The organism is Flavobacterium sp. UBA7663, from assembly GCF_002483315.1.
Lineage (GTDB): Bacteria > Bacteroidota > Bacteroidia > Flavobacteriales > Flavobacteriaceae > Flavobacterium.
In genome coordinates this window covers 1-57,671 of the sequence record NZ_DLHR01000014.1, presented here as the reverse complement: position 1 = coordinate 57,671, position 57,671 = coordinate 1, and the positions used below count along the sequence as shown (strand labels likewise).

Here is a 57,671-nt window from a genome sequence, read left to right as displayed (position 1 = left end):
TAAATTAGCTTTTGTTAATTTTTCTAAAGCGCGTTGATCTCCGGCTTTAATTCTTTGTGCTAATTCTACTTCTTCGTCAGCAGTAATAAGGTCAACTTTTCCAATTTCTTGTAGGTATTTGTCTAAGGAAGCAGTTTCACGATTGGTAACCTGCTTGGTAATTTTAAGTTGTCTCATTTATTTTTTCTCCTTACTTTTTAAAAGTTCTGGTAGTTATACGTAGCAGGTTACAAAAAAGTTACAAAAAAAATAAAATAAAATTTAAAAACCCCAATTCAGTTAAATGAATTGGGGTTTTATATGAACTAATATTTAAAAATATTAACCTTGTGGAGTATCCTTTTTTTCAATAGGTCTTTCTTCTCTTGGAGGTCTTGGTAAAAGTGCTTTTCTAGACACTTTTTCTTTACGTGTTTTAGGATCAACTCCTAAGTATTTTACCATAAATACATCACCCATGTTTACAACATCAGTAACATTTTCTGTTCTTTCCCAAGCTAATTCAGATACGTGTAATAAAACTTCGTTTCCTGGTGCTTGTGTGTATTCTACAACAGCTCCAAAATCTAACATTTTAATTACTTTTACTTCGTAAGCTTCTCCCATTACAGGTTTGAAGATAATAGAATCAATTTTAGCTAATACTGCAGCAATACCATCAGGATTAGTTCCTAAAATTTCAACTACACCTTGCTCATCTACTTCATTGATAACTATTGTAGTTCCAGTAGCTTTTTGTAATTCTTGAATTACTTTTCCACCAGGTCCAATTAACGCTCCAATGAAAGCTCCAGGAATGGTTCTTGTAATAATTTTTGGTGCTTTTGGTTTTACTTCAGCTCTTGGTGCTGCAATAGTTTCAGTTAATTTACCTAAAATATGTAAACGTCCGTCACGAGCTTGCCCTAAAGCTTGTTCCATGATATCATAGCGTAAACCATCAATTTTGATGTCCATTTGACATGCTGTAATACCGTCAGCAGTTCCAGTTACTTTAAAGTCCATATCTCCTAAGTGATCTTCATCTCCTAAAATATCAGACAATACAGCGAATTTCTCACCATCAGTAATTAATCCCATAGCAATACCAGAAACTGGTTTTACCATTTGAACTCCAGCATCCATTAACGCCATTGTACCAGCACAAACCGTTGCCATTGAAGAAGAACCGTTAGATTCTAATACTTCAGAAACGATACGAATTGTGTAAGGACAATCTGCAGGAATCATATTTTTTAAAGCTCTTTGAGCTAAGTTTCCATGACCTACTTCTCTTCTTGAAGTTCCTCTTAAAGGTTTAGCTTCACCAGTTGAGAAAGGAGGGAAGTTATAATGTAAATAGAATTTTTCTTCACCTTGTTCAGATGGAGAGTCTATTTGGTTAGCTTCTCTTGAAGTTCCTAAAGTTACAGTGGCTAAAGCTTGTGTTTCTCCACGGGTAAATAAAGACGAACCGTGAACAGAAGGTAAATAATCTGTTTCACACCAAATTGGTCTGATTTCAGTTGTTTTTCTTCCGTCTAAACGAACACCTAATTCTAACACTACATTACGCACAGCTTCTTTGTTTGTTTTGTAGAAATATTTTGATACTAAATCGCCATCAGCAGCTAATTCTTCTTCTGTAAATAAAGCTTTTACTTCTTCTTTTACTTCAGCAAATGCAGCACTTCTTTCGTGTTTAGCCGAACCAACTTTTGCAATTGCATAAATTTTATCGTAAGCCGCAGCTTTTACTTTTTTGTAAATTTCTTCGTTTTCTTTCTCACCTTCATACGTACGAATTTCTTTTTTACCAAAAGCAGCTTGTAAACGTAATTGTGCTTGAATTTGAACTTTGATAGCTTCGTGAGCAAATTTGATAGCCTCTACCATTTCTGCTTCTGAAATTTCTTTCATTTCTCCTTCAACCATCGCAACAGAATCCATAGAAGCTCCAATCATCATATCAATGTCTGATTGTGCTAATTCTTCTCTACTTGGGTTGATAACGAATTTTCCATCGATACGTGCTACACGAACTTCAGAAATTAAGTTATAAAAAGGAATGTCTGAAACAGCTAATGCAGCTGAAGCCGCTAATCCAGCTAATGCATCTGGCATAACGTTTTCGTCATGCGACATTAATTGAATCATTACTTGTGTTTCAGCATGATAGTCATCTGGGAAAAGTGGACGCAATACGCGGTCTACTAATCTCATTGTTAATACTTCGCTGTCACTTGGACGTGCTTCTCTTTTGAAGAAACCACCAGGAAAACGACCTGCTGCTGCAAATTTTTCGCGATAATCTACTGTTAAAGGTAGAAAATCTACTGCAGGATTTGAGGTTCTTGCAGAAACTGCTGTTGCTAATAACATGGCATCGCCCATACGAACAACAACAGATCCATCTGCTTGTTTGGCTAATTTTCCAGTTTCGATTGTGATGCTTCTTCCGTCACCTAAATCGATAACTTCTTGGAATACTTTTGGAATCATAAATTTTTTAATTCTAAATTAAACAAAGGGTCAGTTGTGTTGTTGTTGTGTGTGTAGTTGTTTGTAACCCAATGAAAAACCAAACTTTTTCTGTCAATATAAATAAAACAAAAAGGGGCACGAAGCCCCTTTAGTTGATTATTTTCTAATACCTAATTCTTTAATAATCTCACGATATCTGTTGATATCTTTCTTTTTTAAGTAATCAAGAAGACTTCTTCTTTTACCTACTAAAAGTACTAATGAGCGCTCAGTGTTATAATCGTGACGATTTTTTTTCAAGTGCTCAGTTAAGTGAGTAATTCTGAATGTAAATAATGCGATTTGCCCTTCAGCAGATCCAGTGTTTTCAGCTTTTCCTCCGTGTTTAGCGAAGATTTCAGCTTTAGTTTCTTTAGACAAGTACATGCTAATATTATTTTAAATGATTATTATGTATGAATTGTATGGTTGCAATTCGGATGCAAAGATAAAAATAATTTAGAATTATGGATTATGAATTCAGAATTATTTTCAAATAAAAAAATTAAGCTATTTTGTCTATCGCTTTGAAGGCTCTTTTTAATAAAAATGGTGTTGCTAACGTAGTTATAAGTCCCATAATAACAAGCATCGAAAAGATTTCGGTATTGATAATTCCTGCTTTGTAAGCGATATTAGCAATAACTAATTCCATAATACCTCGGGCGTTTAAGCCAAATCCAAGTGCCATGGATACATTGTGATCTAATCTTGCAAATCGACCACCAACATATCCACCAATAATTTTTGATAAAAAAGAAACAGCAATTATGGCAAATAATAATGGATAGTTTTCAATGGACGAAAATTGAAATTCTAGCCCAATTCCTGCAAAGAAAATAGGAGCTAAAAATCCCATTGCCATACTATTTGTGGTATTGTGAAACGTATTCAAATGTTTTTCACCTACCAATTCTTTTGAAATTAGCATGGAAGCAAAAAAGGCTCCAATAATGAAATGCAAACCAATACTTTCTGTTATCGTAGCAAAAATTAAGATGAATACGAAAAACACAGCAAAAAGCGATTCTTTTCCTTTTAATACGGATATAATCTTATTTAATTTGTTTTCGATTAAATTTTCTTCTCTTGATACATTGCGGATTACTCTATAGGTTGCAATTACTAAAATAAGAAAGCAGCTCAATTTTAAAAGGGTTATTAGCGTAGCATTAGTAATGTTAGTAAACGTTTGTTCAACATCTTTTATATCTAATAATATTCCTAAAATAGTAAGCGCAATAACGTCATCAAAAATTGCAACCGAAATTATTTTTTGTCCGACTGACGAATTCAGTTTGCCTAAATCCATCAAAATACGAATACTTACAGGTAATGCTGTAATGGCAACACACAATCCAATGAAAATGGTTGACATAACGTCTAATTCGAAATAACGACCCACAAAAAAACCTGAAGTAATCGGTATAAAAAAGGCTAAAAGAGAAATTACAATGTTTCTACCTTTCATCGATTTCACTATTTCGTCCAAGTTAATTTCTAAACCAGCAATGATTACCAATAAGAAAACACCTAATTCAGAAATTACTTTTAACTCTTCGGTACGATGAATGAAATTTAAAATCGTTGGCCCTAAAAGTACACCAGCTAAAATTTCACCAATCATAGCAGGTTGTTTAAAACGTTCCATGATTTCGCCAAAAAATCTTGCCAATACTAATAATAGCAATAAATTAGCAAAGAAAGGAAGCTCTAAACTTGGGACATTAAATTCCATAAATAGCGAGAGTCGAATTAGTTATAATCACGACAAATGTATAAAAAAGAGTCAAACTTTATTTATAACTTAAAATAATTTTGCGACTTCTTCATTAACAAATTCTAAAAAGCGTTCATCTGCTGCTGTAAAAGGGTCTAAAACATGTGAATCAATGTCAATTTGTCCAATATTAACTCCGTTAACGAATAAAGGAACCACAATTTCTGATTTTACAGTAAAACTACAAGCAATATAATTATCTTGTGCTTGAACATCAGGAACCACAAAATTTGCATTTGATTCCGCAACTTGTCCGCAAATTCCTTTTCCAAATGGTATAACAGTGTGATCGGTTTCGGCACCTACGTAAGGACCTAAGTGTAGTGTTTTAGCTTCGTGATTTGCAAAATAAAATCCCACCCAATCATAATAACTAACGTTATCACTTAATAGTTGACAAATTTCTTTCAGTTTCTCATCGCGAGTAGCATTTTCTTTTTCAATAATGCTCGAAACAATTGGTTTTAATTCTTCAAATGTCATAGTTGTATTTTTTTACAAAAGTATTTATTCTATACTATAAAAAAATCTATATTTTTGTTAAAAATGTACGTTTTGAAAAACACCATTAACCAATATAAACCTTTTTTTGCTTTTTTAATTAAGTTTTTACTTTTTTATGTTGTCTTTACATTTATTTATAAAATGTATTTGAGTCAATATGATGTGGTAAAAAATGAGGTGGATTATTTTACAGAAATAGTTTCAAATCAGACCAAACAATTTATGTTGTTTTTTACTGATGATGCAGAATCTATAAAGCATGATAAAGAACCTTCGTTAAAAATTTTTTACAAAGAAAAATATGTGGCAAGAGTTATTGAAGGGTGCAATGCGGTAAGTGTAATGATCTTGTTTGCAGCATTCGTTTTTGCATTTTCAACTCAGTGGAAAAAAACTTTGCTATTTATTGTTTTTGGAGTTGTTTTGATACATGTTTTGAACGTTATTAGAATTGCATTATTGTCTTTTGCATTGTATTACTATCCGCAATATGAAGAACTTTTACACGGTACTATTTTCCCTCTTTTTATTTATGGAGTTGTATTTGTTTTGTGGATTTTATGGGTAACCAAATTTTCAGGCTATGTTAAGAGAACTAATTAAAAATAAAAGAAGACTTTTTTTTATAGGATTAGCGCTCTTGGGACTAATTTTAGTCAGAGCCTTTGAGGACCAATTGTTTTATGATCCTTTCTTGTCATTTTTTAAAACGGATTATCAAAACAAACCATTACCTAATTTAGATCAGTTTTTGTTGTTTTTGAATTTGCTTTTGCGATACACTTTAAACACCTTTTTTTCATTGATAATAATTCGATTATTGTTCAATGAAAAACAGTTGATGGTTTTTTCAGGATATTTATTTCTTTTTCTTTTTTTAGTTTTAGTCGCAATTTTTTTCGGATTACTTCATTTTTCTAATCAACCTGATTATTTGATTTTGTTCTACATCAGACGTTTTTTAATTCAGCCTTTATTTTTAGTGCTTTTTATTCCAGCTTTTTATTATCAGCAGTTAACTCGCTAATTTTTTGTATCTTTATGTAATAATCTTTTGATTATGAAAGTTACAAAATACTCAGGTGAATTAGTTCATTACGATGAACAGAAACTAATTAATTCACTCCGAAAATCAGGAGCCGACCAAGCTATGGCAGAAACCATTGTTAAGGAAATTGAAAGCGAAATGTATGAGGGCATTTCCTCGAAAAAAATCTATAAGCGTGCTTATCAGCTATTAAAAAACATTTCTAACGTTCATGCCGCTCGATACAATCTAAGAACTGCCTTGTTAGGACTTGGCCCTGCAGGATTTTTCTTTGAGAAATTTATTGCTAAAGTCATGAAAGAGCAAGGTTTTCAAACTAAAGTTGGTATTACACTTAATGGAAAATGTATTTCTCATGAAATAGACATATTGCTTCTCAAAAACGATGTGGTTTCTATGATTGAATGCAAATTTCATTCAGGGCAAGATGCAAAAAGTGATGTAAAAGTTCCCATGTATATTTTGTCTCGATTCAATGATGTAAAAGATAAAAAGTACGATTTGTTTTCTGCAAAACGAAGTATTTCAAAGTGTATCATTGTAACCAACAACAAGTTTACCACAGATGCAATTCAGTTTGGAGAATGTTCCGGTTTGAGTATGTTGAGTTGGGATTATCCTCAAAAAAATGGTATCAAAGATTTGGTTGATCGTTTTCGAGTTTATCCTGTAACTTGTTTAACCACTTTAACCAAAGCAGAAAAAGACCAATTGTTGATTTTAGATTGTATTACCATAAATGATTTAATTCAACATCCCGATTATTTAAAAACCATCGAGTTAAGTCATAATCGAACTATAAATGTTTTAAAAGAAGCGAATCAATTAACAAATTAAAGCAAAAATCATGAAAATTCATTTTTTAGGCGGAGCAGGAACTGTAACGGGTTCAAAAACGTTAATCGAACACAATAATCTCCGAATTCTGATTGATTGTGGGATGTTTCAAGGCATAAAATCATTGCGCGAATTAAATCGTGAGCCGCTATCCATTTTACCTGAAACGATTGATTTTGTATTGCTTACTCATGGGCATTTAGATCATTGTGGTTGGTTGCCCAAATTCGTTAATGAAGGTTTTAAAGGAAAAATTTTCTGCACACGACCAACAAAAGAAATTTCGCGATTGATTTTGTATGATAGTGCGAAAATTCAGGAAGAGGAAGCTAAAAAAGCCAATGAAGAACATTTTTCAAAACATGACCCAGCCGAACCGTTATATACAGAGTCCGAAGTAGATGCTGTAATTCCGAAATTCAGAGTTGTGGAAAAAGATTTGGATGTGAAATTAGATGATGATGTTTCTTTCAAATTCTTTTATGCAAGTCATATTTTAGGCGCTTGTTCAATTGAATTAACCATCGACGGAAAAGTTTTGGTTTTCTCCGGTGATATTGGTCAAGATGATGATGTGTTGATGTTTCCGTCTAAAAAACCAAAAAAAGCAGATTATGTTTTTTTAGAAAGTACCTACGGAAATCGCCTTCATCCACAAACTAATGCGTTATTTGAATTGGAAACCATCATAAATAATACGTTCAACAAAGGCGGAACAGTTATAATTCCAAGTTTTGCGGTAGAACGTGTGCAAACTATGATGTATTTAATTTGGCAATTAAAAAAAGAAGAACGTATTCCAAATATGCCTTACATCATCGATACGCCAATGGGAATTAGCGTTTTAGATGTTTTTAAAGATAATCGCACATGGCATAAATTATCTTTTGAAGATTGCGACGAAATGTGCAAAGTTTTTACCCTAATTTCTGATTACAAAGACAGCATGAATGCAGTTTATGATAAACAACCAAAAGTAGTTATCGCAGCAAGTGGTATGATTACTGGAGGAAGAGTTTTATCGTATTTGGAAAGATTAATCGATAAACCAGAAACTACGGTAACGCTGGTAGGTTATCAAGCCGAAGGAACACGTGGCAGAAAATTATTAGAAGGCGCTCAAGAAATTAAAATTTACGGAAAATATTATCCTGTTCAAGCGAATATTCTATTGATTGAAAGTTTATCCGCTCATGGAGATCAAAAAGATTTACTGAATTGGTTATCCGAATTGGAAACCAAACCTAAAAAAGTATTCTTAGTTCATGGCGAAAATGAAGCGGCTGATGAATTGCGATTAAAAGTCCAAGAACAATATGGTTTTGATGCTCAAGTTCCGTTTTTAGGGCAAGTCATTGAAATTTAGATTAAAATTAACGCAAATTAAAATTCAATTTCCTACTTTTGCTCCGATGAATTTCAGAAAACACATAAGTATTGTATTAGCTTCCTTAGTATTGCTTGCCAATTTAGGGTTGAGTTTTGCCGTGCATTATTGTAAAGATGAAATTGCATCAGTTTCTTTTCAATATCAAGAAGACGAACCTTGTGTTGAGGATATAAAATTATGTTGTGCAAAAGAAGATTCTCACGATTCTTGTTGTTCCAACAAACTAATCAAAGTTGAAAAAAAGACCGATGATATATTGGTTAAAACCTTTCAATTAGATTTAGAACAAGCGGTTTTTAATGCTGATTGGAAACCAAATTTCGTTGCATTTGAATCAGAAAATTTCGTTTCAAATGAAGTGGCTTTTTATTGCGATTCTCACGCGCCGCCACTCTACAAACTCTACTGTCAATTGGTTTTTTACGCATAATTTATTGTTTTTTATTCTATAAATCAAAGAATTAATAACAATAAATAACCTTATTATGTTTAAAAATATAGCGTTTTTGCTATTCTTTGTTTCTCAATTTATTTATTCGCAAGAAACCGTAAAAGGAATAGTAACAGACGAAAATAATCAGCCTTTATTAGGAGCTAATGTGTTTTGGTTCAATACTGCAATTGGAACTACAACAGATGAAAATGGAAATTTTTCTATAAAGAAATCTCCCGAAACTACTTTTTTAGTGGTGAGTTACATTGGTTTTGAAACTAAGAAAATTGAAATTACTTCAAGCACGATTTCTGTTATTCTAAAAGAAGTCAATACATTGAAAGAAGTAACGATTACCAAAACCAAAAAAGGAACCGAACATTCCTTGTACAAAGTTCAAAATGTGCAAGTAATGGGGCAAAAAGAGTTGTTGAAAGCGGCTTGTTGTAATTTGTCTGAAAGTTTTAGTACGAATCCATCTATCGATGTTAATTTTTCTGATGCCGTAACAGGAAATCGTCAAATTAAAATGTTAGGTTTAACAAGTCCTTATATTTTGATTGCGGAAGAAAATATTCCTTCGGTTCGTGGTGCTTCACAAGCTTACGGATTGTCTTTTGTGCCAGGAACTTGGGTAGAAAGTATTCAAATTACTAAAGGAGCAGGAAGTGTGATTAACGGTTACGAAAGTATTTCAGGCCAAATCAATTACGAAGTTTTAAAACCTTCTAATGATATTCCGTTTTTCTTAAATGCATATGCTTCGCAAGATGAACGTTATGAAATCAATACGCATTTCAATAATAAATTTACTGATAAATTAAGCTCGACTTTGTTTTTACACGGAAATACACGTGTAGGAAAAAATGATATGAATGATGATGGGTTTTTAGATGGTCCAATCGGAAAACAAGTCAATATTTTAAACCGTTGGCAATATAACAATGCCGAAAATGGAATCGTAAGTTTTTTAAATGTTCGCTATATGAACGATGAAAAACAAGCTGGTGAAATGAGTTTCAATCCAGATACGGACAGATTAACTACAAACGCTTGGGGAAGTGAAATCAATACTGAAAAAATTGAAATTTCAAACAAAACTGGTTATGTTTTTCCTGATATGCCATATCAAAGTTTTGGATTTCAGAACTCGTTTCAATCACACAAACAAGAATCGTATTTTGGTTTAAGTCAGTATGACATTCATCAAAAAAGTTTTTATTCGAATTTATTGTTCAATTCGATTATCAATAATACCAAAAATAAATTCACAACAGGTTTAAATTTCACTTACGATGATTATAATGAATTTGTAAATGTGAATTTTAATCGCGATTTTTCAAGAATTGATAATTCGGTTGGTGCTTTTTTTGAATATACGTATGACAATACCGATAATTTCAGTTTAGTTGCTGGAGCACGTGTTGATAATCATAATCGTTTAGGAACTTTTATCACGCCAAGATTACATATTCGTTACAATCCTTGGAAAGAAGCGGTAATTAGAGCTTCAGCCGGAAGAGGAAAACGTGCGGCTAATATTTTTGCTGAAAACCAACAATTGTTTGCTTCAAACAGAAATTTCTCAATCTTGAATACTGATGGAAGTTTGTACGGGTTAAATCCTGAAATTGCATGGAATTATGGTTTAAGTTTCATTCAAAAATTCAAATTAGCTGGAAAGGATGCTGAGGTGATTTTAGACTATTATCGTACCGATTTCCAAAATCAAGCGGTTGTAGATGTGGATCATTCCCCACAAGAAGTATTGTTTTATAACTTAGATGGAAATAGTTTTGCGAATTCATTTCAAGCAGAATTTTCAATTGATTTGATAACGCATTTAACGTTTAAAACAGCTTATAAATATTACGATGTGCAAACGCAATTCATAAGAGGACAATTGGAAAAGGCTTTGCAAGCAAAACATAGAGTTTTTGGAAATTTAGCATACGAAACACACATCAAAGACAAAGGACAACAATGGAAGTTTGATGTTACATACAATTGGTTAGGCGAACAACGCTTACCTTATACACAATCAAACCCAGTACAATATCGTTTTGATGAATATGCACCAGCTTTCGGAACATTAAATGCTCAAATTACGAGAACATTTTCAAGTACTTTTGAAGTGTATGTTGGAGGAGAAAATATGACGAATTACAAACAAATGAACGGAATTGTTCAAAATGAAAACCCTTTTGGTACTTATTTTGATAGTAGTATGATATATGCTCCAACTTTTGGCGCCATGTACTATGCTGGATTGCGATTTAAAATTAAAGATAAAAAAGAGAATCATAAAATAGAAGAGTTAGCCCCAGTTGAAGAGGAAACTCATAATCACTAAATAATAGAAAAATGAAAAAAATAGTTTTATTAGTATTAGCTTGCCTTTTTTCTCTAACAATGGTAGCACAAGAGAAAAAAAGCAAAAACAAAAAAGTAGAATTTAAAGTAGCAGGAAATTGTGAAATGTGCGAAAAGCGCATTGAAAAAGCTGCATTTTCAGTGAAAGGAGTAAAAAGTGCAGAATGGCACTCAGACCATGGTGATATTCATTTGATTATTGATGAAACAAAGTGTACTGCTAAAGATGTAGCAAAAGCAATTGCTGCTGTGGGGCACGACACTGAATTTGCTAAAGCAAAAGATGAAGATTATGACAAACTTCATGGATGTTGTAACTACAATAGGATAGAATAACAAAAAATCCGATTAGAATTTCTAATCGGATTTTTTGTTATTTTTTTTCTAAATTAAATTGCTGAATCAAAATATACCATACATTTGTATTGCTTTTAGGTAGAAGTAAAATCAATTTGAAAAAATTTATAAAATTATTTCCAATTTTCATGCTCGCATTTTTTATGTGGGCTATTGGTGTTTATTTCAATACTCCAAATGAGGCAGCATTAGAATCTCAAGTTGAATTTCAACAAAAGTTTAAGGTTTCTGATTTTTCTCATTTTCATACTGTTGAGGTTGAAGAAGGAGAATTTATTATTATTGAATCGGAACCTGAATTTGAAGTTGAGTTAGATTGGTTTTCAATCTCAACTAAATCTGTAAACTTCAAAAACACAAAGTTTGCACAAAGTTCAGAGTCATATTCTGCCCAATTATTTTTCTCAAAAGAAATTATTCCACTTTACGATTTATATTGTAATTGGAAATTCCATTTGTCTTAATACGATAATTATTTTTTAAGATTTCAAACCCTTTGAAATCAATGATTTATTTGTATTAATTCAATTTCATTATAAAATGAAAACACAAAATGTTGGTTTTGATGAACACAAAGTGCTTCATCACTTAACCCATTATTTACCAGCACAAAATCCGTTGAAAGACTTTGTGCATCACAATACATTACACGCATTTCAACATAAAGAATTTCACGAAGCTTTAGCAAAGGCAAATACAATTTTTGGATACAAAACCTATCTTTCTTTGGTAGAGTTTAGAAACAGATTTGCTAAAAATGAGATTAAAGAGAATGTTTTAGACTATATTATTTCGAAAAATAAAGGAATTGAAAATATAGAATCTTGGAAGCATAAATTATTACATCAACCGTATGATGAATCCGTTCAATCAAGAATAGGAAATTTACGCGCCAATTGGAAAAAAGAATATGCCATAAATCTAGAAAAATCAACACATAGTTTGTTGTTTAGAGTTTTGTGTAGCTATTTAGACCAAGGAATTGCCATGTGGACTTTTCCGGAAAACGAAAACGGTTTTCTAAACTCCATAATTGCTTTAGAAAAAAATGCATCAACTGGAATTTTTACTTCAAAACGAGTAAAAGAATTGCTATTCAATAAGACTTCAATAACACAATTGTTAGAAATTGTTGTAGGAAAAGTAGAATTGTACGAACATTATTTGTTTGATCAACAATTTTCGCATCCAGGATGGAGTGGCATGATTGCTACTATTGAATCCAATCCAAGTTCGCTTTTAGATAGCAAACCCATTACTTTTGAAGAACTAGTACAATTTGAATTACTATTAGAGATTGATGTTTTAGATAAAAAATTCAATAGTAACTGGTCTCCACTAGGTCTTAAGGTCAGAGCAGAAGAATATAATTTGTTTGATGCTATAAAATATAACGAGCTATTTGATGTATTATCACTTTGGCAACAAGCTTTTGAATTTAGCTTTTACGATGAAGTACTTTCTGGTGTAAAAGAAGTAAAAGAAATCAACGTCAAAGAAATTCCAAGTTTTCAAGGATTGTTTTGCATGGACGATAGAGAATGTTCGTTTAGAAGACACATAGAACATATCGACAAACAAGCAGTAACTTTTGGAACAGCAGCTTTTTTTAATTTTGAATTTTATTTTCAGCCTGTTGGTGGAAAATTTCATACTAAGTTATGTCCAGCGCCAGTAACGCCTAAATATTTAATTAAAGAAGAACATAGAAAGAAAAAACAAGCTAAAGATTTACATTATCACAAGCAATCTCATTCATTGTTATTTGGTTGGATTATTAGTCAAACTTTAGGGTTTTCTTCGGCATTCAAGTTGTTTTTGAATATTTTCAAACCTTCGATGTCACCTGCAACTACAGCTTCTTTTAAGCATTTACATAAAAAATCAAAATTGGTTATTGAAAACAATAACAATGAAAAAGTTGACGATTTGCAAGTTGGGTTTACCATTGAAGAAATGGCAAATAGGGTGGAAGGTTTGCTAAAAAGTATTGGATTGGTAACTGATTTTGCTCCAATTGTTTATGTGGTAGGTCATGGAGCAACAAGTGTAAATAATACACATTATGCAGGTTATGATTGTGGCGCTTGTTGTGGAAGACCAAGTTCGGTAAACGCAAAAGTGGCATCTTATGCGGCTAATCATCCTAGTGTGAGAGCTATTTTGAAACAAAGAGGAATTAATATTCCAGCAGCAACTCAATTTTTACCAGCATTGCATGATACCACACGCGATGAAATTGCTTTTTATGATGAAGAGATTTTGAACGATGTCAATAAAAAGTTACATCAAGAAAATAAAATTACATTCGAAAAAGCATTAGCAAATAACGCAAAAGAACGTTCTAGAAGATTTGATACGATTGATTCAACCGAAACAATAGAAAAGATTCATGAAAACGTAAAAAAACGAGCTTTTTCTTTATTTGAACCTCGACCAGAATTAAATCATGCTACAAACGCCATGTGTGTTGTAGGAAGAAGAAGTTTGTCGAAACAATTATTTTTAGACAGACGTTCTTTTTTAAACTCTTATGATTATAAAATTGATGCTTCAGGTGACTATTTAGCAGTAATTCTGGGTCAAGTAGCACCAGTTGCAGGAGGAATTAATTTGGAATATTATTTTTCGAGAGTAGATAATCAAAAATTAGGTGCAGGTTCAAAGTTACCTCATAATGTCATGGGATTAATTGGTGTTGCCAACGGAATTGATGGCGATTTGCGCCCAGGATTACCTAGTCAAATGATAGAAGTTCATGATCCAATTCGATTATTAGCGGTTGTTGAGCATTATCCAGAAGTAGTTAAAAAAGCGATTTCTAAAAATCCAGCTACTTATGAATGGTATAAAAACGAGTGGTTACGATTAGCGGTTGTTCATCCAGAAACGAAACAGATTTTTGTTTTTGAACAAGAAGAATTTATCGAATATCATCCAATTCAAAAAGCTAGTCATATTGAAAATGAGTTAGCATTAGCTGAAAAAACAAAGGAAAATCTTCCTGTAGGAATTCTAACTAACGCATAATATCATGGAACAAATACTTCAATATTTTTTAGTAGTACCTTTTTTAGGGTTTATCGGTAGTATCTTTTTACCAGAGAAAAATGAAAAATTAATTTCGGGAATTGCTTTCGGAACGGTTTTTATTCAATTTTTAGGATTGGTATTGTTTATCGGTTTTTGGATTTTCAACGGTTCAGAAGATCTGAATTTAAAAGAAATAACACTTTTAAAAACAGAACATTATGAGTTTTTTATAGATTTTTATTTTGATAAAATTGGTGCAGTTTACTTGTTTGTGGGTGCTCTGTTAACCTCAATGATAACAACTTATAGTCGCTATTATTTGCACAGAGAAAAAGGATATAAACGTTTTTTTAATACGGTTTTATTTTTCTTTTTTGGTTATAATTTGGCCATTTTAGCTGGCAATTTCGAAACCCTATTTATTGGTTGGGAAATCATCGGAATTTCTTCATTTTTATTAATTGCATTTTATAGAGAACGTTATTTGCCAGTAAAAAACGCATTTAAAGTGTTTTCAATTTACAGAATTGGCGATGTTGGATTACTATTAACCATGTGGGCAAGTCATCATTTATTTCATGAAAATATTACATTCATGAAGTTGAATAATTATGAATTGGTTAACGAACATTTGCAAAGTCATTCATTTATTGGGGTTTTTATAGCACTTTGTTTGGCTTGTGCTGCTGCGGCAAAATCGGCTCAAATTCCGTTTTCATCGTGGTTGCCAAGAGCAATGGAAGGACCAACTCCATCAAGTGCAATTTTTTATGGTTCACTATCTGTGCATTTAGGGGTTTTTCTGATGTTACGAACCTATCCATTTTGGGAACATCAAACAACTATGCGAATTGCAATTGGTTTAATGGGATTTACAACCAGTATTGCTGCATCATTAATGGCGAGAGTGCAATCTTCTGTAAAAAGTCAGGTCGCTTATAGTTCCATATCTCAAATTGGAATTATTTTCATCGAAATAGCATTAGGATTTGAAACTTTAGCTTTAATTCATTTTGCAGGAAATGCATTTTTAAGAACGTACCAACTGTTAGTTTCGCCATCTGTGGTGAGTTATTTGATTCGAGACCAATTTTACAATTTCCAGCCAAAAAGTAAAAAAGCTAATTTCTTTTTTCCAAAACGAATTGAAAACACTTTGTATATTCTTGCTTTAAAGGAATTTAATTTGGAAGGCTTCTTGAATTTAGTACTTTGGAAACCCTTAAAAACAATCGGAAAGTTATTAGATTTTTTAAATATCAAAAGAGTGTATTACTTTTTTATTCCGCTTTTTGTATTGGGATTCTTAGCTTATAAATTCAAAGTAGATTTGCCACAACAACTTATTTCGGTTTTACCTGAAGTCTTTGCGTTTATTGGATTGGTATTTGTTTTTAAATCCTTTTCAGAACGAAAAAGTCCGTTTTTAGCATGGATATTAATTGTGTTGAATCATTTTTGGATTGCTTTAGCAATTGTGTTTAACGACAAAGTTAGCGTAAGTGAAATTGCTTTTTATTTGGCAGGAATTATTCTTGCAGGAGGCATAGGTTATATTGCTTTGCTTCAACTGAAAAAAATAGAAATGCGGATTTTAATTAGTCAATATTTAGGACATGTTTATGAACATCCAAAATTTGCTTTCTTTTTCCTGTTGGCAACACTTGGAATTACTGGATTTCCAATCACTTCGACATTTATTGGCGAAGATTTGATTTTTAGTCACATCGGCAGTAATCAAGTTATTCTTGCCTTTTTCGTAGCATCAAGTTTTGTGGTTTCAGGTATTGCTGGAATCCGAATTTATGCACGTTTATTTCTTGGCCCTCATGTAAAAACATATCATGAGTCGCCTTACAAATCATCATAAAATTACTTAAAAATGACTTCAAAAATTAAAAAATATATACCTGCTGATGGATTGGCGGGCTTAAAAGAGAATTTTAAATCGGATGCAATTTCTGGTTTTATCGTGTTTTTATTAGCCTTACCTTTAAGTTTAGGAATTGCAAAAGCTTCAGATTTTCCTCCAATTATGGGATTAATTACTGCTATAATTGGTGGTTTAGTCGTTTCGTTTTTTATGGGTTCTCGCTTGACGATTAAAGGGCCAGCGGCTGGTTTAATTGTTATTGTTGCTGGTGCTGTTGCCGAGTTTGGGCAAGGAAATAACGATTTAGGTTGGAAATTAGCCCTTGGAGCAATGGTTGTTGCCGGAATAATTCAAATCCTTTTCGGTGTTTTGAAATTAGGTAAGTTAGCCGATTTCTTTCCGCTTTCTACTATTCACGGAATGTTAGCCGCTATTGGAATCATAATTATTGCCAAGCAAATTCCTGTTTTATTGAATGATAATCCTGCTTTAGCAAAAGGAATGGGACCAATCGAATTGTTATTAAACATTCCGAAATTCATCATCAATTTAGATACAAAAGCTTCAATTATTGGAGTGGTGAGTTTGGCAATTATGTTGGGTTGGCCATACATCAAAAACAAATCTATTAAAATGATTCCAGCACCCTTGGTTGTGTTGTTATTTGCTATTCCATGCGAATTATTTATGGATTTTGCGCACACAGAACCACCTTACGCTTTGGTGAAAATCGGAAATTTAGTAGATAATATCAACTGGAATGTCGATTTTTCAGGAATTAATCAAACCGGATTATTCATTAAATATGTCATTATGTTTGCTTTGGTTGGTACTTTAGAATCGTTGTTAACCGTAAAAGCTATTGATTTGTTAGACCCGTTTAAAAGAAAATCTGACACTAACAAAGATTTAATTGCGGTTGGCATAGGAAATACTTTAGCAGCTGTTTTAGGTGGTTTACCGATGATTTCTGAAGTAGCTCGTTCATCATCTAATGTAAATAATGGTGCAAAAACGCGTTGGGCTAACTTCTTTCACGGATTTTTCATTTTACTTTTTGTTTTATTAGCAGCTCCCTTACTAGAAATGATTCCTAACGCAGCTTTAGCCGCGATGTTAATTAGTGTGGGAATTAAACTAGCGCATCCAAAAGAATTCATACACATGTTACATATTGGAAAAGAACAATTATTCATTTTCACGGTGACAGTTTTGGTAACTTTATTTGAAGATTTATTACTTGGAATTGCTGCAGGAATGTTGGTTAAAATGATTATTCATGTTGTAAATGGCACACCAATTTCTTCTTTTTTTAAAGCGCCTACAGTAGTTTCCTTCGTGGATAATGAGTACAAAGTTGAAATTAATAAAGCTGCTATTTTTTCTAATTATTTAGGAATCAAAAGAAAATTAGAGGAAATTCCGCCAGGTTATCAAGTAAGTATTTGCTTGAAAAAAACAAAATTAGTAGACCATTCGGTGATGGAAAATTTAGAACACTTTAAACACGATTATGAAGCACATGATGATGGAGGAACAGTTACTATCATTGGTTTAGAAAATCATAAACCTTTATCTTCGCACCCAAAAGCTTCAAGAAAAAATCTAATTGCAGAATAATGATAAAAAATATAAAAATACGCTTGCTGTTCTTTATCGGAATAGCGAACTTATTTACTGTGAATATTAGTTATGCACAAGTAAAAGAAAGTAATAACGATATTTGGTTGCATTATTTTGGAAAGAATATGATTACGGAAAAGTTTTCTTTTTCATTTGAAGCCACAATGCGATATGCCAATGGATTTTCTGAAAAACAGCAATATTTTATTCGCCCATCGGTAGATTATCAGTTTACTAAAAAGTTTATGGGAAGTGTTGGATTTAGTCATTACAATACCTATTCCTACGGAAATCCGGCGATGAATAAAATTAGCATTCCTGAAAATCATTTTTGGATTCAAGGAACGTTTGTTCACAACAGTGGACAATTAAAAATCTCACACCGATTACGAGATGAATTTCGTTATGTTGGAATTCCAGCAATGCAATCGAATGGTGATTTAGAAATAGATCATTACGATTATAGAAACCGAATGCGTTATATGTTATTATTCAATTATCCTTTAATGAAAAAAGAAGAGGTAACGAAGTTATTTGCTTTGCTTGGCGATGAGGTTTTTATGAATATTGGTTCGAATGCAGGAAAAACGTTTTTAAATCAAAATAGAATAATTGGTGGAGTAGGTTATAATTTCGATAAAAATCATCAGATTCAATTGAGTTATATTCATCAAAATATTTGGAATTATACTAATACATTTCAAGAAAGTAATCCCACAGTAAGACTAAGTTATGTAACCAATTTCGATTGGAGTAAATAAAAACAAAACCCCGATTTGAAATTTCAAATCGGGGTTTTTATATTTCGTACTTTTTACTTCGAATTACATCATACCTGGCATTCCTCCGCCCATTGGCATACTTGATGATTCTTCTTTGATATCTATTAAAGCACATTCGGTAGTTAAAATCATACCAGCCACAGAAGCGGCGTTTTCTAAAGCTACACGAGTTACTTTTTTAGGATCGATAATTCCAGCTGCTAACATTTGAACGTATTCTCCTGTTTTTGCATTGAATCCGAAATCGTCTTTCCCCTCGGTAACTTTTGCAATTACTACTGAACCTTCGCCACCAGCATTTTCAACAATAGTTCTCAATGGAGATTCAACTGCTTTATTGATGATTTGAATTCCTGTTGCTTCGTCTGCGTTTTCTGCTTTGATGTTTGCTAAAGCCGCTTTTGCTCTTACTAAAGCAACACCACCACCAGCAACAATTCCTTCTTCCACAGCTGCACGAGTTGCATGTAAAGCATCGTCAACACGGTCTTTTTTCTCTTTCATTTCTACTTCAGAAGCAGCTCCAACATATAGTACTGCAACACCACCTGCTAATTTGGCTAAACGTTCTTGCAATTTTTCTTTATCATAATCCGAAGTTGTAGTTTCAATTTGCGATTTGATTTGGTTCACTCTTGCTTTAATGTTTTCAGCATCACCAGCACCATTTACAATTGTTGTATTATCTTTGTCAATAGTAATGTTTTCTGCTGTTCCAAGCATGTCTAAAGTAGTGTTCTCTAATGAATATCCGCTTTCTTCAGCAATTACAGTTCCGCCAGTTAAGATAGCGATGTCTTCTAACATAGCTTTTCTTCTGTCTCCAAAACCTGGTGCTTTTACAGCTGCGATTTTTAAACCACCGCGTAATTTATTTACTACTAAGGTTGCTAATGCTTGTCCGTCAACATCTTCAGCAATAATTAATAAAGGTCTGCCAGATTGTGCTACTGGTTCTAAAACCGGTAATAATTCTTGTAAGTTTGATATTTTCTTATCGTATAATAAAACGTATGGATTGCTTAATTCAGCTACCATTTTATCTGCGTCAGTTACGAAATATGGCGATAAATAACCTCTATCGAATTGCATTCCTTCTACAACATCAACGTAAGTGTCCATTCCTTTTGCTTCTTCAACCGTGATTACACCTTCTTTTCCAACTTTCGAAAAAGCGGTTGCAATTAAATCACCAATTGTATCATCGTTATTAGCAGAAATAGAAGCAACTTGTTTGATTTTTTCTGAAGAATCACCCACAGCTACTGATTGTTTTCCTAATTCAGCAACAATAGTTTCCACTGCTTTATCAATTCCTCTTTTTAAATCCATTGGGTTTGCTCCAGCAGCAACGTTTTTCAAACCTTCTTTAACGATAGCTTGTGCTAAAACTGTTGCAGTTGTTGTTCCGTCACCTGCTAAATCATTGGTTTTAGAAGCTACTTCTTTCACCATTTGAGCACCCATGTTTTCTAATGGATCTTGTAATTCGATTTCTTTTGCAACAGAAACACCGTCTTTAGTTACTGTTGGTCCACCAAATGATTTCGAAATAATTACATTTCTTCCTTTTGGTCCTAAAGTTACTTTTACTGCATTTGCTAATGCATCAACGCCACGTTTTAAACCATCGCGAGCTTCAATGTCAAATTTTATATCTTTTGCCATTTTAATTTTTGTTTAAATGTTATTGATTAATCTGTGATTAAAGAATTGCGTAAATTTCGTCTTCTCTCATAATCAGGTAATCTTTACCTTCATATTTGAATTCTGTTCCGGAATATTTACCATATAAAACTGTATCTCCAACTTTTACAGTCATGGTGTAGTCTTTTTTGCCATTTCCCACGGCTACTACAGTACCTTTTTGTGGTTTTTCTTTTGCAGTGTCTGGAATTATAATTCCTGAAGCTGTTGTAGTTTCTGCTGCCAAAGGAGCAATTACTACACGATCTGAAATAGGTTTAATGTTTAATGACATGATTATATGTTTTGTTTATTAAAATTAATTTGTTGCTTGTTGTTTTTCAGAAATTGTGCCAAAGCGATTTTCTGACAATTTTTCGGTAAAAAAAATGCCAGCACTGACATGCTGGCATTTTTATCTATTTTATCAATTCTTATTTTGCAGAATCAGTTGCAACTGGTGCTGGTGTAGCAGCAGGAGCAGCTTGAGGAGTTGTAGGAACTGTTGTAGTAGGAACAGCTGTTTCGTCTTCACCTAATACTTTAGAACCAGATGCAGCTCCATTAAAACTTAAACTAGAAAGTAAAATTAATGCAATTAAAATTCCTCCTAATGTCCAAGTACTTTTATCTAAAAAGTCTGTTGTTTTTTGAACTCCACCTAATTGTTGAGAACCACCAAATGAAGAAGATAAACCTCCACCTTTAGGGTTTTGAACCATAATAGCTAAGATTAATAAAAAACAAACAATTGTTATCGCAATTAAAAAACCTGTGAATCCCATAATTAATTATTATTTTGTTGTAAATTTTTGATTTCGTTTATTCGGTCTGCAAAGAAACTACTTTTTTCTGGATATTTCAAAATTAATATTTCATAAGCTTGTATCGCTTTTGTATATTTTTTTTGTTCCAAATACACTTTGGCTAATGTTTCAGTCATTAAGTGTGTAGGTTCTTCAATGCTTCTGCTAATATTTGCAGGTGGTTTGGTTGTTTCTTTTACTGGAGCAATTTTTGGATTGGCTTCAATAAATTTATCGATTATGTCTAATTTTTTTTGTTTTTCAGGATCGTTTTGAGTGTTTTTTTCTTCAATTTCACGTTCAATTGGGTTGAATTTTGTCAATTGTAACCATTCTTGAAAAGAATGTCTTTCAGATGGTGTAAATGGTAATGGTTTGCCAATTTCTAATTTTTCTTCAGAAGTTTGTTCAATTATTTCAGGCTCAACCTTTTCTTCTTCTTCTGTAGAAATAATTTCTATTTGAGGCAATACAATTACTTCTTCCATATGATGTACTTCAATATCCATTAAAGATTTTCGAATTTCATCAATCTTCTCTTGTTGTATTGCAGTAAAATTATCAGAAGTTATAAACTCAAATAAAATAGTTCTATCCGTAGTATATGCTGCCGTTTTTTTTAATTCGTAATTGTATCTAAAACTTTCCTGATTGTACAATCCTTTTAAATGTAAAGCTCGCGCCGCCTGAAAATACGGAAACTGCAAAACTACATTCTCTAAAGCAATGGTTTGCTTTTCGTTTATAGTTTCGGGCTTATTTAAAAGATATGTTAAATCGGATATATTCATTTTCAAGTTCAATTACAACTTCAAAATTTAAAATTGTTTAAAATTACCATTTAGCTAACGACTCGTTGAAAATATCTTGTGTGATTCTCTCAAAAATTACATCTAATGCTGTTGTTAATTGCGAACCTACTAATTGCTGATTGGCATCGAAATCATAGAAAAATGAAAAACGTTTTTCAAAATTATCATCTTCTTTATTTCTGTTGCTAAATCTAACCATTACTGTTATGGTTAATCTATTTTGTGCCGCTCTCTGATCTGCAGTCGCCGTCATGGGTGTAATGCGGTAATCTACTATTTCTCCTTCGTAAAGTAATTCGCCACCTTGAGAAACTAAATTTAGATTCGTTTGGTTTTGGATAATTTCTTGTAATTCCTGTGTGAAATTTCTTTCAATTCCAGGCTCAATTAATGGTGCGTTGTTTTGAAAGTAATTTACTTGAAATGTTTTAGCGTCTATAGGTTGAGTTCCTGTGAAATTATAAACTCCACAACTGTTTACAAGTAGTGAAATAGCGATGCTAAAAACAATTATTAAATATCTCATTATAAATCGTATTGTTTGATTTTTCTATAAAGTGTTCGTTCCGAAATCCCTAATTCATCTGCAGCTGCTTTTCTTTTTCCTTTATTTCGGTCTAAAGATTTTTTGATTAACTCAATTTCTTTTGCTTCTAAACTCAAAGTTTCTTCTTCGTCAACGGTTTCAGCGAATAAATAATTCTCATCGTCATCGTCTTCAAACTCTTCTTGCATCAGATTATTTTGGTTCGGAAGCATTTCAACTCTTGGTTCTTCTTCAAAAATAGTGTTTTCTTCGGGTTTACCGTAAATTTTCTGAATTAATCCTTTATTAGCTTCTTGTACTTTTGAACTTCCGTTTTGCATTAATTCCATCGTAAGCTTTTTCAAATCATTCAAATCGCTTTTCATGTCAAAAAGGACTTTGTACAAAATTTCTCTTTCGTTACTAAAATCACTTTCCGATTTTTTAGTTCCAATTACCGAAGGTAAATTTGCATTTTCCTGAGGCAAATAGGAGTGAAGCGTTTGCAATGAAATCTCACGTTTGGTTTCTAGAACTGAAATTTGTTCAGCAACATTTCGTAACTGACGAATATTTCCGCTCCATCTGTATTTTATCAACAATTGAATGGCATCGTCATCCAATTTAATAGGAGGCATTTTGTATTTGTGTGCAAAATCGGCAGCAAATTTCCTAAACAACAAATGAATGTCATCTTTACGTTCGCGAAGCGGTGGCAACATAATATCAACCGTACTCAAACGATAAAATAAATCTTCACGGAATTTGCCTTTTTCAATCGCATCAAACATATTTACGTTGGTAGCAGCCACAATACGAACATTTGTTTTTTGTACTTGAGAAGAACCCACTTTGATGAATTCACCATTTTCTAAAACACGTAATAAACGTACTTGAGTGGTTAAAGGTAATTCGCCAACTTCATCTAAAAATATAGTTCCGCCATCGGCTACTTCAAAATAACCTTCACGCGTGTTGGTTGCTCCGGTAAACGAACCTTTTTCGTGACCAAAAAGTTCACTATCAATTGTTCCTTCTGGAATAGCACCACAGTTTACTGCAATGTATTTTCCATGTTTTCTGTGTGAAAGTGAGTGAATGATTTTTGGAATACTTTCTTTTCCAACACCACTTTCACCTGTTACCAATACCGAAATATCCGTTGGAGCAACCTGAATGGCTTTCTCCACGGCACGATTGAGTTTTGGGTCGTTCCCAATAATTTCAAATCGTTGTTTTATAGCTTGTACTGATTCCATATATTTTGTTTCAGGTTCCAAGTTTCAGGTTTAGAAAGTTAACTTGGAACTTTTAAACTTGAAACTTGAAACAAAAAATTAATTCATTATTTCAGAATATCCAACCGCTTCTCCAATTAGTGTTGCGGCTGTACAGTCTGTGATTTTTACCATTACGAATTCGCCTACTTTGTAATTTTCTTTTGGGAAAACTACAACTGTATTTTGAGAATTTCTTCCACTCCAATGTGCATCAGAACGTTTAGATTCTTTTTCAATCAATACTTCTACTTCTTGTCCAATGAAACGCTGTGTTCTTTCTAATCCGTGTTTTTGTTGTAAATCTACAATTTCGGTTAACCTACGTTTTTTAACTTCTTCTGGTACATCGTCTTCCATTTTTCTAGCAGCCAATGTTCCTGGTCGTTCTGAATACGCAAACATAAATCCGAAATCGTATTTTACATATTCCATCAAACTCAAGGTGTCTTGATGATCTTCTTCTGTTTCTGTTGGGAAACCAGCAATCATATCTTGAGACAATGAAATATCTGGAATAATTGAATATATTTTATCAATCAACGCCATGTATTCTTCACGCGTGTGTTGACGATTCATTTCTTTTAGAATTCTAGTGCTTCCGCTTTGAACCGGTAAGTGAATGTAGTTGCAAATATTATGGTGTTTCGCAATAACATGCAATACCTCTTCATGCATATCTTGCGGATTCGAAGTCGAAAATCTAAAACGCATTTTTGGAAATAACATCGCACATTTGTCTAACAATTGCGCAAAATCCATAGCAGTAGCTTTTTGCATTTCTGTAGCTTTGTCGTAGTCTTTTTTCAAACCACCACCATACCAAAGGTAACTGTCTACATTTTGTCCTAACAAGGTTACTTCTTTAAATCCTCTATCGTATAAATCTTGAATTTCGTCAATAATACTTTGTGGTTCACGACTACGCTCACGGCCACGTGTAAAAGGAACAACGCAAAACGTACACATATTATCGCAACCTCTTGTAATTGAAACGAAAGCATTAACGCCATTACTATTTAAACGAACAGGAGAAATATCGCCATAAGTTTCTTCTTTTGAAAGAATTACGTTGATGGCATCTCTTCCTTCTTCTACTTCAGCTAATAAATTTGGTAAATCTTTGTAAGCATCTGGTCCAACCACCATGTCTACAATTTTCTCTTCCTCTAAAAACTGACTTTTCAAACGTTCCGCCATACAACCTAAAACCCCAACTTTCATTGAAGGATTGATTTTCTTAACCGCATTGTATTTTTCTAAACGTTTACGAATCGTTTGTTCTGCTTTATCGCGAATAGAACAAGTGTTTACCAAAACTAAATCAGCATCTTCTAAGTTTTGAGTTGTATTATATCCGTTTTCATAAAGAATAGACGCCACAATTTCGCTGTCCGAAAAGTTCATTTGGCAACCATAACTCTCTATAAAAAGTTTTTTTGTATTTCCTTCTTTTTGGTCAAGCACTAAACTCTGACCTTGTTTTTTCTCGTCAATTTCCTTTTCCATATAAAGATTTCCTTTAAATCAGTCTGCAAAGATAATACTAAATTATAAAATCTGACAAGATGGCAGAAAAGGTTTAACATGAAATTTTTAAATTATTTTTTGTTCTAATTCTAAGTAGCCGTTTTTCGTGGTTTTTACACCTATATATATAAGAGTAATTTGACTGATATTTTGGTTAATTGTAGGTAAAAAAATACTCGGGATGTTAAAATTTAAAAAAAACCTATACTTTTGCCGAACAAACAAAAAGTGAAATGGCAAAGAATTTAGTAATCGTTGAGTCACCAGCTAAGGCAAAAACCATCGAGAAATTTCTAGGAAGTGAGTATCAAGTTGAGTCAAGTTATGGACATATTGCCGACTTGCCTTCGAGAGAAATTGGTGTAGATGTAGAAAATGGTTTTAAACCTAAATATGAAGTTTCGGCTGATAAAAAAGCATTAGTGACCAAATTAAAAGGATTAGCTAAAAATGCCGAAATGGTTTGGTTGGCTTCCGATGAGGACCGTGAGGGAGAAGCAATTTCTTGGCACTTATCTGAAGAATTAAATTTAAAACCAGAAAAAACAAAGCGTATTGTTTTTCATGAGATTACGAAAACTGCTATTCAAAAAGCAATCGAAAATCCGAGAGGAATTGATTACAATTTAGTAAATGCACAACAAGCTCGTAGAGTTTTAGATAGATTAGTAGGTTACGAATTATCGCCAGTACTTTGGAAAAAAGTAAAAGGTGGATTATCAGCTGGTCGTGTGCAATCAGTTTCTGTTCGTTTGATTGTAGAACGCGAAAGAGAAATTCAAAATTTCAACCCAGAAGCATCTTACAGTATTACAGCGGAATTCACTAACGAAGCTGGAAAAACATTCAAAGCCAAATTACCTAAGAACTTCACTACTAAAAAAGAAGCGGAAGATTTCTTAACTAAAAATATAGGTTCATCTTACAAAGTAGGAGATTTAGAAACCAAACCAACAAAAAAATCACCAGCAGCACCTTTTACAACTTCTACGTTGCAACAAGAAGCAGCTAGAAAATTGTATTTGCCTGTTGGAATTACCATGCAAATCGCACAACGTTTGTACGAAGCCGGACTTATAACGTATATGAGAACGGATAGTGTAAATTTATCGCAAGAAGCAATGGCAGCCGCTCAAGCTGAAATTACTAGTTATTACGGAAAGGAATTTTCGAAACCGAGAAATTTCAATACCAAATCAAAAGGGGCACAAGAAGCACATGAGGCAATTCGTCCAACGGATATGTCGCGTCACACTGTTGATATTGATAGAGACCAAGCGCGTTTGTATGATTTAATTTGGAAAAGAACTTTAGCGTCTCAAATGAGTGATGCCGAATTAGAAAGAACCAATGTAAAAATCGAAGCGAGCAATCATTCAGAAATCTTTACAGCAACTGGAGAAGTAATTAAATTTGAAGGTTTCTTAAAAGTATATTTAGAAGGAAACGATGACGATGATGAAGAACAAGAAGGAATGTTGCCTGCTTTAAAAGTAAATGAAAAACTTACGAATAATTATATCACGGCTACCGAGCGTTTTTCGCGTCCGCCAAGTCGTTACACAGAAGCTTCTTTGGTTAAGAAACTGGAAGAATTAGGAATTGGTCGTCCGTCAACATATGCGCCAACTATTTCTACAATTATTGCAAGAACCTATGTAGAAAAAGGAAGTTTTGAAGGTCAAGAACGAAAATACACGCAAATAGTTTTAAAAAATAGCGAAGTAAAAGCACGAGTTTTAACCGAAAATGTAGGTTCAGACAAAGGAAAGTTAGTTCCAACAGATATCGGAATTATTGTAAATGATTTCTTAGTGAAAAATTTCGGAACTATTTTAGATTATAATTTCACAGCAAAAGTGGAGCAGGATTTTGATGAAATTGCAGAAGGAAAAGTGGATTGGGCTAAAATGATGAATGATTTTTACAAACACTTTCATCCAAATGTAGTTGATGTTGAAAAAAATGCGGATAGAGAAAGTGGTGAACGTATTTTAGGTGTGCATCCTGTTTCCGGTAAACAAGTTTCTGTGCGTCTAGGAAAATATGGAGCAATGGCTCAAATTGGAGATATTGATGAAGAAAACAAGCAATTTGCAAGTTTACGTCAAGATCAAAATATTGGAAATATCACGTTAGAAGAAGTTTTGAATTTATTTTTACTTCCAAAACAATTAGGTACATACAAAGGAGAAGAAATTGAAGTAAATAATGGTCGTTTTGGACCATATGTGAAGTTTGGAACCCAATTTATTTCATTGCCAAAAGGCGTTGATCCAATGGATGTAACCATGGAAACTGCGCAAGGTTTAATTGAAGAGAAAGTTCAAGCAGATGCGCCGATTGGAACTTATGATGGTTTACCAATTCAAAAAGGAGTTGGGCGTTTTGGACCTTTCATCAAATGGAACGGTATGTTTATCAATGTGAATAAGAAATATAATTTCGATAATTTATCTCAGTCAGATTTGAATGAATTAATCGAGGAAAAACAACAAAAAGACATTGATAAAGTACTTCACGATTGGAAAGAAGAAGGTATCAAAGTAGAAAAAGCACGTTGGGGTCGTTCGGTGATTACAAAAGGAAAAATCAAAATTGAATTAAGTAAAGATGTTGATGCGAGTAAATTAACATTGGCACAAGTTCTAGAAATGATTGAGAAGAAAGCTCCAGCTAAAAAAGCGGCAGCTAAAAAGGCACCAACAAAGAAAGCAACAGCAAAAAAGAAATAGTAAATGGTATTCGATTTTCTACAACCGATAAGCGAATCTTTTGAAAACTATCTTCAAACGCTATCCAATCAATCATTGGGTAAAAAAGTGGTATTTCATATACAAACCGATTTCCCTGTTTTAGAAGGTGTTTCTATTGCTATTTTTACTGTTAATGAACATAGAGGAAACAATAAAGATAATGAGGATTATTCTTTTGAAACCTTCAGAAAGAAATTCTATGGAATGTTTCCTGGAAATTGGAATACTTCAATTGTAGATTTAGGAACCATCGAGGCTGGAGCTAGCATTGAAGATACTTATTTTGTCGTGAAAAGTTTGATGACAGAGCTAATCAAGAAACAAATTATTCCAGTTGTTATTGGGGGAACTCAAGATTTAACTTATCCGATGTATCGGGCATATGATAATTTAGATCAGATGGTGAATTTGGTTTCCATTGATAACCAATTTGATTTTGCCAAAGAAAAGAGTTTAATTTCGAATTCATATTTATCAAAAATAATTGTTGAAGAACCTAATAATCTATTTAATTTCAGTAACTTAGGTTTTCAGACGTATTTTAATTCGCAAGAAGAAATAGATTTAATTGAGAAATTATATTTTGAAGCCTATCGTTTAGGGGAAGTTTCAAATAATATATTGGTTGCAGAGCCTGTTTTTAGAGATGCTGATTTAGTGAGCATTGATATGAATTCAGTGCAATCCTCTTATTCTGGTAATTTTGAGGAGTTTAATCCGAATGGTTTTACAGGGAAAGAAATATGTGCTTTGACACGTTATGCTGGAATTAGTGATAAAGTGACTTCATTTGGAATTTTTAATTTTAATCCAAATAGTCATGAAGTTGTTTTAACCGCTCAGATGTTATGGTATTTTATTGAAGGATTCTGTTTTCGTTCCAATGAATATCCATTTGGAACAAAAGAAAACTATATTAAGTATATTGTTCCAATAGATGATGAAGAATTAATCTTTTATAAGAGCAATAAAACAGCAAGATGGTGGATAGAAATACCGTTTTTAACAAATGTTAATAATAAATTAAAAAGAAATACGTTATTACCTTGCACACATGAGGATTATTTAGCAGCTTGCGAGCAGGAAATTCCAGAAAGATGGTGGAAAGCCCAAAGAAGGAATATTTTGTAAAAGTTGTTATTTTTCAAAGTGTTAAAGCAATGTTAACACAGGTGTAGTCCTAAAATTCAATATTTTTTGCACGTTTTTTAAAAAAATGTTGTTTTTTTCAAAATTATTGAATAGGTTTACGCCCTTAAATAGAAATTACATTTAACCCAAGTTTATATGAAGAAGTTTGTTGCATTTTCAGCAATTTTGTCATTATTTATCAGTTGTGGTAAAGGCGATAAAGGAGAATTAGTAGGAGTTAAAGGGAGAAAATGGCATCCCGAGAAACCTTACGGAATGACGTTAATCCCTGGAGGAGCTTTTATTATGGGTAAAGCCGATGATGATTTAGCTAACATTCAAGACGCACCTACTAAGACAGTTACGGTTCGTTCATTCTATATGGATGAGACGGAAATTACTAACAGTGAGTACCGTCAGTTTGTTGAATGGGTAAAAGATTCAACTATCAGAACGCGTCTAGCTATTCTTGCAGATGAACAAGGTCAAAAGCCTGGTTCTGGTGGAGGAAAAGGAGGAAGTATTGGTGATTTTGCCTTTGCTGACGTTGATCCTGAGAAAATGACTCCTTACGACAAGTATATGTATGAAAATTATTACAGTGTAGGAACTGATGATGATATTTATGCTGGAAGAAAATTAAATAAAAAAATCAAGGTTATTAAAGAGCCTAGTAAATATCCAGATGAATTTTATGTAGAAGTTATGGATTCAATGTACCTACCTGAGTCTGAATCATACAATGGTTTGAAAACTATTGATGCTTCTAAGTTAAAATTCAAATACAATCAAGTAGATTTAAACAAAGCCGTTAAGAAAAAAGGGCGTAAAAACTTCTATGAAGATGCGCCACCTATTGAAATTTATCCTGATACTACAGCTTGGATAAAAGATTTTGCTTATTCTTATAACGAGCCAATGCATAATGATTATTTCTGGCATCAAGCTTACGGAGAATATCCTGTGGTTGGTGTTTCTTGGAATCAAGCAAAAGCATTTTGTGCTTGGAGAACAATGTATAAAAATGCATTTATCAAAAAGAAAAAAGGAAGAGATCAAGTTAACTCATTCCGTTTACCAACTGAAGCAGAATGGGAATATGCTGCAAGAGGTGGAATAGAAGGTGGTACTTATCCTTGGGGAGGTCCTTACGCTAAAAATGACAGAGGTTGTTTTATGGCTAACTTCAAGCCAAACCGTGGAGATTATGCAGCCGATGGTGCTTTGTACACTGTTGAAGCTAAGTCATACGAGCCAAATGATTATAACCTATATAACATGGCGGGTAACGTTTCAGAGTGGACGGAATCTTCTTACTATGCTGAAGCTTACGAATTTGTTTCTACAATGAATCCGCATGTTGCTGATAAGAAAAACCAAAGAAAAGTAGTTCGTGGTGGTTCATGGAAAGATGTTGCTTACTTCTTACAAGTTTCAACTCGTGATTATGAATATGCTGATTCTGCAAGAAGTTACATTGGATTCAGAACTGTACAAGATTATATGGGTACAGCAGCAACAGGAAACAGTCCTAAATAGTATTTAACCAATTTTATTATATAATTAACTTAACTAACTAAAATTTATTTATTATGGCATTATTAAGCAAAAAAATGATGGGATTCCTTTACGGAATGGGAGCGGCAGTAGTAATCGTTGGAGCATTATTCAAATTAATGCACTGGCCAGGTGCAGGACCAATGCTTGTAATCGGTTTATTAACTGAAGCATTAATTTTCGCATTATCTGCATTTGAACCAGTAGAACATGAATTAGATTGGTCTTTAGTATACCCTGAATTAGCAGGTGGAGAAGCTAAAGCAAAAGATAAAAAAGAAAATCCAGCTGATGCTCAAGGTTTATTATCTCAAAAATTAGATAATATGTTGAAAGAAGCTAAAATTGATGGTGAATTAATGGCAAGCTTAGGAAACAGTATTAAAAACTTCGAAGGTGCTGCTAAATCAATTTCTCCAACTGTAGATGCTATGGCTGGTCAAAAGAAATATGCTGAAGAAATGTCTACAGCTGCAGCTCAAATGGAAGCTTTAAATAACTTATACAAATTACAATTAGACAGCGCTTCTAGAAATGCTACTGCAAATCAAGAAATTGCTGACAATGCAGCTAAATTAAAAGAGCAAATGCAGTCAATGACTTCAAACATTGCATCTTTAAATGCTGTTTACGGAGGTATGCTTACTGCTATGAGTAACAGATAATTAGTTTTATCAAATTAAAGAATTATTAATTAAAACTAATTTAAAGAAAAAATGGCAGGAGGAAAATTAACCCCTAGACAGAAGATGATTAACCTGATGTACTTGGTTTTCATCGCAATGTTGGCATTAAACATGTCAAAAGAAGTATTAACAGCTTTTGGTAATTTTAATGACAAGTTTTCAGAATCTAATAAATTAACAGAACAATCTAACGCAACTTTACTGTCTGCATTAGACACTAAAGCAACTGATGAGCCAGCAAAATATGCTGAGCCAGCAAGAAAAGCTAAGGATGTTGCAAAAATCTCTAAAGATTTTGTTGCTTTCTTAGAAACTGTTAAAGCTGAAGTTACAGAAGGTATCGAACCAGATGAAACTGGTAAATTACCTTTCGAATCTATGGATAAATCTACTATCGATGAAAAATGGTTTCAAGGTGATGGATATAGCCCAAGAGGAACAGAAATTGTAACTAAAATTGACAAGTATGTTGCTGATGTTAAAAAAGTATTAGGTAATGACGTAAAGTACATTCCTTTTATCAAAGAAATTGAGAAAAAATTCTCAACTGCTGATATCACAAACAGAGAAGGTGTAAAACAAAAGTTTTTAGATTATAAAACTAAAGGTTTCCCTGCAGTATCTACATTAACATTCATTACTGCTATGCAAAATGATGTTAAAAATACTGAAGCTGGAGCTTACAACTTATTCTTAGGTAATGCATTACAATCTGCTGCATCTATGAAAAACTTCCAAGCAATTGTTGTATTAGATAAAAATGCATATTTCGCTGGTGAGCAAGTTACAGGTAAAGTTGTTTTAGGTCGTTATGATGCTAATACTGTACCTACATCGTTCAAAGGTCCTGGAAAAATTGAAAACGGTCAAGCAGTTATCTCTATGACAGCTGGTGGTATCGGAGAACAAAATATCTCTGGAGAATTTGGTTTCTTAGAAGATGGAAAAGAAATTCCATTAAAATTCGAAGGCAAGTACGTTGTTGTACCTCGTCCTAACCAAGCAATTATTTCTGCTGATAAAATGAATGTTGTTTACCGTGGAGTTCCTAACCCTATCTCTATTTCAGTTCCTGGTATTGCTTCTAATAAAGTTAATGCTAGTGCTCCTGGAATGTCTAAAGTAGGTGATGGTAAATTCATGTTAAAACCAGGTTCAGGTAGTGAAGTTAAAATTAACGTAAACGCTACAATGCCAGACGGTAAATCAATGTCTAGTTCTCAAGTATTTAGAATTAAAGGTTTACCTGCTCCAACTGGAAAAGTTGGTGGTTCTGAAAAGAATAAAGGACCAAAATCTAATTTAGAAGTTTGTTCTATTACTGCTGTTATGGAAGATTTTGATTTCCCTGTAACAGTAAACGTTACTCAATTTAACGTTAAAGTTCCTGGACAACCTACAATTGTAGTAAGTGGTAATAGAATGGATTCTAGAGCTAGATCTGCAATTGCAAAAGCACAAAAAGGTGATGTTGTAGTTATTTCTGAAATCAAAGCTAGTTTTACTGGTATTGATCAAATGGCTAAGAAAGTATCAATTTGTACTTACGAAATACAATAATTTAAATTAATTTGAGTTTATCTTTTTAAACCAAATAAAAAATGAATAAAATGAATTGGAGAAATAGTATTGCAATTTTAGTATTAGGTTTAAGTGCTACTACTTTTGCTCAGTCAAACTTATTAAATGCTAAGACACCTGATCAAATCGGGAAAAAAACTGAAGCTGAATTAAGTGCTGACAATGATAAACCGTTGCCTTACGGCTATGTTCATGATAGAGATATCTTAATGGGAAAACGTATTTGGGAATTTGTTGATCTTGATGAGAGAGTAAACTTTCCTCTTTATTTCCCAGTTGAAGGTGATGTTATGTCTTCACCTGATAGAAGACCTCTTTATAATGTTCTAATTAATGGAATTAAAGAAGGTAAAATAACTGAAGTTTATGACTCAAGTTATTTCACAACTAAGAAAACTTTAAAAGATATCGAGTCTTCATTATATACTGTTGATACTACTGATGTAGGTCGTGAACAAATGAATGAGGATATGGAAGCTTACCGTAAAGGTACCAAGAAAATCGATGAGGAGTTTATTAGAAAAACTGAGATTGAAGCTTATGATGTAAGTGCTTATCGTATTGTTGGTTATTGGTATTTTGATAAAAGACAAGGTGAGTTAAAATACAGATTATTAGGTATTTGTCCAGTGGTTCCAGATGTTTTCTCTAAGAAAAATAATGATGCTGAATTAGAATATATTGATTTGTTTTGGGTTTATTTCCCATCAACAAGAGATATTTTACATGAAGCAAAAGCTTTCAACAATAGAAACTCTGCAATGCCGTTTTCTTTTGATCATTTGTTAAACGCTCGTCGTTTTAACGGTATGATTTATTTAGAAGAGAATGTATATGGTGATCGTAAGATTGCTGATTACATGAAAGAAAACTCTCAAATGCAATTGTTAGAATCGGATCGTGTAAAAGAAAAGATTCGTGACTTCGAACAAGATATGTGGAATTATTAATAATATTTCTCCAATTTCATTTAAAAAAACTCTTACCATTGGTAAGAGTTTTTTAATTTTACAGCATGATAGATTTTATAATCGTAGGAAATGGTTTAGCCGGAATTTCATTTGCGGAAATTGCTCTGCAAAACAATAAATCAATTTTTGTTTTTGATAACAATTCACAACCTTCATCACGTGTTGCTGGAGGATTGTATAATCCTGTAGTTCTTAAACGTTTCAGTGAGGTTTGGAAAGCAAAGGAACAAATCGATTTTGCTTTTCCTTTGTATCATCAAATTCAATCTAAATTGAATGTTGTTTTCGATTTTGAATTGCCAATACTTCGTAAATTATATTCAGTTGAAGAACAAAATAATTGGTTCCAAGCTGCTGATAAACCAAATTTAGCTCCTTTTTTAGATGCTAAATTAGTTACTAGTTCTTATGAAAGTATTCAATCTCCATTTCACTATGGAAGAGTGAATCATACCGGTTATTTAGAAATTTCAACTTTGATTGAAGTCTATTCTAATTATCTGAAATCACTAAATAGTTTTTCAAATGAAGGTTTCCATTATAATGAAATTGAATTTTTAGAAAACTGTATCCAATACAAAAACATACAAGCAAAACATATCATCTTTGCTGAGGGTTTTGGTTTGCATGCTAATCCATATTTTAATGATTTGCCATTAGATGGTACAAAAGGTGAATTGTTAATCATCAAAGCTCCAAATTTAGATTTAGATGTTGTGATAAAGTCAAGTGTGTTTATACTTCCAATTGGTAACGATTTGTATAAAGTAGGAGCTACTTACGATTGGAAAGACAAAACAAATACTCCAACTGAGCAAGGAAAGCAAGAATTAGTTGAAAAGCTTTCTGAATTAATTTCGTGTGATTTTGAAATTGTAGAACACTTTGGTGGCGTGCGACCTACTGTTAAAGACAGAAGACCATTAGTTGGAACGCATCCTGAGTTTAAACAACTACATCTTTTAAATGGTTTAGGAACTCGTGGTGTAATGCTTGGGCCTTATTTAGCAAATCAATTATTTCAGCATATTGAAAACGATATTCCTTTGGAAAAAGAAATTGATATTATAAGATGTTATAAAAAAAACCGAAACTAATTTGTTTCGGTTTTTTGTTTATCTAAGTGTAGCTTTCTTTTCGCCTTTATGTTTTTTCCAATCTTTGTCGTAACTCATAAACATATTGATCCATATGTTTCTTGATAGTCTCATGATTAAGGGCATAAAAACAATTAGAGTAATGATTATAGCAATAAAATTGTTTACCAAATTCTTTTCTCCAACAAAGAAATAAGTGATGATAAAAGCAGCTACACCAAATGCAATTCCTAAGGCATAACTCACATACATAGCACCATAAAAAAATGAAGGTTCAATTTTATATTTGGTTCCACAATGGCTACAATTTTCGTGCATTTTGTACACATTTAGAACATTATACGGATTTTTGTCTAAATACATGCTTTCTTCATTGCAAGTTGGACAACTTCCTGTTAAAATACTATTTAATTTGGATCCTTTTTTTAACATTTGCAAAATATTTTACACAAAGGTACAATAACTAACTATTCCTAGTGTAACAATTGTAACATTCAATATGCTAAACATACATAATTTATCGGTTTCATTTGGTGGAACATATCTTTTTGAAGAAGTAACTTTTAGATTGGGTTCTGGCGATAGAGTTGGACTTGTCGGAAAAAATGGTGCTGGAAAATCAACCATGTTGAAAATTTTAGCCAAAGATTTTGCTCCAGATTCTGGTCAAATTGCGACAGAGAAAGAAGTGAAAATGGGATTTCTTCGTCAGGATATCGATTTTGTAAAAGGAAGAACCGTTTTGGAAGAAGCCTATCAAGCTTTTGAAGAAATCAAACGTGCTGAATTCCGAATAGATGAAATCAATCACCAATTAGTTACTAGAACCGATTATGAAAGTCAAGAATATTCGGATTTGATTGAAGAATTGAGTGATGTAACCCATCATTACGAAGTATTAGGTGGTTATAATTATGTAGGTGATACTGAGAAAATTCTATTAGGTCTAGGATTTAAAAGAGAAGATTTTGACAATCAAACTGATACTTTTTCAGGAGGATGGAGAATGCGTATTGAATTAGCAAAATTATTATTGCAATCCAATGATATTTTACTTTTAGATGAGCCTACGAATCACTTGGATATTGAAAGTATCATTTGGTTAGAAGGTTTTCTACGAAATTTCCCAGGCGTAGTTGTAATCGTTTCGCACGATAAAATGTTTTTAGATAATGTTACGAATCGTACCATTGAAATTTCATTAGGTAAAGCTTACGATTTCAACAAACCATATTCTGAATATTTAGTGTTGCGTCAGGAAATTCGTGAAAAGCAATTGGCTACCCAGAAAAATCAAGCTAAAAAAATTGAAGAAACCGAAAAATTAATCGAGAAATTCCGTGCCAAAGCATCAAAAGCTTCCATGGCGCAATCGTTGATTAAAAAATTAGATAAAGTAGAACGAATTGAAGTCGATGAAGATGACAATTCGGTGATGAACATATCGTTTCCTGTTTCGCAAACACCGGGAAGAGTTGTTGTAGAAGCCGAACATGTTACCAAAGCGTATGGAGACAAAACCATTTTAAAAGATATTTCGCTTTTAGTAGAACGTGGAAGTAAAGTAGCTTTCGTTGGTCAAAATGGTCAAGGAAAATCAACGTTTATGAAAGCAATCGTAAACGAATTTGAATATGAAGGCTCTATCAAATTAGGACATAATGTGCAATTGGGATATTTTGCTCAGAATCAAGCGGAATATTTGGATGGCGAAATTACTCTGTTACAAACTATGGAAGAAGCAGCAACTGATACGAATCGTTCTAAAGTTCGCGATATGTTAGGTTCGTTTTTATTTCGTGGCGATGATGTAGAGAAAAAAGTAAAAGTACTTTCGGGTGGAGAACGTAATCGTTTAGCGCTTTGTAAATTGCTTTTGCAACCCATAAACGTTTTAGTAATGGATGAACCAACCAATCACTTAGATATTAAGTCTAAAAACGTTTTAAAAGCCGCTTTAAAGCAGTTTGAAGGAACTTTGTTGTTGGTATCTCACGATCGTGATTTCTTGCAAGGCATGTCAAATATTGTGTATGAATTCAAAGATCAGAAAATCAGAGAATATTTAGGTGATATCAATTTCTTCTTAGAGCAGAAAAATGCCATGAATATGCGCGAAATTGAAAAGAAAGAGGTGGTTTCGAATGTAAGCACAAACAAAGCAGTCAAAAATATTTCGTACGAAGATCAAAAAAAGGCAAAATCATTACAAAACAGATTAAGTAAAATTGAAAGTCAAATTCAGCAATTGGAAAAAGACATTCAATTAGACGATAAAGCATTGGCTTCAAATTACGATAAACACATTGAAGATGCTACTTTTTTTGCCGCTTACGAAAAAAAGAAAAAAGAGTTAGAACAATTATTAGAAGATTGGGAAAACGTGCAGTTAGAAATTGAAATGGTAAATAGTTAATTGCAATACATAATATTATAGCAGTTAAGCAACAAGAATAAAATGACTATGATTATGATAATCATGGTCATTTTGTTTTTTCTTATAAATGTACCCAGAGTCCGCTTCATTTTGTCAAATTTATAATGTGGTAAAATTGCAAGATTTTGAATCTAAAATCAATACGTCAAATAACGTATTTTTTTAAATAAGATTGTTCTTTTTGGCTTTTTGAACGGCTTCTAGTTTGTTGTGAACTTGAAGTTTTGTGTAAATATTTTCAATATGTTTTCTAACAGTTGCCGGAGATAAAAATAAGTTTTCGGCAATATTTATATAATTCAATCCTTTGCTAAGTTGCTCTAAAACATCGATTTCTCTTCCTGATAATTTAATGATTTCTTCTTCTTTTTTATTGTCTAAATCAATTGGATTACGAAGTAATTTTAAAGTTTTCAAGGCAATGGAAGGATTCATGGCCGCACCTCCGTTTAAAGTATCAATAATGCCTTCGTAAAGGGTTTTCGGCTCTACTTCTTTTAGTAAATAACCATCAGCTCCTGCTTTGATAGCATTAAAGATATTTTCATCATTATCAAAAACAGTTAGCATGATTACTTTAATGTGAGGATACTTGTTTTTTATGATTTCTGTTGCTTCAATTCCGTTTAAAATAGGCATATCAATATCCATTAAAATCACATCAATATTATGATTGTTGTTTATTTTAGCTAGTAAATCAGAACCATCTAAAGCCGTAAATTTTATTTGAATATCATCAAAAAAAGAAAGTTTTTCCTTAATAGCTTTTATAAGGAAAGTATTGTCGTCTACGATAACTGTTTTGATGATTTTTTGCATTTTTTGTGATTATTCAGGTTAAACTTCTTTTTGATTTGGTAAGCTTAGATAAATTTTAGTTCCTTTTTCAGAGGCTTCAATATTGAAATTTCCTTTTAATTCGGAGGCTCTTTTTTTCATTGTATTAAGTCCATTGCCAATTTCGGCTGTATTCAAATCAAATCCTTTTCCGTTGTCAGCAATTACAGCAGTTATTTTGTTATCAGATTCGATAAATGAAACATCAATTTGAGAGGCATTCGCATGTTTAATGGCATTATTAACTGCTTCCTGTATTAAGCGATAAATATTCATTCCGTCTCTAGAAGTGAAAGATTGAAACGATTTTGTCTCAAAGTTAAAATTAAATTGAATACCATTTAATGAAAGTTGGGCATTATCGATAAAATTTGAAATTCTTGTTTTCAAATCTTCAATAGTAATTTCTTCTTTGTTCATGGCCCAAATCGTATCTCTTAATTCATAGATAGTCTCTTTTGTGAACGAACTAATATTGTTTAGTTTGTCTTCTAACTTTGGATTTCCATCTGCAAATGCATATTTTAATGAATCTACAGACGAAATGATAAATGTAAGCTGAGCACCAATGTTATCATGCAAATCTCTCGAAATTTGAAGTCTTTGTTCCTGAAGTCTATTTTGAGTTTCAATTTTAAGTAACGCATCTTTTAATTCGTTTTCTTTTTGCAATTGAAGGGTTTTCATTTTTTGATTTTTTAACATAAAATAGCCAACGATTACAGATAAAATTAGAAGCGAAATAATAATTACGATGTAAGTGTTTTTTACAGCTAAATTGGCTTTTTGTTCTAAAATTTCTTTCTCTTTTCTTTCGGTATCAAATTCAGTATCTAATTCAGCTTGTTTGATTCTGAGGTTGATATTTGAAATACTATCTTTATAAGTGGTGTAGTTTTTAAAATTGTCTAAAGCCGTTTTGTAATCGGAATTTAATTCATATAATTCAGATAGTTTTTGATAATTGTCTTGGGTTAAATAATTGTAATTATAGGCTTTACTTTCATTTAATGCTTTGCTGAAATATTCAATTGATTTTTGATTGTCATTGGTTTCAAAATAGTAGTAGCCATAAAAATTTAAATTTTCTGCAATTCCAATTTTATCATCAATTTCAAGTCGTATTTGATAGGCTTTGTCTAAATTTTGTTTTGCTTTTGCAAAGTCTTTTAACGTTAATTGAAGCATTCCAATTTTATTCAAACTATATGGAATCCCAATTTTATCATTCGCTTTTTCTTTTAAAGTCAAAGATTTATTATAAAATAAAAAAGCACTGTCGTACTCTTTTTTCATTTCTTTTAAAACACCATAATTGTCATAAATGCCTCTAAGTTCGTATTCAGTATTGTATTTTTCACCAATTTTCAATCCTTTTTGCATGTACATGATACCAGAATCTAAATTACGTCTTCTTAAATGATAACCGTAACTGGCATAAAGAGAAGCTACTTTGCCATTCTGTTTTAATTGATTAAAGTTTTCAATGGCAATAAAGGTATATTTTGAATGCAAATCATACTTGCTTTGATAAAAATAACAAAGCGCCATTTTTTCATAACTGGAAGCAATTCCTAATTTATAGTTTTGTTTTTTTGAATCGGCTAATACTTTATTAAACAATTGTAATGATTTAGAGCTATTTGCAATAATATCATCAAAAGGCATGTTATTGATGGAATCGATTTGTTTTTTAGAATAGGTTTGGCTCCAACTAAAAGTAAATAGCTGAGAAAGGATTAAGGCGATTATGTATATTATGTTGTTCTTCATTTTGAAAGTTGAATCATTGTTACTATAAAAGTATGAAAATCAAATTTAAAACTAGATTTAAATCATCGTATTACATAAATAAGATAATAAATATTTAATAGCAAACAAAGTAAAACGAGTAGTCTAAAAATAAAAACAAAAGATTCCTTCTTTTTACTAAGTGTTTCGATTGTAAGGAATAATTTAGACATAATTCAGGTTTTATTTGTATCGTAAAATTCGACTAAAACCGGGCTATTTCCTATACGACATTTGACGTATTTGTAAAAAAAAAGAGTGGATTGATATCATATCAATCCACTCAAAGTAATCAAACTATAAAAAACAAATTAATTGTTTACTTTTATTTTTTCCACTTTTTTTCCTTTAAAAGCAAAAATGTATTCACCATCATCAGTAATATCTAGACCATCACCATATCTAGGACTTCCGCCTTTTCCTTTTGATTGAACTGAGCCTTTTGTTTCGCCATTTGTCATATCAATAGCGTGAAGGATATTTTTACTGTTTCTTTGGTCGCGTAAAAAGTAATTTCCATTTACATCGTAGAAATAATCAACACCTCTGATTTTCTCTGTTGCATAAGCTCTTGAACCATCTTTTTTATTGTAAGACGCTAATCCTTTTTCAGATAATACGATTACAGTTTCTCCAAAATCAATTACGTCGGTAGCTTTACCTACACCAGCATCGTTGTGTTTTACATCAAAAATTTGTTTTCCCGAAGCAATATCATAACAGTAGAATTGATCTCCATCTCCAACAAATACATTTTTGTTTTCATGAATGATGAAATCAGTAATACGTTTGTCAAACTTTTCCGAGCGCCAAGAAGTTGTTCCTGTTTTATCATCTATAGCTATTAAACTATTTTTTTGTGCTTTATAATCCCAATAAATGTAAGGAACATGAGAAGTGTAACTTCCTCCGTACAAACTTTGTTGTTGTTCTTTTCTATATTCTTGAACTTGTACTTTACCTCCAACTTGCACAATTACTTTGTCGCCTGTTCTGAAAATATTTGGCATAGAGAATGCACCTGTAATTTTCTCAGAAGTCCACATAATTTTACCACTTTCTAAATCGTGTTTTTGAACGTATTTAGCTCTATCTCTTCCGCCTAACATTACAATATACACGGCATTGTCTGTAAATAATGGGTCAGCAATAGTTCTATAATATTTTTTTTGAGTGGTATTAGAGAACATGCCTCCGCCTCCGCCATCCATATCATTTTCATACACCGATTCCCAAAGTTTTTGTCCTGAATTAATGTTGTAAACTTGTAATCCGTTTAAGTACATGAAAACTTTATCGCCTTTAATCCATAAATCTAAGATTGCTCTTCTAGTAACTAATTCTTTTTCTACAGTTCCTAAAAACGTATTTTCCCAAATGATTTCACCATTATTTGCGTTTAATTTCACCATTTGATTTTTAAATCCAGCAAACAAAGCACCTAATGCTGTTGGTTTAAAATTCACCATGATAATTTCATTCTTTTTCGCATCGTAAATATATTTTCCAACGCCCCCTTTGAATCGATTGGTTTCCCAAATTTTCTCACCAGTATTTGCCTTTACTAAAATAACAGAAGCTTTTTGTGAAATTAAAAAGGCATCTAATTCATGAATATATTTTACAGTTTCCAATTCTCCTTGGTCAGCACCATCCTCTGATTTAGTTCCTTTTGGAAGTAGATTTTGATACAATTCTGAATTCCATAATTCTTTTCCCGAAGCAATATCAATTACGGCAACACGATCTGTACCCATTTTTCTTTCGTCAAATAAAAATAAATATCCGCCATTGTCTTTCCAAATAGCATATTGATATTCACATTTGTTGGTTTTATTTGTTGTGATGTTTTTGTAATCACCATTCCAAATTAGTTTTCCTTCTCCGTTTAATACTGAGGCCGAGTTATCATCTGTGCCTAAAATGTAAGAACCGTCATGATTATTTATGGCCAATCTTGTTGCTTTATTACCAAATTCTGATTCCCATACAGTAGCAAAACTTCCCGATTTTTTAGAACCGCCACTTCCTTTGACTTTGTCTAATAATTTCCCAAATTGAGCAGTTGCAGGAGTAGTTCCTATAATTGCTATAAGAAGGGAATACATAATAAATGATTTTTTCATGAGTTTTGTTTTTAATGTTTAAAATGATATGTCATATCTGATTTTGTATCTTTTTTTCTTCTCTAATTTGAATTTAAATTTATGAGTAAGAATGTATTCCGACATGAAGTTTATAAAATCGATGTCATTTATAGTGCTATCTACTTTAAAAAAAGTGGCTACTTTACCGCTCTGAATTACTGTAATGTCAATGGTCATATTGCCAGTTATTTCAGAAAATCTCTTGTTTTTCTTTTTGATGAAATCAGAGGATTGAAACACTTCATGCATTTCGGTTGTTACCATTTTGGAAACTGTTTCTTCGTCGGTAAGAACGGGTCTTTGAGACCAAATGTGTTCGCTGTAAAAAAGAGTAATCACAAGGAATACAAAGGCAATTCTTATTTTCATAAATAATTTTATTTAATAAGTTTGCCAGTGTCTTTTTCTAATGTTAAATCTAAAGCAGTCTTATAAAGACGCAATGAACTTATTAATGATTTTTGAGTAAATCCACCTTCAGTCCAAAAATAATAGAAATAGGTAATGGTGTTTGTGCTTTCTGAATAGTAAGTTTTGATTAACGCTACTTCAGCATTTAATTTGTTTATTAATTCTAAAACATCTCTTTTAGGAGCTCCGTCAACAAGATTATAAACGCTACTAAATGTAATGAACCTCTTACTTGAATCAATATCAAGATAAACATTGTAAGTGTTTTTAATTTTTATATACGTGTCTTTAACTTCTACAATTTCTATATATGCGTTGTCGCAAGTTTCTTTTAAGAGTGAAGGAGTTACTTCAGCTGCATTAACTAACTTTTGAGCTGTTGCAAATTGAACAGAAATTAATAAAACAAATAGATAAAAGAATGGGGATAATTTTAAAGTTTTCATAATAGGGATTTTTTAATTATTAATAAATCAAAATTCACAAAAAATGGAAACTTATGAAATACGACAATTGCCGTATTTTAACAAAATTTTACAAAAGGGAGCTGATTTTGAATGGTTTTAATTTTTAAATCGAGTTGATTTAAGAATTTTTGATGGCTTTCTGTATTTGGATTAAAAGGGCGATGCTTTAATCCTTTTTGAATCGTACAAATTTCATTCATTAATCCAAATTCCGATTCCGAAATATAATTTTCAAAGAATTGAATCCAAATATAATCGACAGCTGTTTGATTGGGATGCAACATGTCTTCACCATAAAAACGATAATCACGCAATTCATCCATCATGATTTCATAAGCAGGAAAATAGGTGATGGGTGATGGGAGTCTGCTGATTGTTTTATGAATTGCAGTAATCAAATGCGCTTTACTCAATGTGTTTTCCACAAAACCATCTTTTATGTGACGAACTGGAGAAACCGTGAAAATAAATTTGCAATTTGGGTTAACCGAATGAATTATGGAAATGATACTTTGTAAACTTTCTTCGATTTGATTAATTGGAAGTAATTCTTTTGTAAACTGCTTTTGCGACACTTTATGACAATTGGAAACAATTTCGTTTGATTCTATATTTCTATACACCCACGACGTTCCTAATGTGATGATGATGTGAGTTGAATCGTTTAATTGTTGATGTGTTGCATCAATTAATTCGTTTAAAGAATTTAGAAAGGTATTTTTATCCGAATTTGATAATTCGGAATGGACTTCAAAACAATGCCATAAATCGTTATAATAGAAAATATCGTTTTCGGTAAATTTTCTATTTACAACACAACGACGAATTAACTTTTCTAACGAAACTGGATTGAAAACAATCCCAAACGGATTTACTGTTGTTTGGAATTTAAAATAGTTAAATTTCTCACCTATATTTTCAGCAAAACACGAACCTAATAACATGATTTTCGAATCGTAATCAATTGGAAAATTGCTTTTTTGAATGGGTATTTTGGTAGTGAATTGCAAATCATTTAGGTTTAGACTTCAAATTTAAACTACTTTTTACAAAAAACCAGTATTTTTACTAAGGATTTAATTCGCTAAAAAATGATTGAAAAAGAATACATTGAACCTAATGAAGGTTTTTCTCAAACGGTTGTAGTAAAAACAGGAAATTTTAAAACGCTTTACATTTCAGGACAAATAGGTGATGGTGCAAATTTAGAAGCACAAACCATTGCCACATTTCAAAATTTAGAAAAGCAACTTGAAAATTGCAATGCTACTTTTAAAGATGTAGTAAAAATGAATACCTACATCGTAAATTTTAATCCAGAAATCGACTTACCTATTTTTAGAAAAGTCAGAAAAGAATTTCTAGGTAATGAAAATTATCCAGCAAGTACTTTGGTTGGAGTGGAAAGTTTAGGTAGAAAAGAATGGTTGATTGAAATTGAAGCAATTGCTGTTATAGAATAAAAAAATCCCGATAAGTTTTTGGCTTTTCGGGATTTTTCTTTTTAAGGAGCTTAATTTTTAATTATAAATATATTGTATAGTGGAATTATTATCACTATTATCAAAATCTATATAAGTTTCAGTAGCAGGCATGTCATTACTATTGTATGTATAACTTGAGCTATCATCAAGATTGTCATCAATTGAAAAATCTAAAGAATTATTAACTATTCCAGGATAACCTCTTGTGTATTTTGGTGTTCCAATAGCAATTTTAGCAAAACCAGTTACATTAGTAAATGGACTTATCTTACTATCAAATGTAGTTTCTTCAACCCAGCTCACTTCAAAAGCTGTCCCTGGGTTTTCAGTTATTTCTTTTTTGTATGGTTGATTTCCATTAAAATAAATTGTTCCAGAAGCTACTGTGGTACTATTTGCTGTTGTAATAAAAGAAACTGTTCCATTTGAGTTATATGTGAAGTCATCTATTTCTATTTCGCCATCTTCATCAGTTCTGATTGATTTAATCAATCTACTACTTGAGTCATATTCATAATCAATAACCTCTTCGAAAGAAAAACCTGCACCATCATCGAAAAAATATTCTTCTTTAGTAATTAAATCTCCAGTATAAGTGTAGATTGTTTCGTCTCTAAAGTCTAAATCAGAACTTACATTAACAATTTTATTTCCATTGTATTCAAAACTAACTGTTTCAACAGTCCCGTCGTCATAGGTTTCAATAATTTTTGTTAATTGGGTTCCAGACGAAGTTGATGTATCATCTTCGCTAGAACATGAAATTAAAGTAAGTGCAACTGTACTAAAAAGGCAAAGTAGTTTTTTCATTTTTTGTTTTGTTTAATTTGTTGCTAATATAGAAAAAAACCTACAAAGGTTTTGTTTCTAAGTAGGTTTTTAAATAATTTAGAATCTTTCTATTTTTTCTATTTTACAAATTCAACAACTTTCTCCAAAGCCTCATTAATTCCATTCACATTTTTTCCTTTTCCTGATGCGAAGAAAGGTTGTCCACCACCATTTCCGTCGATGAATTTTCCTAATTCTCTAATTACGTTTCCAGCGTTTAATCCTTTTTCAGCGACTAATTCTTTTGAAATATAGCAATGAATATTTGGTGCATTATCTTCAATTGAAGCTAAGAATACAAAAGCATTTGGTTTTGAAGTTCCAATAGCTTGCGCTAAATCCTTAGTTGAACTCATAGATAAATCTACTTGTTTTGCTAAAAAGTTGATTCCATTTATTTCTTGGAAATCAGCAACTAATGTATTTTTTAATCCTTCGATTTTTTCTTTTACTAATTGCTCTAATTGTTTTTTTAACTTTGCATTATCATCTTGTAATGAAGCAACGGATTTTAAAACATCTTGCGGATTTTTCAATACTTCTTTGATTTCCGCTAACGTGTTTTCTTGCGAAGTGTAAAAATCTTTCACAGCATCACCCGTAATAGCTTCTATACGACGAATTCCAGCAGCAACAGCTCCTTCTGAAACAATTTTGAAATGCCAAATTTCAGCTGTATTTTTAACGTGAATTCCACCACATAACTCTTTACTGTCACCAAATTCAATCATACGAACAGAATCACCATATTTTTCACCAAACAAAGCCATTGCACCTTTATCTAATGCCTCTTTGATTGGAATATTTCTATGTTCTACCAATTGTAATTGTGCTTCGATTTGTTGATTCACACTTGCTTCCACCTGACGTAATTCTTCATCAGAAACTTTAGAAAAATGCGAAAAGTCAAAACGCAAATAATTTGGATTTACTAACGAACCTTTTTGCTCCACATGTGTTCCTAAAATAGTTCTCAAAGCTAAATGCATCAAATGCGTAGCCGAGTGATTTTTAGAAGTCGAAGTTCTTAAATCGGTCTTTACTTTAGCTACAAATCCAGCTTCAATATTTTCTGGAAGTTGTTTTGCGAAATGTAATATTAAGTTGTTTTCTTTTTTCGTATCAATAATCTCAATCGTTTCATTTGCCGAAACTAACGTTCCTTTATCACCAACTTGTCCACCACCTTCTGGATAGAACGGCGTATTATCTAAAACAATTTGGTACAAAACACCATCTTTTTTAGAATCTACTTTACGAATACGTGTAATTTTTACTTCATTCTCGGTTTTATCATAACCCACAAACGTTTCTACATTTCCTGGAATCAAAACGTTCCAATCTTCAGTAGAAACTTCAGAAGCGGCACGTGAACGGGCTTTTTGTTCTTGCATCGCAACATTGAAACCAGCTTCATCTAAATCGTATCCTTTTTCACGAAGAATTAAAGCCGTTAAGTCAATTGGGAAACCAAAAGTATCATACAATTCAAAGGCTTTTGCACCAGAAACTTCTTTTCCAGAGGTTTCAGCTACTACTTTATCTAACAATTGTAATCCTTGTTCTAAAGTTCTTAAGAAAGACGCTTCTTCTTCACGAATTACATTGGTAACCAATTGTTGTTGCGATTTAATCTCTGGGAAAAATTCGCCCATTTGATTCGCTAACACTTCTACCAATTTATTAATGAAAGGTTCTTTCGTACCTAAAAACGTAAATCCGTAACGAATCGCACGGCGTAAAATTCTACGAATTACATAACCAGCACCAGTATTTGATGGTAATTGTCCGTCAGCAATAGCAAAAGCTACCGCACGAACGTGGTCTACAATTACACGAATAGCAATGTTGGTTTTGTTTTGTTCTTCTGATATGTTTTTAACTTCGTTTGAAGTGTATTTTAAACCTGTAATTTGCTCTACTTTTTCAATAAGCGGTGTAAAAACATCGGTATCATAGTTTGATGTTTTTCCTTGTAATGCCATACACAAACGCTCAAATCCCATTCCGGTATCAACGTGTTGTGCTGGTAATTTTTCTAGTGAACCATCAGCTTTACGGTTGAATTCCATGAATACGTTGTTCCAAATTTCCACTACTTGTGGATGGTCGTTATTCACTAAACTTTTTCCAGAAACTAACGCTTTTTCAGCTTCGGTACGTAAATCAACGTGAATTTCAGAACAAGGTCCACATGGCCCTTGGTCGCCCATTTCCCAGAAATTGTCTTTTTTGTTTCCTAAAATAATTCGGTCTTCGCTAATTAATTCTTTCCAAATGTCCCAAGCTTCTTGATCAAATGGAACATTCTCATCTGGATTTCCTTCAAAAACAGAAACGTATAAATTTTCTTTTGGAATTTTATAAACTTCCGTTAATAATTGCCAAGCCCAATTGATAGCCTCTCTTTTGAAATAATCACCAAAAGACCAGTTACCTAACATTTCGAACATAGTGTGATGGTAAGTATCAAAACCTACATCTTCTAAATCATTATGCTTTCCAGAAACACGAAGACATTTTTGCGTATCGGCTATTCTTGGGCTTTTTGGAGTTCCATTGCCTAAGAAATATTCTTTGAATTGGGCCATTCCCGAGTTGTTAAACATCAAGGTTGGATCGTCTTTTAAAACGATTGGCGCAGAAGGAACAATTAAGTGTCCGTTAGATTCGAAGAATTGTAAAAACTGTTTACGAATGTCTTGTGATTTCATTATCAATTAGTTATTTCAAGTTTTGGTTATTGATTTTAGTAGGAATTTGGAATTAGATTTTCGAAAAATATCTCAACTAAAAAATAAAATAGCTTTAGAATGAAACATTTCTTAAATTTGTTCGTATAACCTATGTCAATCAATAAATTTGGCACAAAAATAGTATATTTTCATTTATGTCGAAGGTAAAATATTATTACGATTCAGAAAATTTAGCCTACAAGCGTATTCAGACAAGAAAAAGGAAGAAGTTTGGCTATGTTGTCTTGTTTTTGGTGTCTTCGGCTTTGTTTGGATTCTTGATTTTTTTGCTATTGATTAATACCAGTTATTTTGAAACGCCAAAAGATAAAATTCAAGCGAGAGAAATTGAAGCTTTAGCTTTAAATTATAAGGTTTTGAATAAGAAACTGGATTTGATGAATGAAGTTTTAGAAGCGATTGAAAATAGAGATAACAATATTTATAGAATATATTTTAATACAACTCCTATTTCAGAAGAAGAACGAAAAGCGGGTTTTGGAGGTGTAAACAGATACAAAGATTTGCAAGGATTTAATAATTCGGAGTTAATGGAAAACACAACAAAACGTGTGGATATTTTAACGAAAGAATTGGTAATTCAATCCAAATCGTTGGATGAAATTGTAGCGTTGGCAAAACAAAAAGAGAAGTTGTTAGCAGCAATTCCAGCAATTCAACCGGTTAAGAATGAGGATTTAAAACAAATGGCTTCGGGTTATGGTTATCGAAGTGATCCATTTACGAAAATTAGAAAATTCCATTACGGAATGGATTTTACCGCAAGAACTGGAACGCCAATTTACGCTACTGGAGATGGAGTTGTCTATAAAGCAGATGCTTCGTTATCAGGATACGGAAATCATATAGAAGTGAATCATGGTTATGGCTATAAAACATTGTATGCGCATTTAAGTAAATATAATTGTCGTCCAGGTCAAAGAGTAAAACGTGGAGATATTATTGGATATGTGGGAAGTACAGGAAGAAGTCAGGCGCCACATTTACACTACGAAGTGTTTAAAAATGGAGAACGTGTAAATCCGCTGAATTTCTATTATGGAAGTATTTCGGCAAAAGAATATATAGAGATTTCAAAATTAGCGAATCAAGAAAATCAATCGTTGGATTAACGATTTAAGATTGATGATTAACGATTTTAGAAGTTTTGAACTTGTAATTGAATTTGAATTTGAACTTGAAAAATGCATTTAGAATTAGCACCAGACAAAAGATATTATAGTATTGGCGAAATAGCCAAAGCTTTTAACGTAAATGCCTCCTTAATTCGTTTTTGGGATAAAGAATTTGATATTCTAAAACCAAAGAAAAACGCCAAAGGGAATCGTATGTTTACACCAGAAGATGTGAAGAATTTGCAATTGATTTATCATTTGGTAAAAGAGCGCGGATTTACATTAGAAGGTGCCAAAACACATTTGAAAGAAGGTCAGAAAAAAACCTTAGATAAATTTGAAATTATCAGTAAATTAGAAACAATTAAAGCTCAATTAAACACAATTAAAAATCAACTATAAACAATTAATAAACTTTTAAACTTAAAAAAATGATGAGAAAATTTTTGCCTTTTATTATCGGTGGTGGATTATTGTTAATCCTAGTATTTTGGTTCTTTAGTATCAAAAACGGAGCTGTTCGTGTAAATCAAGAAGTAAATAAAGAATGGGGAAATGTTGAAACTTCGTACCAAAGAAGAAATGACCTTATTGGAAATTTAGTTAAAACGGTTCAAGGTTCGGCTGATTTTGAAAAATCAACTTTAGAAGCAGTAATCAAAGCACGTTCTGAAGCGACTTCTGTAAAAATTGACCCAACGAATATGACACCAGAACAATTAACACAATTCAATCAAGCGCAAGGAAATTTAAATAGTTCTTTGTCAAGATTATTGGTGACTGTTGAGCAATATCCAGATTTAAAAGCAAATCAAAACTTCTTGAAATTACAAGATGAGTTAGCTAGTACAGAAAACCAAATCTTAACAGCAAGAACACGTTTCAACGAATCGGTTCAAAAATACAACAACTACATTTTGGTTTTCCCTAATTCTATTTTCTTAGGAAACTACAAAGAAAAACCATATTTCGATGCAGTTGCAGGTGCTGAAAAACCAGTGGATGTAGAATTTGATTTCAATAAAGAGAAAAAATAATGTCAAAAACCGAAGATTTCTTATCAAAAGCAGAAGAGCAAGAAATTGTTTTAGCTATTGTTGAAGCCGAAAAAAACACTTCAGGAGAAATTCGTGTGCACATTGAAGATCATACAGAAAAATCACCTCTTGACAGAGCTCAGGAGGTTTTTTTTGAATTGAAAATGGACGAAACACAAGATCGAAATGGCGTTTTGTTTTATGTGTGCGTTTCGGATAAAAAGTTTGCTATAATTGGCGATAAAGGAATCAACGAAGCAGTAGAATCTGATTTTTGGGATTGTACAAAAGATACAGTAATTGCTAACTTTAAAGAAGGCAACTTCAAGAAAGGCTTGGTAGAAGGAATTCTCAGAGCAGGCGAAAGATTGAAAAAATATTTCCCATATCAATCAGATGATACGAACGAATTGTCTAACGAAATCTCAAGAAGTTAATATGAAAAAGTTATTTTTATTTGTATTAGCTTTAAGCGGAATGATTGCTTATGCGCAGTTTGATATTCCAAAAAAACCTAGTTTTCAAACGAGTGTTTACGATTATGCCGATGTTTTAAATCCGCAAGAAGAAAAAGAGTTAGAAAATAAGTTAGTTCGCTATTCTGATTCAACTTCTACTCAAATTGTAGTAATTTCAGTTGAAGATTTAAAAGGAGAAGATATTGGTATTTTAACACCAAAATGGGCTCAGGAATGGGGAATAGGTCAAGAAAAAGAAGACAACGGAATTCTAATTCTTTTAGCAAAAACAGAAAGAAAAATATGGATTGCTCCAGGATACGGAGTAGAAGATAGACTAACCGCAGGAATCAACGGAGAACTTATCAGAAACATTATTATTCCAGAATTTAAAGCCGGAAGTTATTACACTGGTTTAGACAAAGGTGCCGATGCTATTTTTGAAGTTCTAAAGGGAAAATACAAAGGTTCTAGAAAAGAATCAAGTAATCCTTTACCATTCATCTTAATTGTAGTTTTTATTATTATTCTGTTAGTTTTAGCTTCCAGAGGAAATAAAGGCGGTGGAAATTTTAAAGGTGGCGGCGGCTTAGATTTAGGCGACATTATTATTTTAAGTAGCCTAGGGAGAAGCGGGGGCGGTTTTGGTGGTGGCGGAAGCTTTGGCGGTGGTTCATCAGGAGGATTTGGCGGCGGCTTCGGCGGTGGTGGATTCTCAGGTGGTGGCGCAGGCGGAAGTTGGTAATTTGAAATATAATTCTCTAACATTGTCATTCCGCCGAAGTAGGAATCTCCTACGAAGTAGGAATACTTTAAGCGAAGCGAAAAACAAACTTGCTCTTGATTTTTGAACTTGTACTTGAAATTAAAAATAAAAAACTCGTTAGCAATACTAACGAGTTTTTTATTTAATCTATAATCATAATGCCACCATCTTTTTTCTTACCACCAAATTTTTCTAATTTATAGGTTAAAGAAAACATCGCATATTGTTGTAAAACGGTATTTTCCATATCGGTAATGGCGGTTGGCGTAATCGTTCTTGTTGCGCTGATATTTTGATTTAAAACATCATACACTTTTACTTTGGCTAATAATTTGTCTTGAAAGAAATTATATCCCAAACTCAAATTCCATAAATAGAAATCTTTTTGAAAACCATCTGCTATATTAGAGTTGTAGTTGTAACCAAAATCACTTCCCAAAACTACTTTTTTAGGCCAATAACTTGTGATTTCTAACTTAGCACTGTGCTTGAAATTTTTAGTATTGTCAATTACGTAATTAGTAAAATCATTAGTAATATATGTGTATCGGTACGACGGACTAATCGTAATCATTTCATCAATTGACCAAGACATATTGGCTCTTGGATTTAAGGTTAATCCTTTTGATTCAAATAATGCTGCATTGGTTAATCCTTGATCATAATTGTAACCTAACTGCAAGCCTACACCATATTTAAACGTTCTTTTTTCTTTTTTTAATGATTTGTTTAAACTAAAACCAACATACGTATTATAAGCTCTGTCTACATTTTGATACGTTGTAGTTGCTTTAAAATCGGCATCATAAGTAGTAGAAGCTACAATTTGATTTACATTGTAATCTCCGCCAGCATAAGCATAAAAACCACTTCTGGTTGCATAATCATAATTGTTGAAGTTGGTATAAAGTGAGTAATTTTCGTTAGGTTTTAAATCAGCATTTCCAATTAGCGTATTTAATGGATTGCCTAAATTTTGAAATGGTAAGATTTGATTGGCACTAGGTAAATTTACTTCGTAAGAGTAGTAGGTGTAAAACGATTTTGATTTACCTAATGTAATGCTCAAATAACCATTCATTTTAGGGTACATATAGTTTTTATTTACTGTTGTTGTATTTGATAAATAGTTGGATTGATTATTAAAATTAATGATTTCTGTTCCCATAGAAAGACTTCCTCTAATTTTCTTTTTTCGGATGCTAATTCCAACCATTGGGGCTACAGATGAAGTTGTTGAAACAATATCGTTTGAAAGTAAATCGTTGTAGTTAGAATAGGCATTTAACCCGTTATCAAAGTCATATGTTTCTCTGGTATCTCTTGACTTTTTGTAACTGTAAGTAGTTTCAAAATTGAATACTAAAGAATCTCTTAAGGGTTCATTATAACCTATTTCGGCTCTGAAACTATCTTTTTTAGAATCGTCAATTCTGAATTGATTTCTATCATCATCTGAACTTCCAGATTGAAAAAAAGTTGTTGTTGTCTTAGTAAATAAATCAGATTCATTTTTGCTATTTTCGTTTTCAAATGAAGCACTAATCCCTCTGCCTTTTTTCTTTAAACCTCTATAAAAATAAATATTATTTTTAAAAGTGTTGTTTTGGCTTGACCAATTATTATCACTTGTATTTTCGTTTAAAGCGTTTCCTGTTTCATCAAATGTAGCATCAAAACCAGTGTTTTTGTTTTTAATTTCGCTTTTGGCAAAACTTGGACTCATATAAATGGTTGTGGTTGAATCTAATTTTATTTCAAAATCCATTCCTAAATTGTGTCCATCGGTTATAGATTTGGTTTTAGATTCTGCTAATGTGTTGGTGTTACCAGTTGGAAGTAAATTGATTCTATTGGTTCTGTTATTATTGTTAGTTTCTGCGTTTGAATAATAATAACTTCCGTTTGGATTAATTTTCTTTTTTGCCCATTCATCTGCAAAATTTATTCCAATCATATTGGATTGTGTAATTCCGTTATTACCTCCAAATTGCATTCCGTTAATACCAAAACTACCGTTATCATTTACCCATATTGAATTATTTCTCCCGCCGCCCATATTGTCGAAAATTTCATCCATTGAAAATCCAATAGAGTTTACGTTGTTAGAAGAACCTAAAACACTAATCTTCTGTGTATCTTTAAAATAATTGAAAAGCATACTCGATTCGTATCGTTCATCGGTTCCATAACCTACATTTGCTTTTCCAAAAACACCTTTATTTTTATCTTCCTGAATGGTTAAATTTATGGTTTTTTCATCTGAAGTAGCATTTTGCCCTGATAATTCTTCTTCTTTTGTTTTGGTGTCGGTTACTTGAACTTTACTAATTATTTCGGCTGGTAAATTTTGAGTGGCAATTTTACCATCTTTACCAAAGAAAGGTTTTCCGTTGACTAAAATATTATTGACTTCTTTTCCGTTGACGGTAATTTTACCTTCTTCATCTATTTCAACACCTGGAAGTTGTTTCAATAACGCTTCCACATTAGCATCAGGACGAACTTTAAACGACGAAGCATTAAATTCTAAAGTATCGTTTTTTATAGTAACCGGTGGTGCTTCAGATTGTATGACAACCTCTTTTAAAGAACTTACATTTTCTTCTAGTTTTATAAAACCAAAATCTTTGTCAGCTTTTAAGTTTTCAATTTTTTCTGTGTAGTCAATATAACCAATGTATGAAATTTTGAAATAAATGGCATTATCCATTTTTTTTGTCTTAAAAGTAAAATTTCCATTCTTGTCTGAAATGGTATAATCTATCAAAGTGGAATCTTTTACTGATTTCAAATAAATAGTTGCCGATTCAAGTGGAACAGAAGTGTTTTTGTCGATAATTTTTCCTTTTAAAGAAATGGTGTTTTGACTAAAACTGAAGATTGAGAATAAAAACAAGGCAAAGTAGGCGAGTTTCTGAAACATGAAAAAAGTTATTATTTAGTTTAAGTTCTAATTAACTGCGAATTAAAATATTTATTGTGTAAATAAAAATTTTCTTACGGAAATTTAACAATTGCCATTAAAAAAACCGAAGCGTTAACTTCGGTTTTCAACTATTTCTGTCTGAAATAAATATCTATTGGAACGCCACTAAAATTGTATTGTTCTCTTAATTTATTTTCGATAAAACGTTTATATGGATCTTTCACATATTGCGGTAAGTTGGCAAAAAACACAAACTGAGGAGTTGGTGTTGGCAACTGCATACAATATTTAATTTTCACATATTTTCCTTTTAAAGCAGGAGGTGGCGTTGCTTCAATAATTGGCAACATCAACTCGTTGAATTTTGAAGTCGAAATACGTTGTTTTCTGTTTTCAAACACTTCAACTGCTGTTTCTAATGCTTTTAGTAAACGTTGTTTCGTTAAAGCCGAGATAAAAAGAATAGGCACATCGGTAAATGGCTGTAATTCTTCTCTAATCTTACGTTCGTAATCACGAGTAGTCATGGTGTCTTTTTCTACCAAATCCCATTTGTTTACTAAGATAACAACTCCTTTACGGTTTTTTTCGGCCAACCAAAAAATACTTTGATCTTGTCCTTCAAATCCACGAGTGGCATCAATAACTAACAAACAAACATCACTGTGTTCAATAGCTCTAACCGAACGCATTACTGAGTAAAATTCTAAATCTTCTTTTACTTTCGCTTTACGTCTAATTCCAGCAGTATCGACCAAGTTGAATTCAAATCCAAAACGGTTGTATTTTGTGTCAATTGCATCACGAGTAGTTCCAGCAATGTCGGTTACCACAAATCTATCTTCGCCAATTAAAGCATTAATAAATGATGATTTACCTGCGTTTGGTCTTCCTACAACACAAAAACGTGGTAATGGTTCTACTTCTTCAGTAACTTCTGGCATTTCAGGTAATACTTCGACTAATTTGTCTAAAAGTTCTCCTGTTCCGCTTCCGCTCATTCCCGAAATCGTGTAATATTCTCCTAATCCTAAGTTGTAAAATTCAACAGCGTCTTTTTCACGCATGGCATTATCTACTTTGTTAATCACTAACAAAACAGGTTTTTTAACTTTACGAAGTAATTTAGCCACTTCGTCATCCATAGGTGTAATACCTTCTTCCACATCCACAATAAAGATAATAGCATCTGCTTCATCAATAGCTAATTCTACTTGACGACGAATTTCCGCCTCAAAAATATCGTCCGAACCTTTGATATAACCTCCAGTATCAATTACAGAAAACTCCTTTCCGTTCCACTCACTTTTTCCATAATTTCTATCACGCGTAACACCGCTTACCGAGTCAACAATAGCTTCTCTTCGCTGAATTAAACGATTAAAAAATGTGGATTTTCCAACATTTGGTCTTCCTACAATGGCAACAATATTATTCATAATCTTATTTTGAATCGGCAAAAGTACGATTTTTTTTGGAGCTTTTTCCAGCTATCCACTACAACTCCACAATTTTAGCTCTTTTTTTCTAAATTTATTCGGTCAGCTTCTAAGGTCGCTGGCCAAATAAAAAGAAAAAATAGGTCAAAAATTTGCGAGGTTTCCGTTTTTATCTGGGCTAGGATGTAAAATTCTATCAATATTTGTTAAAAATTTATATATTAGCCTCAAAATCAGAAGAAATGGAGCCTGAAAAAAGTATTGCACTACGACCAAAGTTTGAAGTCGAATCAAAAAATAGTGTCGATAAAATTTTAGAAAAAGCAAAACAGCTAAAAACCGAATTAAAAGCCGATTACCAAATTAAAATAATTGATGAGCATTTGTATTTTTATTTCAGCAAAGAAAAACGAAAATACTATTCGCCTTTTTTACATTTGGAATTAGAAGCTAATGAAGATAAGACAACAGTAAAAGGTCTTTTTGGTCCAGAGCAATTGTTGTGGACGCTTTTTATGTTTCTACACTTTATCATTGCAGGATTGTTTTTAGTTTTTGCTATGATGGCTTACACGCATTGGTCACTAAAACAATCGATAGTGTTAGATATAGTGGTAATTTCCTTTATGGTTGTTTTTTGGATATTGCTTTATTTCATCGCTAGAATAAACCGAGAAAAAGGTGTGCCGCAAATGCACGAATTAGAAGATTTGATGTATAAGATTTTGGAATAAAAAAACCTGACGAGTATTCATCAGGCATCTTTTATCTTTCTTCTTTGCTCTTTCTTCTTACTTCTGGTTATACCCAAAACGTTTTAATTGGTAAGCACTGCTTCTCCAATCTTTATTTACTTTTACATAAGTAGCCAAGTGAATTTGTTTGCCAAAGAATTTTTCTAAATCTTCTCTTGCTTGAATGCCTACACGTTTTAAAGCAGCGCCTTTGTGACCAATGATAATTCCTTTCTGCGTATCGCGTTCTACCATAATTACGGCACGAATTCTAATAATGTTATCGTCTTCGATAAATTCTTCCGTTTCAATTTCTACGGCATATGGAATTTCTTTATCGTAATTTAACAAGATTTTCTCACGAATAGTTTCGTTAACGAAGAAACGTTCGGGTTTATCGGTTAACGCATCTTTAGGGTAAAATGCTGGAGAAACAGGAAGTAATTCGATGATTCTATCAAAAACAGTTTGTACATTAAAATTCTCTAATGCCGAAATAGGAAAAAGTTCTGCATTAGGTACTTTTTCTTTCCAAGCTTGCACTTGTTCTTCTAATTGTTCTTGATTCGATTTATCAATTTTATTTAATAACAACAAAACTGGGATTTTAGAATGGATAATTTTATTAAAAAACGCTTCATCTTTTAATTCTTTTTCTCCAATTTCCACCATATAAACCAAAATGTCAGCATCTTCAAAAGCCGATTTTACAAAATCCATCATCGAATTTTGCAATTCATACGCTGGTTTTATAATTCCAGGCGTATCTGAAAATAAAACTTGAAAATCATCTCCATTTACAATTCCCAGAATACGGTGTCTTGTAGTTTGTGCTTTCGATGTAATAATAGAAAGACGCTCACCTACAAACGCATTCATAAGAGTTGATTTTCCTACATTCGGATTTCCAATAATATTTACATAACCTGCTCTGTGCTCCATTTCAATATATTTATGGGTACAAAGGTAGTGATAACGCCTGAAATAGTAGAAAGAAAACATTATTTTTAAAAAAGTCTTGTAATTTTAAATAAAGATTGTACCTTTGCACTCACAAATCGCGGGATAGAGCAGTAGGCAG

51 protein-coding genes (1 of these 51 running past the window's edge) are annotated in these 57,671 nt (G+C 32.4%); 27 read left to right on the top strand and 24 right to left on the bottom strand.

Annotation, left to right across the window (positions count from 1 at the left end; translation table 11 throughout):
- From B2741_RS04080 to B2741_RS04060, 5 genes are all read right to left on the bottom strand, one after another.
- Positions 1–177: the 5' portion of a sigma-70 family RNA polymerase sigma factor gene (locus B2741_RS04080; RefSeq protein WP_008256407.1), read on the bottom strand. It extends 687 nt beyond the left edge of the window; the window shows 177 of its 864 coding nt (coding positions 1–177); the start codon lies at positions 175–177; its stop codon lies off the left edge, out of view.
- Between the two features lie 144 nt (positions 178–321).
- Positions 322–2,481, bottom strand: coding sequence for a polyribonucleotide nucleotidyltransferase (locus B2741_RS04075; RefSeq protein ID WP_291135681.1), 2,160 nt, complete (start codon positions 2,479–2,481; stop codon positions 322–324).
- A 138-nt stretch (positions 2,482–2,619) separates the two neighbouring features.
- Positions 2,620–2,889: a 30S ribosomal protein S15 gene (rpsO, locus tag B2741_RS04070; RefSeq protein ID WP_133608153.1), complete on the bottom strand. Its 270-nt coding sequence runs from the start codon at positions 2,887–2,889 to the stop codon at positions 2,620–2,622.
- Positions 2,890–3,007: 118 nt separating this feature from the next.
- The gene (locus B2741_RS04065; protein WP_291135678.1) at positions 3,008–4,240 is read right to left on the bottom strand and encodes a cation:proton antiporter; all 1,233 of its coding nucleotides are present in this window, start codon (positions 4,238–4,240) and stop codon (positions 3,008–3,010) included.
- Between the two features lie 69 nt (positions 4,241–4,309).
- A complete protein-coding gene (locus B2741_RS04060; protein ID WP_291135676.1) occupies positions 4,310–4,765 on the bottom strand; it encodes a GAF domain-containing protein in 456 nt (151 codons plus the stop codon).
- A gap of 63 nt (positions 4,766–4,828) precedes the next feature.
- Between B2741_RS04060 and xrtF the strand changes: the two genes are divergently transcribed.
- The 12 genes from xrtF to B2741_RS04000 all read left to right on the top strand — a co-directional run bounded on the left by xrtF (position 4,829) and on the right by B2741_RS04000 (position 18,514).
- On the top strand, positions 4,829–5,389 hold the full coding sequence (gene xrtF, locus B2741_RS04055) for an exosortase family protein XrtF (RefSeq protein WP_291135674.1): 561 nt from the start codon (positions 4,829–4,831) through the stop codon (positions 5,387–5,389).
- On the top strand, positions 5,370–5,813 hold the full coding sequence (locus tag B2741_RS04050) for an exosortase F system-associated membrane protein (protein ID WP_291135672.1): 444 nt from the start codon (positions 5,370–5,372) through the stop codon (positions 5,811–5,813). Before xrtF ends, B2741_RS04050 begins: the two co-directional genes overlap by 20 nt.
- Before the next feature lie 33 nt (positions 5,814–5,846).
- Positions 5,847–6,671: an ATP cone domain-containing protein gene (locus tag B2741_RS04045; protein WP_291135670.1), complete on the top strand. Its 825-nt coding sequence runs from the start codon at positions 5,847–5,849 to the stop codon at positions 6,669–6,671.
- A 10-nt stretch (positions 6,672–6,681) separates the two neighbouring features.
- The gene (locus B2741_RS04040; RefSeq protein ID WP_291135668.1) at positions 6,682–8,037 is read left to right on the top strand and encodes an MBL fold metallo-hydrolase; all 1,356 of its coding nucleotides are present in this window, start codon (positions 6,682–6,684) and stop codon (positions 8,035–8,037) included.
- 46 nt (positions 8,038–8,083) lie between these two features.
- Positions 8,084–8,491 carry an HYC_CC_PP family protein gene (locus B2741_RS04035; protein ID WP_291135666.1) on the top strand — a complete coding sequence of 136 codons (408 nt, stop codon included), beginning with the start codon at positions 8,084–8,086 and terminating at the stop codon, positions 8,489–8,491.
- A 55-nt stretch (positions 8,492–8,546) separates the two neighbouring features.
- On the top strand, positions 8,547–10,847 hold the full coding sequence (locus B2741_RS04030; protein ID WP_291135664.1) for a TonB-dependent receptor: 2,301 nt from the start codon (positions 8,547–8,549) through the stop codon (positions 10,845–10,847).
- Between the two features lie 11 nt (positions 10,848–10,858).
- Positions 10,859–11,203, top strand: coding sequence for a heavy-metal-associated domain-containing protein (locus tag B2741_RS04025; protein ID WP_291135662.1), 345 nt, complete (start codon positions 10,859–10,861; stop codon positions 11,201–11,203).
- A 149-nt stretch (positions 11,204–11,352) separates the two neighbouring features.
- Positions 11,353–11,688: a hypothetical protein gene (locus B2741_RS04020; RefSeq protein WP_291135660.1), complete on the top strand. Its 336-nt coding sequence runs from the start codon at positions 11,353–11,355 to the stop codon at positions 11,686–11,688.
- A gap of 76 nt (positions 11,689–11,764) precedes the next feature.
- On the top strand, positions 11,765–14,254 hold the full coding sequence (locus tag B2741_RS04015) for a YbcC family protein (protein ID WP_291135658.1): 2,490 nt from the start codon (positions 11,765–11,767) through the stop codon (positions 14,252–14,254).
- 4 nt (positions 14,255–14,258) lie between these two features.
- A complete protein-coding gene (locus B2741_RS04010; protein WP_291135656.1) occupies positions 14,259–16,127 on the top strand; it encodes a proton-conducting transporter membrane subunit in 1,869 nt (622 codons plus the stop codon).
- A gap of 12 nt (positions 16,128–16,139) precedes the next feature.
- Positions 16,140–17,750 (top strand): SulP family inorganic anion transporter, encoded by a 1,611-nt coding sequence (locus B2741_RS04005; protein WP_291135653.1) that lies wholly within the window; start codon positions 16,140–16,142, stop codon positions 17,748–17,750.
- Positions 17,750–18,514: a DUF2490 domain-containing protein gene (locus B2741_RS04000; protein ID WP_291135651.1), complete on the top strand. Its 765-nt coding sequence runs from the start codon at positions 17,750–17,752 to the stop codon at positions 18,512–18,514. Before B2741_RS04005 ends, B2741_RS04000 begins: the two co-directional genes overlap by 1 nt.
- A 63-nt stretch (positions 18,515–18,577) precedes the next feature.
- On the opposite strand, the gene groL is transcribed toward B2741_RS04000, so the two are convergent.
- The 7 genes from groL to miaB form a co-directional block, all read right to left on the bottom strand.
- The gene (groL, locus tag B2741_RS03995) at positions 18,578–20,203 is read right to left on the bottom strand and encodes a chaperonin GroEL (RefSeq protein ID WP_291135649.1); all 1,626 of its coding nucleotides are present in this window, start codon (positions 20,201–20,203) and stop codon (positions 18,578–18,580) included.
- A gap of 37 nt (positions 20,204–20,240) precedes the next feature.
- Positions 20,241–20,516: a co-chaperone GroES gene (locus tag B2741_RS03990; RefSeq protein ID WP_008256449.1), complete on the bottom strand. Its 276-nt coding sequence runs from the start codon at positions 20,514–20,516 to the stop codon at positions 20,241–20,243.
- A 139-nt stretch (positions 20,517–20,655) separates the two neighbouring features.
- Positions 20,656–21,006, bottom strand: coding sequence for a preprotein translocase subunit SecG (secG, locus tag B2741_RS03985; RefSeq protein WP_414655299.1), 351 nt, complete (start codon positions 21,004–21,006; stop codon positions 20,656–20,658).
- A gap of 2 nt (positions 21,007–21,008) precedes the next feature.
- Positions 21,009–21,818, bottom strand: coding sequence for a tetratricopeptide repeat protein (locus B2741_RS03980; protein WP_291135647.1), 810 nt, complete (start codon positions 21,816–21,818; stop codon positions 21,009–21,011).
- A gap of 43 nt (positions 21,819–21,861) precedes the next feature.
- Complete coding sequence (locus tag B2741_RS03975; protein ID WP_291135645.1) at positions 21,862–22,365, bottom strand: LptE family protein; 504 nt, start codon at positions 22,363–22,365, stop codon at positions 21,862–21,864.
- A complete protein-coding gene (locus B2741_RS03970; RefSeq protein ID WP_291135643.1) occupies positions 22,365–23,624 on the bottom strand; it encodes a sigma-54 interaction domain-containing protein in 1,260 nt (419 codons plus the stop codon). Before B2741_RS03970 ends, B2741_RS03975 begins: the two co-directional genes overlap by 1 nt.
- Positions 23,625–23,702: 78 nt before the next feature.
- On the bottom strand, positions 23,703–25,151 hold the full coding sequence (gene miaB / locus B2741_RS03965; RefSeq protein WP_291135641.1) for a tRNA (N6-isopentenyl adenosine(37)-C2)-methylthiotransferase MiaB: 1,449 nt from the start codon (positions 25,149–25,151) through the stop codon (positions 23,703–23,705).
- 254 nt (positions 25,152–25,405) lie between these two features.
- On the opposite strand from miaB, the gene topA reads away from it, so the two are divergent.
- From topA to B2741_RS03930, 7 genes are all read left to right on the top strand, one after another.
- Complete coding sequence (gene topA, locus B2741_RS03960; RefSeq protein ID WP_291135639.1) at positions 25,406–27,907, top strand: type I DNA topoisomerase; 2,502 nt, start codon at positions 25,406–25,408, stop codon at positions 27,905–27,907.
- Positions 27,908–27,910: 3 nt separating this feature from the next.
- The gene (locus B2741_RS03955) at positions 27,911–29,059 is read left to right on the top strand and encodes a formimidoylglutamase (RefSeq protein WP_291135637.1); all 1,149 of its coding nucleotides are present in this window, start codon (positions 27,911–27,913) and stop codon (positions 29,057–29,059) included.
- Between the two features lie 156 nt (positions 29,060–29,215).
- Entirely contained in the window at positions 29,216–30,598 is a 1,383-nt protein-coding gene (gene gldK / locus B2741_RS03950) for a gliding motility lipoprotein GldK (RefSeq protein WP_291135635.1), read from the top strand.
- Between the two features lie 53 nt (positions 30,599–30,651).
- Entirely contained in the window at positions 30,652–31,281 is a 630-nt protein-coding gene (gene gldL, locus B2741_RS03945) for a gliding motility protein GldL (protein ID WP_133608104.1), read from the top strand.
- A 51-nt stretch (positions 31,282–31,332) separates the two neighbouring features.
- Positions 31,333–32,862 carry a gliding motility protein GldM gene (gene gldM / locus B2741_RS03940; RefSeq protein WP_291135633.1) on the top strand — a complete coding sequence of 510 codons (1,530 nt, stop codon included), beginning with the start codon at positions 31,333–31,335 and terminating at the stop codon, positions 32,860–32,862.
- 50 nt (positions 32,863–32,912) lie between these two features.
- Positions 32,913–33,833 carry a gliding motility protein GldN gene (gldN, locus tag B2741_RS03935; RefSeq protein ID WP_162845054.1) on the top strand — a complete coding sequence of 307 codons (921 nt, stop codon included), beginning with the start codon at positions 32,913–32,915 and terminating at the stop codon, positions 33,831–33,833.
- A gap of 65 nt (positions 33,834–33,898) precedes the next feature.
- Positions 33,899–34,951, top strand: coding sequence for an NAD(P)/FAD-dependent oxidoreductase (locus B2741_RS03930; RefSeq protein ID WP_291135631.1), 1,053 nt, complete (start codon positions 33,899–33,901; stop codon positions 34,949–34,951).
- An 18-nt stretch (positions 34,952–34,969) separates the two neighbouring features.
- Here B2741_RS03930 and B2741_RS03925 read toward each other — a convergent pair whose 3' ends face one another.
- Complete coding sequence (locus tag B2741_RS03925) at positions 34,970–35,383, bottom strand: DUF983 domain-containing protein (RefSeq protein WP_291135629.1); 414 nt, start codon at positions 35,381–35,383, stop codon at positions 34,970–34,972.
- 67 nt (positions 35,384–35,450) lie between these two features.
- Here B2741_RS03925 and B2741_RS03920 point away from each other — a divergent pair, with 67 nt between their 5' ends.
- Positions 35,451–37,367, top strand: a complete 1,917-nt coding sequence (locus B2741_RS03920; protein ID WP_291135627.1) for an ABC-F family ATP-binding cassette domain-containing protein — start codon at positions 35,451–35,453, stop codon at positions 37,365–37,367.
- A 183-nt stretch (positions 37,368–37,550) separates the two neighbouring features.
- On the opposite strand, the gene B2741_RS03915 is transcribed toward B2741_RS03920, so the two are convergent.
- From B2741_RS03915 to B2741_RS03890, 6 genes are all read right to left on the bottom strand, one after another.
- Entirely contained in the window at positions 37,551–38,207 is a 657-nt protein-coding gene (locus B2741_RS03915; RefSeq protein WP_291135625.1) for a response regulator transcription factor, read from the bottom strand.
- Positions 38,208–38,225: 18 nt separating this feature from the next.
- Positions 38,226–39,998, bottom strand: coding sequence for a tetratricopeptide repeat-containing sensor histidine kinase (locus B2741_RS03910; protein WP_291135623.1), 1,773 nt, complete (start codon positions 39,996–39,998; stop codon positions 38,226–38,228).
- A 329-nt stretch (positions 39,999–40,327) separates the two neighbouring features.
- Positions 40,328–42,142, bottom strand: a complete 1,815-nt coding sequence (locus B2741_RS03905; RefSeq protein ID WP_291135622.1) for a PQQ-binding-like beta-propeller repeat protein — start codon at positions 42,140–42,142, stop codon at positions 40,328–40,330.
- Positions 42,143–42,160: 18 nt separating this feature from the next.
- On the bottom strand, positions 42,161–42,532 hold the full coding sequence (locus tag B2741_RS03900; RefSeq protein WP_291135620.1) for a hypothetical protein: 372 nt from the start codon (positions 42,530–42,532) through the stop codon (positions 42,161–42,163).
- An 8-nt stretch (positions 42,533–42,540) separates the two neighbouring features.
- Complete coding sequence (locus B2741_RS03895) at positions 42,541–43,020, bottom strand: YbjN domain-containing protein (protein WP_291135618.1); 480 nt, start codon at positions 43,018–43,020, stop codon at positions 42,541–42,543.
- A gap of 77 nt (positions 43,021–43,097) precedes the next feature.
- Positions 43,098–44,051 (bottom strand): GSCFA domain-containing protein, encoded by a 954-nt coding sequence (locus B2741_RS03890; RefSeq protein ID WP_291135616.1) that lies wholly within the window; start codon positions 44,049–44,051, stop codon positions 43,098–43,100.
- A gap of 81 nt (positions 44,052–44,132) precedes the next feature.
- On the opposite strand from B2741_RS03890, the gene B2741_RS03885 reads away from it, so the two are divergent.
- Complete coding sequence (locus B2741_RS03885) at positions 44,133–44,504, top strand: RidA family protein (protein WP_291135614.1); 372 nt, start codon at positions 44,133–44,135, stop codon at positions 44,502–44,504.
- A gap of 57 nt (positions 44,505–44,561) precedes the next feature.
- Here the strand turns inward: B2741_RS03885 and B2741_RS03880 are convergent, their stop codons facing one another.
- The gene (locus tag B2741_RS03880) at positions 44,562–45,335 is read right to left on the bottom strand and encodes a hypothetical protein (RefSeq protein ID WP_291135612.1); all 774 of its coding nucleotides are present in this window, start codon (positions 45,333–45,335) and stop codon (positions 44,562–44,564) included.
- A 98-nt stretch (positions 45,336–45,433) separates the two neighbouring features.
- The gene (alaS, locus tag B2741_RS03875; protein WP_291135610.1) at positions 45,434–48,070 is read right to left on the bottom strand and encodes an alanine--tRNA ligase; all 2,637 of its coding nucleotides are present in this window, start codon (positions 48,068–48,070) and stop codon (positions 45,434–45,436) included.
- 176 nt (positions 48,071–48,246) lie between these two features.
- Between alaS and B2741_RS03870 the strand changes: the two genes are divergently transcribed.
- The 5 genes from B2741_RS03870 to B2741_RS03850 all read left to right on the top strand — a co-directional run bounded on the left by B2741_RS03870 (position 48,247) and on the right by B2741_RS03850 (position 51,467).
- Complete coding sequence (locus B2741_RS03870) at positions 48,247–49,224, top strand: M23 family metallopeptidase (protein ID WP_291135608.1); 978 nt, start codon at positions 48,247–48,249, stop codon at positions 49,222–49,224.
- A gap of 72 nt (positions 49,225–49,296) precedes the next feature.
- Complete coding sequence (locus tag B2741_RS03865; RefSeq protein ID WP_133608073.1) at positions 49,297–49,629, top strand: MerR family transcriptional regulator; 333 nt, start codon at positions 49,297–49,299, stop codon at positions 49,627–49,629.
- 32 nt (positions 49,630–49,661) lie between these two features.
- Positions 49,662–50,264: a LemA family protein gene (locus B2741_RS03860; protein WP_133609426.1), complete on the top strand. Its 603-nt coding sequence runs from the start codon at positions 49,662–49,664 to the stop codon at positions 50,262–50,264.
- Complete coding sequence (locus B2741_RS03855; protein WP_291135606.1) at positions 50,264–50,701, top strand: TPM domain-containing protein; 438 nt, start codon at positions 50,264–50,266, stop codon at positions 50,699–50,701. Before B2741_RS03860 ends, B2741_RS03855 begins: the two co-directional genes overlap by 1 nt.
- Position 50,702: 1 nt before the next feature.
- Positions 50,703–51,467: a TPM domain-containing protein gene (locus tag B2741_RS03850; RefSeq protein ID WP_291135605.1), complete on the top strand. Its 765-nt coding sequence runs from the start codon at positions 50,703–50,705 to the stop codon at positions 51,465–51,467.
- Between the two features lie 163 nt (positions 51,468–51,630).
- On the opposite strand, the gene B2741_RS03845 is transcribed toward B2741_RS03850, so the two are convergent.
- Both B2741_RS03845 and der read right to left on the bottom strand, forming a co-directional pair.
- On the bottom strand, positions 51,631–54,414 hold the full coding sequence (locus B2741_RS03845) for an outer membrane beta-barrel protein (protein WP_291135604.1): 2,784 nt from the start codon (positions 54,412–54,414) through the stop codon (positions 51,631–51,633).
- 131 nt (positions 54,415–54,545) lie between these two features.
- Positions 54,546–55,856: a ribosome biogenesis GTPase Der gene (der, locus tag B2741_RS03840; RefSeq protein ID WP_133608063.1), complete on the bottom strand. Its 1,311-nt coding sequence runs from the start codon at positions 55,854–55,856 to the stop codon at positions 54,546–54,548.
- 242 nt (positions 55,857–56,098) lie between these two features.
- Here der and B2741_RS03835 point away from each other — a divergent pair, with 242 nt between their 5' ends.
- Positions 56,099–56,590: a hypothetical protein gene (locus B2741_RS03835; RefSeq protein ID WP_291135601.1), complete on the top strand. Its 492-nt coding sequence runs from the start codon at positions 56,099–56,101 to the stop codon at positions 56,588–56,590.
- 57 nt (positions 56,591–56,647) lie between these two features.
- Here B2741_RS03835 and era read toward each other — a convergent pair whose 3' ends face one another.
- Complete coding sequence (gene era, locus B2741_RS03830) at positions 56,648–57,532, bottom strand: GTPase Era (RefSeq protein ID WP_133608057.1); 885 nt, start codon at positions 57,530–57,532, stop codon at positions 56,648–56,650.
- Positions 57,533–57,671 lie beyond the last annotated feature (139 nt).

What these genes read in the sequence shown, in the direction of transcription:
- B2741_RS04075 (WP_291135681.1), bottom strand. Translation starts at nt 2,481, where the DNA reads ATGATTCCAAAAGTATTCCAAGAAGTTATCGATTTAGGTGACGGAAGA.
- rpsO (WP_133608153.1), bottom strand. Translation starts at nt 2,889, where the DNA reads ATGTACTTGTCTAAAGAAACTAAAGCTGAAATCTTCGCTAAACACGGA.
- B2741_RS04065 (WP_291135678.1), bottom strand. Translation starts at nt 4,240, where the DNA reads ATGGAATTTAATGTCCCAAGTTTAGAGCTTCCTTTCTTTGCTAATTTA.
- B2741_RS04060 (WP_291135676.1), bottom strand. Translation starts at nt 4,765, where the DNA reads ATGACATTTGAAGAATTAAAACCAATTGTTTCGAGCATTATTGAAAAA.
- xrtF (WP_291135674.1), top strand. Translation starts at nt 4,829, where the DNA reads ATGTACGTTTTGAAAAACACCATTAACCAATATAAACCTTTTTTTGCT.
- B2741_RS04050 (WP_291135672.1), top strand. Translation starts at nt 5,370, where the DNA reads ATGTTAAGAGAACTAATTAAAAATAAAAGAAGACTTTTTTTTATAGGA.
- B2741_RS04045 (WP_291135670.1), top strand. Translation starts at nt 5,847, where the DNA reads ATGAAAGTTACAAAATACTCAGGTGAATTAGTTCATTACGATGAACAG.
- B2741_RS04040 (WP_291135668.1), top strand. Translation starts at nt 6,682, where the DNA reads ATGAAAATTCATTTTTTAGGCGGAGCAGGAACTGTAACGGGTTCAAAA.
- B2741_RS04035 (WP_291135666.1), top strand. Translation starts at nt 8,084, where the DNA reads ATGAATTTCAGAAAACACATAAGTATTGTATTAGCTTCCTTAGTATTG.
- B2741_RS04030 (WP_291135664.1), top strand. Translation starts at nt 8,547, where the DNA reads ATGTTTAAAAATATAGCGTTTTTGCTATTCTTTGTTTCTCAATTTATT.
- B2741_RS04025 (WP_291135662.1), top strand. Translation starts at nt 10,859, where the DNA reads ATGAAAAAAATAGTTTTATTAGTATTAGCTTGCCTTTTTTCTCTAACA.
- B2741_RS04020 (WP_291135660.1), top strand. Translation starts at nt 11,353, where the DNA reads ATGCTCGCATTTTTTATGTGGGCTATTGGTGTTTATTTCAATACTCCA.
- B2741_RS04015 (WP_291135658.1), top strand. Translation starts at nt 11,765, where the DNA reads ATGAAAACACAAAATGTTGGTTTTGATGAACACAAAGTGCTTCATCAC.
- B2741_RS04010 (WP_291135656.1), top strand. Translation starts at nt 14,259, where the DNA reads ATGGAACAAATACTTCAATATTTTTTAGTAGTACCTTTTTTAGGGTTT.
- B2741_RS04005 (WP_291135653.1), top strand. Translation starts at nt 16,140, where the DNA reads ATGACTTCAAAAATTAAAAAATATATACCTGCTGATGGATTGGCGGGC.
- B2741_RS04000 (WP_291135651.1), top strand. Translation starts at nt 17,750, where the DNA reads ATGATAAAAAATATAAAAATACGCTTGCTGTTCTTTATCGGAATAGCG.
- groL (WP_291135649.1), bottom strand. Translation starts at nt 20,203, where the DNA reads ATGGCAAAAGATATAAAATTTGACATTGAAGCTCGCGATGGTTTAAAA.
- B2741_RS03990 (WP_008256449.1), bottom strand. Translation starts at nt 20,516, where the DNA reads ATGTCATTAAACATTAAACCTATTTCAGATCGTGTAGTAATTGCTCCT.
- secG (WP_414655299.1), bottom strand. Translation starts at nt 21,006, where the DNA reads ATGGGATTCACAGGTTTTTTAATTGCGATAACAATTGTTTGTTTTTTA.
- B2741_RS03980 (WP_291135647.1), bottom strand. Translation starts at nt 21,818, where the DNA reads ATGAATATATCCGATTTAACATATCTTTTAAATAAGCCCGAAACTATA.
- B2741_RS03975 (WP_291135645.1), bottom strand. Translation starts at nt 22,365, where the DNA reads ATGAGATATTTAATAATTGTTTTTAGCATCGCTATTTCACTACTTGTA.
- B2741_RS03970 (WP_291135643.1), bottom strand. Translation starts at nt 23,624, where the DNA reads ATGGAATCAGTACAAGCTATAAAACAACGATTTGAAATTATTGGGAAC.
- miaB (WP_291135641.1), bottom strand. Translation starts at nt 25,151, where the DNA reads ATGGAAAAGGAAATTGACGAGAAAAAACAAGGTCAGAGTTTAGTGCTT.
- topA (WP_291135639.1), top strand. Translation starts at nt 25,406, where the DNA reads ATGGCAAAGAATTTAGTAATCGTTGAGTCACCAGCTAAGGCAAAAACC.
- B2741_RS03955 (WP_291135637.1), top strand. Translation starts at nt 27,911, where the DNA reads ATGGTATTCGATTTTCTACAACCGATAAGCGAATCTTTTGAAAACTAT.
- gldK (WP_291135635.1), top strand. Translation starts at nt 29,216, where the DNA reads ATGAAGAAGTTTGTTGCATTTTCAGCAATTTTGTCATTATTTATCAGT.
- gldL (WP_133608104.1), top strand. Translation starts at nt 30,652, where the DNA reads ATGGCATTATTAAGCAAAAAAATGATGGGATTCCTTTACGGAATGGGA.
- gldM (WP_291135633.1), top strand. Translation starts at nt 31,333, where the DNA reads ATGGCAGGAGGAAAATTAACCCCTAGACAGAAGATGATTAACCTGATG.
- gldN (WP_162845054.1), top strand. Translation starts at nt 32,913, where the DNA reads ATGAATTGGAGAAATAGTATTGCAATTTTAGTATTAGGTTTAAGTGCT.
- B2741_RS03930 (WP_291135631.1), top strand. Translation starts at nt 33,899, where the DNA reads ATGATAGATTTTATAATCGTAGGAAATGGTTTAGCCGGAATTTCATTT.
- B2741_RS03925 (WP_291135629.1), bottom strand. Translation starts at nt 35,383, where the DNA reads ATGTTAAAAAAAGGATCCAAATTAAATAGTATTTTAACAGGAAGTTGT.
- B2741_RS03920 (WP_291135627.1), top strand. Translation starts at nt 35,451, where the DNA reads ATGCTAAACATACATAATTTATCGGTTTCATTTGGTGGAACATATCTT.
- B2741_RS03915 (WP_291135625.1), bottom strand. Translation starts at nt 38,207, where the DNA reads ATGCAAAAAATCATCAAAACAGTTATCGTAGACGACAATACTTTCCTT.
- B2741_RS03910 (WP_291135623.1), bottom strand. Translation starts at nt 39,998, where the DNA reads ATGAAGAACAACATAATATACATAATCGCCTTAATCCTTTCTCAGCTA.
- B2741_RS03905 (WP_291135622.1), bottom strand. Translation starts at nt 42,142, where the DNA reads ATGAAAAAATCATTTATTATGTATTCCCTTCTTATAGCAATTATAGGA.
- B2741_RS03900 (WP_291135620.1), bottom strand. Translation starts at nt 42,532, where the DNA reads ATGAAAATAAGAATTGCCTTTGTATTCCTTGTGATTACTCTTTTTTAC.
- B2741_RS03895 (WP_291135618.1), bottom strand. Translation starts at nt 43,020, where the DNA reads ATGAAAACTTTAAAATTATCCCCATTCTTTTATCTATTTGTTTTATTA.
- B2741_RS03885 (WP_291135614.1), top strand. Translation starts at nt 44,133, where the DNA reads ATGATTGAAAAAGAATACATTGAACCTAATGAAGGTTTTTCTCAAACG.
- B2741_RS03880 (WP_291135612.1), bottom strand. Translation starts at nt 45,335, where the DNA reads ATGAAAAAACTACTTTGCCTTTTTAGTACAGTTGCACTTACTTTAATT.
- alaS (WP_291135610.1), bottom strand. Translation starts at nt 48,070, where the DNA reads ATGAAATCACAAGACATTCGTAAACAGTTTTTACAATTCTTCGAATCT.
- B2741_RS03870 (WP_291135608.1), top strand. Translation starts at nt 48,247, where the DNA reads ATGTCGAAGGTAAAATATTATTACGATTCAGAAAATTTAGCCTACAAG.
- B2741_RS03865 (WP_133608073.1), top strand. Translation starts at nt 49,297, where the DNA reads ATGCATTTAGAATTAGCACCAGACAAAAGATATTATAGTATTGGCGAA.
- B2741_RS03860 (WP_133609426.1), top strand. Translation starts at nt 49,662, where the DNA reads ATGAGAAAATTTTTGCCTTTTATTATCGGTGGTGGATTATTGTTAATC.
- B2741_RS03855 (WP_291135606.1), top strand. Translation starts at nt 50,264, where the DNA reads ATGTCAAAAACCGAAGATTTCTTATCAAAAGCAGAAGAGCAAGAAATT.
- B2741_RS03850 (WP_291135605.1), top strand. Translation starts at nt 50,703, where the DNA reads ATGAAAAAGTTATTTTTATTTGTATTAGCTTTAAGCGGAATGATTGCT.
- B2741_RS03845 (WP_291135604.1), bottom strand. Translation starts at nt 54,414, where the DNA reads ATGTTTCAGAAACTCGCCTACTTTGCCTTGTTTTTATTCTCAATCTTC.
- der (WP_133608063.1), bottom strand. Translation starts at nt 55,856, where the DNA reads ATGAATAATATTGTTGCCATTGTAGGAAGACCAAATGTTGGAAAATCC.
- B2741_RS03835 (WP_291135601.1), top strand. Translation starts at nt 56,099, where the DNA reads ATGGAGCCTGAAAAAAGTATTGCACTACGACCAAAGTTTGAAGTCGAA.
- era (WP_133608057.1), bottom strand. Translation starts at nt 57,532, where the DNA reads ATGGAGCACAGAGCAGGTTATGTAAATATTATTGGAAATCCGAATGTA.